Genomic DNA, 54,049 nt, shown 5'->3' with positions numbered 1-54,049 from the left:
TGTATTTTAGAAACCAACATCTAATACCGCATGAAAATACTTAAAGTAAGCATTATAATTGTGATATTTCTTGTCGGGGCCGCGTCATTAATACTATACGGCTTCTATAGATATAACAATAAAGAAACCAAAACCTTAACCGATACCAGCCGCAAAAATGTTCCCGGCAACTTCATCAAATTAAGTCAGGGCGTAACCCATTACCAGCTCGAAGGCCCTGATAGTGCCCAGGTTGTTATACTTGTCCACGGCTTTAGCGTACCCTATTATATCTGGGACCCAACGTACGATTTTTTGATAAAAAAAGGATACCGGGTATTACGCTATGATATGTTTGGCCGTGGTTATTCAGACAGGCCCAATGTGCCCTATAACCAGGAGCTTTACAATACGCAGCTGCTCGATCTCATTAATCAACTTAAATTAAACGGGAAAATAAATTTAGCAGGCGTATCATTCGGTGGCGCAGTGATAACCAATTTTACCTGCAGTCACCCCGGTATGGTTAACAAACTAATACTTGTTGACCCGGTATATGAACAAAAAAAGCCGGTAGCTCCGCAATATTTCACACTCTACAACGAAGCTGTGAACTCCGACGAAAGAGCAAAAGGACAAACAACCGATTTTCTTTATCCGAGAAACCACCCCGAATGGGTAAACCGCTACCTGCCGCAAATGGAGTATAAGGGGTTTAGAAACGCGCTGGTTTCAACCCTGTACAATTACAATCAAAATGGTCGCGAAAGCAATACCTGCCTCAACAGTGCAGGCAAAAGCGTATTACTGATATGGGGCAAAGCTGATAAAACCCTACCCCTACGTTTTAGTGATTCCATCCGTAGTGTATTGAAGACCGACTTTTTCCCTGTTGATGGCGCAGCACATTTACCCATGATTGAAAAGGCCGACACCGTAAATGCTAAAATCCTTTCGTTTTTGAAGGGGTAATAAACTATATGGCCGACGAATTTAATGTATGGGAACAAGGTAACTCTATCGCTAAGGATAAATACCTGGATAATATAAGCTATAACGACGAAGGTCTCACGATCACTTTAAAAAGTATAAACGAAAATGACCCTATTTTAAAAGTCACGTTTAAAACTCATTTCTCATTCAGAAACACAAATGAATCATTCAGAATCAATTCCATTTACAATGATAAATTTCAAAACGGAATAAATTATTCTACAGATACTCAATATTTAAGATGGATTAAAGAGGAAACACACAGCATTTACAATGAAGCGGGACTTGTCCATTATCTTATCTGTAGTAATGATGATATTACAGATGTTATCAGCAGCTCCGCGCCGGTTTTAACCTTAGTATACTCCACCTAAGCTTTTTCCGCCCAATCAATCTCATCAGCAAGCGTTGCCCTGCTAAACTCAATATGTGCTACCCTACGCTTTTTGTTATTGGTGGTTCGGCTTGAGGCGTGCATGAGCAACGGCCGCATGATCATGATACTACCGGCCTGTACATTGCAGCTTACTTCAGTTTCTTGCTGCCAGTCGATGTTTTCGGGGCGATAAATTTCTTTAAGGTGTGAACCGGGCAATACTTTCAATGCACCATTATTTTCATTGGTGTCATCCAGATGAATGCGGACAGTGAAATTATCCTGCAAAACATAAAGCGGAGGCTGCACAGCAAACTGATTTTGCTTAGCCGTCCAGGGGCCGTAACCCGCTATATCAATTTTCCTATCCACCGAGATGGTCAAATCCTGGTGCCAGGCTACAAACCAGTTGGACGATCCCGGTTTATCAAAATAGATGGATTTTACAACAAAGTAGCCATCGCCAAAAACATTGGAGATAACGTTTTTTAACCTGTCATTCAATAAAAGAGGGGAAACATCCGGAACAGCCTTTAAAAATTGCCTTATGGCAAATACATCATCAGTTTGCCGGAACAACGGCCCCGACCTGTCGGCCGATTCGATAATGTTAATAATGGCATTAATTTCGGCACTGGTATAAATATCATCAATAACGGTGAACCCGTCATGATCAATATTATACCGGTGCCCGGTTAAATCCATCTAACAGAAATTAAACGGTTTTAAGTTCTTTATTACGCCTTTGGATAGAAAGCAAAAAGCCAATCACCATAATGATAGTACCGCTCCAGAAGAAGTTGATATACGGGAAGCTGATAGCGCGCATCACAATCCATGGGCGTTTGTTTTGCGGCTGCTGGTAAACAGTGATTTCTACTTTTTTATTTTCGGGGTTGATCCTTGAGAAACGCAGTTTTAATCCGGCATCCTCAACCTTGCGGGCAAAATCAAACACGTTACCGCCCCTGATCATGAACACAGGTTCGGCAGTATACACCTTGCCATCATGCGCATGAACTTCAATATTGGCGCCGATAGCCACATCGTTGGCTGTAAGCGGGATATTTTGCACCGTAGCCTGTTTGTTTAATGATTTAACCAGCATGAAGCCGTCGCGGTACCTGATGGTATCGCCAATGGCAACTTCGTGTGCTACAGGCTCATCGTAGTTTTTATCATCGTTACCTTCGTCATGCCCGGCCTCGCCCTGCATGGCAAAACCTTCGCTTGGTATAGCGGTAACGTGAGTATAAAGGTCATTTAATAAATAATGCTTGGTGTCAGGCGATGAAGACATTCCCGCATCACGGCTGGCCTGCACTTTGGGTTTAAGCACAAAGTTTTCAAGCAGTTTACCATTGGCGTCAAACTTTTTATAATCAACCCTGTAAAAATGGTAAGGTGATGAAATGGAGTCGCCAAGATAGGTAACTGTATAATCGCCCATTTTTACCGGGGTGTTTTTATAGATCATGATATTTTCGCGGGCGTTACCTGCTTTGGCATCAAAGCCCTGCACATTAACCACACCGCTTGCATTTTCAGAAACCACTTTGCTGGTACCTGCCGCTATCACCGCGCCAACCATTAGCAAACCAAAACCTAAATGCGCCACTGCCGAACCGGCCAGCTTGAACTTACCTTTAAAAGCATCAACCAATACTTTGGCATTGGCAATAACCGAATAAACCGAACCGCACATCACCAAATTGAACACGAAGTTAAGGCGATAAACACCGGTTAAGTAAACAACAAGCGCCGTTACCAATATGGCAAACAAAAGGTAAACGCCTGTAGTAATGAAAAACCGGGTAATATCAGTCTTTTTATATTTCAGGAATTGCGTAAAACCGGTAAGTAAAGTCACCACAAACGCAAATGACGACTGGATCACATTATAATGTTTAACAGCATCAGAAGGAGGTGCAATCTTGGTACCAAACATGGCATTCCATACAGGCACCGATGTTACTACAATAAGGTGGAAGCAAGATAACCCTAAAAATACTGAACCTACGAACATCCAAAACTCACGCGAGTACGTTTCTTCATCTTTTTTGGTGATAGGCAGTTCTTTCCATCGCCATACCAAAACCCAAACAGATAAAACAAGGAATATCAGGATGCCGATAACCAGCTGCCAAAACATACCTAAATCGGTAAAAGCATGCACAGAGCTTTCACCCAAAATACCGCTTCTTGAAAGGAATGAAGTATACCATACCAGTACAAAACTCAGCAATACCAGCAGTGTAGCTGTAAAATATGAGTGGCCTGTATTTTTAAATACGATAAGTACGTGCAATGCCGCAACCATTGTTAACCACGGAAATATCGAACCGTTCTCAACCGGGTCCCAGGCCCAAAAGCCACCGAAGTTTAACGACTCATATGCCCAGAACGAGCCCATGATCACACCGGTACCCAATATCATAGAACCAAACAAGGCGTATGATATAGCGGGCTGTACCCATTCTTTATATCGCTTTTGCCAAAGCCCGGCAACCGCGTAAGCAAACGGAACTATAATAGATGCAAAACCCAGGAACAAGGTAGGCGGGTGAATAACCATCCAGTAATTTTGCAGCGATGGGTTCATTCCTTGCCCGTCTTTTATAAAGTCGAGGTAGTTTGGCTGCGAGAATATAGGCGCTTCGATACCTGAATTACGCAACAACAAGAATGGCGAGCTGCCTATCCGCTGACCGAAAATATCGATCCCAAGTACCATGGTTCCCAGAATAACCTGCGACAGGGCAACAACAGTCATCACCGGGCGCTCCCATGATTTAGCCCTTGCAATAAGTACATTACCTAAAACGGCCTGCCAAAAGGCCCAAAGCAAAAAGCCGCCCTCCTGTCCGTTCCAGAAACCCGATACCAGGTAATAAACGGGCAGCGAACGCGAGGTATAGGCCCAGGCGTAATGATATTCGAAATAATGATTATAAAGCACATAGAACAGGCAGGTGCCCATTCCTAAAATAGAGATGGAATTTACGTAAAAACCTAAACGTCCTAAACGCTGCCAGCTGCTGTCGGCCTTACCGGCATCATCTGTAGTAGCAAAATAGTAACTTATGAATGACAGCAGGGCTGCACCAAACGAAAGAACAATAAAAAACTGGCCGATTTGTCCCGGTAAAAGGTGTTCGCCCTTAAAAACTGTATTCATCAAAAATGATTAAATGCTGGCTTGTTTAGCCTTCGCTTCTGTAACTTCTAACTTATCCTGCGTGTATTTGGAAGGACATTTCATCAGGATCTTTGATGCATGAAACTCGCTGCCAACCATCTGGCCGGTAAGTACCAGTTGCTCCGAACGCTCAAAGTCTTCCGGTTTGGTACCGGTAAAAACAACTTTACGCTCTTCGCCTTTATTATCTTTCATATAAAATGAAAAATAATTGGCGTCCTTAGCAGCGTCATAAACCATTTCCTTTCCCTTGCTGAAGTGGCCTATTACATGCAGTTCGCTGCTGGTTTGCTGCGCTTCGGCAAAGGTTGCATAGGTGCTTGAGCTTGAATAAACACTTATGATAACCGCTATGGCTATAGCGATAACAACAAGACCAAAAATTGCACTTTTTTTCATCTGCGGTTTATATTATTAAAATAACGATTTGCAAAAATACAAAACGTGCAGCGAATAATGTTTATTACAAGACATATGTATTATTTAGAATCATTCTTAATAGAAACGTCAGAACTCGAATTTGATGAATTTTAAGAATTGGTCGAATGTTAATACTTGTGCTTATCTATTAAACGTGCTTTTGCGAAAAGCGAAGAAATTCTTGAAATTAGTTTAATGCGAGTTCTGAAACTATTATGGCGATGCCTTCGGCCCGGGCTCTACGCTCATTGGCCGGTATCCGCTGCGATCCCTATCGCGGCATAATTAAAAACAAAAACGAGGTAAGCTTTTTCAAACCCACCTCGCTATATATCGAAACTATTAAATCCTTAATTATGGCCAGATACCTAAATTTTGGTACGATACCGCTATTTTATTGATTGCGCCAACCATGGCCGCGTTACGCAGGGTGCCAATCTCAGGATTGCTTTTATAGATCTCCCTGATCTCGTGGTATGAGCGGATCATGGTATCTTCCAGTCCTGAATTTACCAGTTCAAGCTCTGATGCACCTTTGATAATGGTTGAGCGCTGTACCGGAGTTAAAGCTACCCCGGTAATCCCTTCAACCATGTTTACCAGGTTAAGATTTGAATTCTCTTCAAACCTGCGGTTCATACGGCCGAAAGCTACGTGGCTCAGGTTTTTCAACCATTCAAAATATGATACGGTAACACCGCCGGCATTGGCAAACATATCCGGAACTATCATCCCACCATTGGCGTAAAATATAGCTTCAGCTTCGGGTGAGGTTGGGCCGTTAGCGCCCTCAACAATAATTTTAGCTTGTATGTTGCGGATGTTTGTTTCGGTGATCTGGTTTTCAAGGGCTGCCGGTACCAGGATATCGCACGGCTGCTCAAGGCCTTCCATGGTATTGGCAAATTCCTGTATTGCCGCAGCGTATCCTAAAATAGAACCGGTTGCCTTACGGTGCTGAAATACAGCCTCGATATCTAAACCGTTCTCGTTATAAATAGCGCCTTCAAATTCGCATAAGCCAACTATTATCGCACCCATTTCGGATAAAAACTTAGCCGAATAATAGCCTACGTTACCAAGGCCCTGCACAATTACCCTTTTACCTGATAAACCCGGCAGCAGGCCAATCCTTTGCATATCCTCACCAACGCTTACACACTCGCGGGTAGCGATGGCCACACCACGGCCGGTAGCTTCCCTCCTGCCAGCAATACCATGCAGGGCGATAGGCTTACCGGTTACGGCGCCCATAGCATCCAACTGACCGGGGTTCATGGTAGCATAAGTATCGGCAATCCAGCTCATTTCGCGCTCGCCCGATCCATAATCAGGTGCAGGCACGTCAATGCTTGGGCCAATAAAATTCTTTTTGATTAACTCAACGGTATAACGGCGGGTGATGTTTTCCAGCTCGCTTACGGTGTAGTTTTTAGGGTTTATTTTGATACCGCCTTTGGCACCGCCAAACGGAACGTTAACAATGGCACATTTGTAAGTCATGAGCGCGGCGAGGGCCATTACCTCATCCTCGTTCACCATTTCGCTGTAGCGGATGCCACCTTTGGTTGGCGACTGATGGTGCGAGTGCTCAACGCGCCAGGCGTCAATTACCTCAAAACTGTTACCCTTGCGAATGGGGAAACGGAAGCGGTAAACACTGTTACATGATTTAATTTGATCAAGCAGGCCTGCATCGTGTTTGGTGAATTGGGCAGCATGATCGAAGTTTTTGCACACGTCGCTGAAGAAGTGTGTTTCCTGGTCGGCAATCAAAATATTCGTAGCCATAACTATTGTATAAATATTAATCTCTTAAAAAAGTGAGCAAATTTGGTACAATTTTTATCAATATTGCAAATATTTCTTAGTTAGTGTGCCCTATACACCAGTCAACACCGTCACGAATGATATGTTTAAATTGTTTAAACATATTATTTGAACTACTTTTCGTTTTCGACTTTTTTTAATCTGCGGTCTATAGTAAACAGGTAAATGGCCAGTCCAACAAAAATTATGGAAATAGTTGCTACAACCACGTAAATTTTTCCCGACTGGCGCAGGGTATCTGCCATTTCAACCTGCTGCCCTGGCTGAGCAAAAACAGCGGTACAAAACGTAAGCAGTAGCAATAAAAGCGTTAATTTCTTCATCTTAATTTATAGCGTTCTTCTTATTCTCAATTAAACGGATGCGGTAACGGATAGTTGCTATCCAAAGGGCAATAAAACTCCAGCCTAACATAGCCGGGTAAAAGGCTATCTTCATACCGTTATCAAGGTCGTATTTACCAAATGCAGGGTTACCGCCGCTGCCGGGGTGCAATGAATCTGTCATGCGGGGCAAAACAAATATCAGCACAATCATGATGGGGAAAGCGAAGATATTGTAGATAGCCGAAATCTTGGCCCGCTTCTGCTCCTCATCAATAGAATTACGAAGCACCAGATAAGCACAGTACAACAAAAATGCAATGGCCGCGCTGTTTTGTTTGGGGTCGCCGCTCCAAAATTCGCCCCAGGTAAATTTTGCCCAAAGCATACCGGTTAAAAGGCCTAAGGTGTAAAACAGCAACCCGGTATTAACGCTCTCAACAGCAGCAAGGTCATGCTCTTCTTTACCCGTTTGCAGGTATTTAATACTGAAATAAACCGATACCACAAAAACAGTCAGCATCCCCATCCACATGGGTACGTGAAAATACAAATTACGGATGGTTTCGTGAATAATTGGCAGCCTCGGCGCTTTGAGAACCAGGCCCGTGTAAAAGGTAGACAGCACCAGCAAAACAGCCGCAACCTTCCACCATGTTTGATAAATAAACTTCATATGATTTATGCAGGCAAATGTAACTAATTATTTGCTCATTGATTCGACACTAAGTTTAGGCAAACATAAAGTATTACACATTTTAGTGAATCTCTCTTATAACTGGTGCGGACTTAAAATTCTCCTGACCGGCACTCTTTATTACTTTCACAGTATTACTTACATAAAACGTTGACAGCAATTTGTTATTGGAAATATCTAATTGGGATACAGCCGTTGAAAGCAGTCCAATGTAAGTGAGAGCAACGTTTGGTCTGATGTCAATGGTCTTTAACGCCTTATTATCTATTAATTCTAATACGCTGAGATTAGTCAGATTTTCCAATTTGATGTTTTTAAACGCATTGCTCTGTAAATAAAGTTGTCTTATGCTATCAGTGCCATTTAATTCGACTGTTTCCAAGTCATTATGGGCCGCCGCCAAAACGGTCAAATTTCTGAGATTCTTTAGCGTCAACTTTTTCCGAGAACATTGCCTCCGATATAAATTTCCTTAATCGTATTATTGTCAAAAAACACATCCAGGTTCGCAATCTGGTTAGACATTGCATAAACCCTTTCTAAACTTTTAAAATATTTTAAATCATCTAACAGCCTAATATCACTTTTGGCAATGTTTAAATTCGCCACAGTGTCAATTTCGGATACTTCTATTTCGCCGTTTTTATTAAAATCATAGCCTCTTTTAAGTAAAGCCGATTTTAAATTTTGGTCTTTAAATACTATTTGTTGTGCTGAAACTCCCTGCGCAACAAAAACAACAGCTAACACTAAATAGCTTATATATTTCATAAAGGATGGTAACAAGAATTATATCTGCGATGGTGGCGGCAAATATAATTCGAAATAAGCAAAGTCTTCCTGAAATTAATCAATCCCCCGGCTCATAATCCACCGGCAGCAAATCGCCAAGCTTTGCCTTCGACCATGAACCCTCGTAAAGCGGGCTTGGGCTCGACACTACGATACCGTTCATATCAAATGCAATATAGCCCGAATATTTGGTCATGATACTGGTTTCATAATTAGGCATATCCAGCGGGTGATAAACATCCTTAAACTCGGTAGTCTCTTCGCGTTTGGTATATACTACGTATAAAAAGTGCGGAAAGGTGAGCGCGTAAATCCCATCCTGTGGTGTTTTCCGCAAGATCTCAAACTCCTGGTAAGGCAGCTTCGCGAGGTTTTCGCGGTACCATTTGGTCATCTTCGACAGGTTATAATAACGCATGGCCGAATCGCGCGGGCCTTCCCGGTATTTTTTCATCTTCTGCATCAATACCGCTTCCTCAGGTCGTTCAGGGTTAATTTGCCTTGTAAAATCGTGTGCTTCAAACCCTTCTTCTTTTAACTTTCCTTTATAAAGCGAGCGGTAAAAATGCTGAGCCGATCCATAATAGGCCTGTTCGCGTTTCTGCTTCCAGAGTTTCTTCTGCGCTGCGCTGCCGGGCAGGTTCTCGAACAGGGCACTTCCCGAATAGGATATGGTGTGCTCAATAGCATCATACAAAAAGTTCTTCAACAAAAATTTGGTACGATAGCCCAGCGCCAGGTTCTCTACCACCAAAAACTCATCGCCAGAGGCCTCCAATTGCTGCTTTCCCCTGTGGTAGATAATATTTAAAATATGTGGATTAGTAACCTTACACTCCTTGCCATTTTCGGTATCGCCAACAAACTCCTTCCTAAACAGTTCGTAATTTTTTTCCAGTCGGCGCTGCTGCTGATCACTACTTCGCTCAGCATCAGCACTTTTTGATTAACCTCGATACTTAATTTTGCAGGTTCGCGGCCAACCAGTACCGTTATGGAGTATTCTTCAATGCTAACGCCGGTAACCACCAACTGGTATTGGCCTGGTTTAACTCCGGCCAGGGTAAAGGTCCCATCCTCGGCAGTGGAAGTACCGTAGGTGGCATTATTTAAAAATACGCTGGCATTGGCTACCGGGCTTTTAGTATCGGCCCGCACTACCTTACCTGTAATAGTACCGGTTTGTGCCGAAACTATGAGCGGACATATAAACGCGATAAGCAAAAACCAATAAAAACGCATTAATTAAAATTAGAATGTTTTTTCAATCCGCTAAAAAACGCATTTTTTATGAACGGTTAATGAATTGCCGGTGTATAATTTTTGTTGCGGGAATGTCTGAACCCGAATTTATTGAATTAGAGAATTTATATTTTTAATCTTTTTAATTCAGCCTGTTTCTTGATTCTTAAATCCGGTTCGGCCAATTCAAATTAGTCCCTCCACAGGTATGGGAAAAGCAGTAAGGCAGTAGCTATTACAATGGCATTAATAGCGCACAGAACGCCTATGTTGCCGTAAAAGAAACTCCGGTCTACCCCGTCCATTGCGCTTTTACTTAACTTAATAAGCACCAATATAACAGGGATAATAACCGGAAAGCTTAATATAGCCATCAGTGTACCATTGTTACCGGCCTTTGATGCAATGGCCGAGATCATGGTGAACACGGTGGAAAAACTGACGCTCCCCAACAACACAGCCAGGAAATAATACAGCGGGTCGCCAAGAGTATTGGGAAAAAACACTTTAAATACCACCAATGCCAATGTGCTTAACAAAGCCATCAGCAAAATATTATAGATTGTTTTAGACAGGATGATAGCCTGCGGGCTGGCAATGGAGTAATAATAGAGTAACCGGCTTTTACTTTCCTGCATAAAGCTTTTGGCAATGGCATTTACCGATGCAAACAGCATGATGATCCAGAACAACACGTTCCAAACTATGGGGTAACCGCTGCTGTTGGAAAAGCCGGGGTTTAAGTTGAGGGAGATATAACAAACAAAAACCGTTGAAACCACATACAGCAAAACGCCATTAAAAGCATATTTGGACCGCCACTCCAGCAAAACTTCCTTTTTGAGCAGGTACCAGGTTTCATTAACAAGTTTCATCACCGCAAATGTAATAATTACCTGCGAGTGAGTAAGGGCATTTGACAAGCTAAAAAAATTAGCTTAATTTTGAATATAACATACCAATTACCATGCCTGTAGCTTATTTCCGCACGCCAGTTGGCATTGCCCGCATTACCGAAGAAGATGGCTTTATAGCATCAGTATCGATACGCGATGAGGAATATGAGATTGCTCCTGCTCCCACCCCGTTGCTGCAAGCTGCTATTGATGAGTTAAATGAATACTTTGCCGGTACAAGGAAGGAATTTACTTTTCCTATAAAGCAGGAAGGCAGTGAGTTTCAACAACAGGTTTGGGACGAGTTGATCCAGATCCCTTATGGAACAACCATTACTTACGCCCAGCAGTCAAACCAAATGAACAATCCGTTGGCTATAAGGGCAATAGCATCTGCCAACGGCCGTAACAACCTATGGGTTGTAGTACCCTGCCACCGGGTAATAGGTTCAAATGGCAGCTTAACCGGCTATGCAGGCGGTATATGGCGCAAAAAATGGCTGCTTGAGCATGAGGCAAAGGTAATGGGTGTTGGGCAAACCAGGCTTGAGTTTTAAACGCCCACCTTCAATAACCTTGACATTTTTTCATGCAGTTGGTATGGCTGAAACGGCTTTGAAAGCACATCGTTCATCCCTGCCGATAATGCTTCCTGCTGCTCATGGTCATAACTTGCTGCCGAAAGCGATATGATGGGAATACTCCGTTTAGGCTCCTCAAAATCAACCCTGATGGTTTTAGCTGCCTGGTAACCGTTCATTTCGGGCATATGGGTATCCATTAAAATAATGTCATAGTCTTTATTGGTAAGCCTCTCAATAACCTTGCGGCCGTTATCAACCATCTCTACCTCTACATTCCAGTCCTTTAATATTTTGGAGAGCATAAACTGGTTAACCATGTTATCTTCAGCTACCAGCACCCGTACGTTATTAAACGGCGGCAATATCTTATCAGTTTTGGGAGTTACCTTAGTTTTGGGTTTAACAGTGATGGTATACCAGCATACAAAATTAAAAGTACTACCCCTGCCTACCTGGCTGCTTACGGTAAGTTCGCCTCCCTTTAGCTCGGCCAGCTTTTTCACTATGGTTAACCCAAGCCCGGTACCACCATATTTGCTTACGGTATCGTCTTCGGCCTGTTCAAATGAATCAAAGATGCTGTTAAGCCTGTCGGCCGGGATTCCGATGCCCGTATCCTCAACACTGAATTTCAGCTTTACCTTTTCATTGTGTTTTTGAAGTACGGTAATCTTGAGCTTTACATAGCCCCTTTCGGTAAACTTAAGGGCGTTACTGATCAGGTTCATCAATATCTGGTTCAGGCGCAATGAATCCACCATGAGGTATTCAGGTACTTCATCTTCAATATCCAGCAAAAACTCAATATTATTTTCGTCGGCTTTAAATTTAAGCAGGTTAAAAACCGAGTTTACAATGTCATAAACATTATTGGCCGTACGGATGATACTGAATTTACCAGCCTCAATTTTTGAGATATCAAGTACATCATTGATCACACCCAATAACGATTTTGAGGAGGTATCAAGCAAATCAAGCATACCCACTTGCTGATCGGTAAGGCCTGTTTTACGCAAAAGCGAAGTGATACCTATAATGCCATTAACCGGTGTACGCAGCTCATGGCTCATATTGGCCAAAAAGGTTTCTTTCACCTTTTTGCTGTACTCCGCGCTTTCTTTTGATTTGATAAGCTGCTCCTGGTAACTTTTTTGCGGAGAAATATCGCTGATATTAATAAATATCGTTTTGTTACGGTATGCCGCCCGGCACTCCACCCAAATTACCCTTTTATCAAAGGTTTCAAACTTAAATTCAAAAATGGCATAGCCCAGGTTGTCTTTTATGATTTCACCCAATTTTTTGCGAAACGACGGCTTATGATCGTCTATGGCCAGGTCAACAATACTTTTGCCAATAAGTTCATCAGGCCTGAAACCCATTATCTTTTCGACGGTGGGGTTGATATTGTCAATGCGGAGACTTTGCGCGTCGACCGATGTTATAATATCGGCCGAGTTTTTTACAACGATGGCATAATTCTGCAGCTCATCGTTCTTTTGTTTTATTTCGGCCTGGGTACGGGCCAGTTGTACAAATGAATCAACCTTGGCCGATGTAATATAAGGATCGAGCGGTTTGTAAAGATAATCTACAGCGCCGGTACCGAGGCCTTTAACAGCATACTTGGCTTCTTTTGAAATGGCTGTAACAAAAATAACCAGGATATCTTTGGTACGTGGGTTTGATTTAAGCATTTCCACCAGTTCAAAGCCGTCCATTTCGGGCATCTGAACATCAACTAAAGCAATGGCAATATTGGTTTCCCAGGCAATTTTAAGGGCTTCATTTGGCGAGGTAGTAGAGAACATTTTAATATCATCGCGTTTAAGCAATGCTTCAAGCGCGATAATATTCTCTTCTCTGTCATCAACAATTAGAATATTAACAGGGGTCATTTAATATTAATTAGGGGGTGGTGATTGTTATGAAAGTAAAAGTTTAAAAATCTCATCCTGTGTCAAAATATAATCAGCAGCACCTAAATTTATAGCTGCCTTTGGCATTTCGGCCATTTCTGCGTCGCCGGGCTCCTGCGCTATGGTAAGGCTGCCGCTTTTCTTTAATTTTAATAGGCCCTCGGCGCCATCCTGGTTAGCTCCCGACAACAATATCGCCATGCACCTGTCACCATAAACCTCGGCGGCGCTTTCAAAAGTAACGTCAATTGATGGTTTTGAATACCATACCGGTTCCGAAACATCCAGGCTAAAATAACCGCCGCGTTCAATTAAGGTATGATAGTTTGCCGGGGCAATATACATAGTGTCCGTTTTAAGAATATCCTTGTCCTCAATTTCGCGCATGTACATACGACTGTTCTCGGCAAATAGTTTTTCTATTTCGCTGAAAAAATTTTTTTCCTGTGTATGATAAGAATTACGGTTTTTCCCAGTTTTTCGGGAAGATCTTTTATGATCCGGAATAAAATTTTAAACGAGCCTGCCGATCCGCCCAATAATACGATCTGGGCGGCGTGCCATCTTTCCAGTAACTTTTTATCAGGTCCCAACTTTTTGGTAAATGTTTTCTTTTTGGTTGATCACCTTAAACTTGCTCTTAAACGAATCTGACCGGATAGTTTCTTTACTGCCAAGGCATAAATAGCCCAGAGGGCAAAGGCTTTTATAAAACAGGTCAAGGATCCGTTCCTGCAGATACGTTTCAAAATAAATAAAAACATTCCGGCAACTTATCATCTGAAACTCATTAAATACAGTATCAGATATTAAATTATGTACCGAAAACAGTGTATTTTGTTTTAATTCATTATGTATCGACGCGGCATCGTACAAAATGGTAAAATGATCTGTAATTGAACCTTTTAAATCAGTATATTGATAATTTTCCGCGTAGCTTTTTATATTACGCAAACTGTAGATCCCTTTGCGGGCCTCCTTTAAAACCTCGGTATTGATATCCGTGCCGTATATGAACGACTTTTTTCCCAAACCAGCTTCGTTCAGCAATATAGCCATAGAGTAAACCTCTTCGCCCGTTGAGCAGCCTGCACTCCAGATTTTGACGTGCTGATAAGTTGAAAGATATGGAACAACCTGTGAGTTAACCGCACGATAGAATGAAGGATCGCGGAACATTTCGGTTACGTTAACCGTAATCTCTTCCAGGAAATTCTGAAAAAAGTCTGCATCATTAATAAGCACATGTTTAAGGTCATAAAACTCAAACTTGTTGAGCAGCATAATACGGGTTAACCTCCGTTTTAATGAAGCTTTGGTATAACCCGAAAAATCAAACCCATGAACTTTTTTTACAATATCAATAAGCTCATGAACCTGTGCATGTGATATAATTCCCTGCTCTGTATCCATAACTAACTTTCAAGCCAAAGCTGCATGAGCGATATCAACCTGTCCATATCAACTGGCTTGGTGATATAATCATTGGCGCCGGCCGCTATACATTTTTCGCGGTCGTCTTTCATTGCTTTTGCAGTTAATGCTATTACGGGTAATTTAGCCCATTTGTTTTGCTTACGGATATGCCTGGTAGCCTCATAGCCATCCATTTTAGGCATCATGATATCCATGAGCACTATGTCAATATCCTTTATATCCTCAAGTTTAGCTATGGCTTCTTCACCATCATTAGCTATCTCTACATTGAGGTCATAGCTTTGCAGGGCGCTGCTCAGCGCAAAAATATTGCGCATGTCGTCATCAACAATAAGCACCTTTTTGCCTTTAATGGCATCCTTGCCTTTAGTTAGTGTTTTAGGTTTGGCCGATGATGGCGCTTGTTGTGCCGGGGCAATCGCCGTTTCGCTTATCTTGTTCAGGAACAGGTTAACCTCATCAATCAGCCTGTCGGATGATTTATTGGTTTTAACCACCATGGCGTTGGCATAATGCATTAGCCTGTTAACCGATGTTTTGTCAAGCTCCATTGCAGTATTGATAATAACCGGCAGTGACGCAAAGCGGTCAACCTCTTTGATCTTATCCAGCAAATCCAAGCCCGAAATATCAGGCAGGTTAAGGTCAAGGATCACACACTGGTACTCGTTTTCATGCAACATCCTAAATGCAGATTCGCCGTCAAAAGCCTGGTCGACGGTGATGCCCTGGCCTTGCATAAGGTCTTTCAAAGCTTGGCTTTGGGCTTTGTGATCTTCAACCAGCAGGATCTGTTTAAACCTGGTGCCGCTTTGTACCATGATATCGGCAAAAAGTTTATCCAGCGTTTCGGTATTGATAGGCTTTTTCATAAAGTTGATGGCACCTTCCCGGCGTACGCGGTTTGCTGCGGCATCCCCGGCCGACATCAGGTGAACCGGTATGTGCATTGTATCCTCATCATTCTTTAACTCCTTCAAAATCTGCCAGCCGTCTTTACCCGGCAGCATAATATCCAGGATCACCGCATCAGGTTTGGCTTCCTTCACAATTTCAACCGCCCGGGTACCCTCATACACCATGATTGATTTATAACCATGATCGCGGGCATAATCCTGCAATATGTTTGCAAAGTTTTTATCATCCTCAACAATTACAACCAAAGGTTCTTTACCGGGCTCACGCGGGGCCGCTTTAACCGGGTTCAGGAACTCTGTTACAGGTTTAAAAGTCTCGGCAGTTGGCAATACTTCTTCAATTAAGGCCGCAGGTGTTAATTTAGCTTCAAAAGGCACGGTAAGTACAAATTCGCTGCCTATGCCCGGCTCACTGCTCAGGGTTATGCTGCCGCCTAAAAGGAAAGCAAGTTCGCGGCTTATAGATAAACCTAAACCGGTACCGCCATATTTACGGCTTGTTGAACCATCGGCCTGCTGAAATGCCTCAAATATTACTTTTTGCTTATCCGCAGGGATCCCGATCCCCGAATCTTTGATAGCAAAGCTGATGGTTTTATCTTTAATACCCGGTTTTACATTGATAGCGATAGAACCATTTTCAGAAGTAAACTTAAACGCGTTACTTAACAGGTTTTTGATCACCTGCTCTATACGTACCTTATCGGTAAATATGGTTTGCGGCAGTTGCCTGTCTATACTTGTTGTATAATTAATTTTTTTGTTGCTGGCTACTTCGGCAAACAGCATTTCCATATCGCCAACAATATCGCTTACTTTAATATCCTCATTTTGCATATCCAGCTTGCCCGATTCAATTTTGGAAAGGTCGAGGATATCGTTGATCAAAGTAAGCAGGTCATTACCGGCGTTGAAGATAACGCTGGCATATTTGATCTGGTCTTCAGAAAGATTGGCAGGCTTGTTATCTTTAAGTATCCGTGCCAGTACCAGGATACTGTTAAGCGGCGTGCGCAGCTCATGGCTCATGTTGGCCAAAAACTCCGATTTGTATTTACCCGTGGTTTCCAGTTCCTCAACCTTAAGATTGATAGCCTGGCGGGCCTGTTCAATGGCCTGGTTTTTTCTTCAAGCAAACTGGCTTTTTCTTCCAGTTCGGCATTGGTGGTACGCAGTTCTTCCTGCTGTACCCGGAGCTCTTCTTCTGAGGCCTGCAGCTCTTCAGTTTTTTGAACAAGCTCCTCATTGGTAACCCGCAGTTCTTCCTGCTGTGCTTCCAGCTCTTCGGCCTGCTGCTGGGTTTCCTCGTACAGGTCGTGCATAATAGTACGCGCCTGCGATGTATTAACAGCTATACCTATATCATTAGCGATAGCTAAAATGTATTCTGATTTATTTTTCGAGATCCCTTCATTAAAAGCAACCTCCATTACTCCTTTAAGCTTTTTATCAAAAAAGAAAGGTATGATAAATGATTCGGCCAGTTCAGTTTTTAATACCGATGATGAAAGCTCAAGCTTATCGTTCAGTTTACCTTTTACAACCGCCGCTTTACCATCCTTAGCTACCTGGCCAAGCCAGCCTTCGGTCATTTGTACCGACTTTTTAACAAAATCAGGATTGTGGAACGCGTATGAAGCATAAAAATCAAGCCTGTTGCTTGCTTCGTTATAAAGGTAAAATGTACCTGCCGCGGCATTGGTATAGGTACAAACTTCGGTTAATATATTATTGGATAATTCTTTTTCAACCTGCTGGCCCTGCATTTTTTCATTCAGCTGACCGGTTCCGGTGAGCAGCCAGTTTTTGGCTTCGTTATCGGCAAGCACTTTTCCAAGTTCAATATTAGCAACCCTGATTTCATCCTCAATTTTCTTTTGCTGATCGAAAGTTTTTTGAATGTAGAAGAACAGCAACAGGATGATGAACAGGAAAACCAACGAACCGCATGCAATTACGAACTTGGCAAAGGTTGATGCATCCTGCGAATTTTCTTTCCTATTGGCAAGCAATCTCTCCTCTGTGTTGGTCATATGGTCGATCAGCATTCTGACCTGATCCATATTTTCCTTGCCATTTACAAACATGTTGCGCTGCACCATGTAATCAAGCCCCTGGCTATCGCGCGTTTCAACATTGGTTTTAAGGATCAGCAATTGCTCCTTCACCAGCTTATTGATTGAATCGACGCGTTTTACCTGCACAGGGTTATCCTTCACCATGTCTTTTAGCGTGGCCAGGTCATCGGCTACTTTAGGTAAAGCGGCATTATACGGTTCAAGAAATACCTTTTTAGCGGTAGCTCCATAACCACGCATGCCTGTTTCGGCATTAATTAACTCCTGCAATAAACTTGTTGAAGTACGGATCACCCTTTGAGTATGATTAACCCAGGTGTTATCCTCCTCGAATTGGCGCAGGCTGTTAAAAGACAAGATGCCCACCACAAAAACAAGAATGATTGATACTACAAAGCCAGCTAAAACCTGCTGGCGGAAGGAAAACTTTAACATTAGGTATCCGTATTAATCTGAATTACAAATATGTTTAAAAAAAGCTGTAATGTTAATATTACAGCTAATTAAACATACAAGGAATATTAATTTACTGTCGTAGTATCGGTAGTGTTTGAGATAAAAACTTTAGGGCGGCTGCTCAAAGCGCCGATCAAAGCCAAAACAGGACCGGCAAACATCACATACCAACCCCATTGAAATTTAAGCTGGCTGGTTAAAAACCTGTTAATGCCTTTAAACGGAATAAAGCTAAATGCCGAATTTACTTTAAAAATGGCAGCAACCAGCAACAGTACAACAAGTACTATCGACAGCCAGGCCGCCACACGCATAATCTTAGCCTGGTTAAGGAACGATACAATAATGCCAACAACAGCTACCAACAACAGTACCAGCCCATAAGGTTGGTTAAGCTTGTAAATATTCCAGCTGGTTACGTGGAATACCCGCAGCAGCGGGCAGTAGGTTGCAGCAAAAAGCAATGCAAAACCTGCAAATGATAAAATTGAGCTAAGGCGCATATTTAGGTTGTTATTTTTGTGTTATTTCCATTTTATCAGCAAAGTGGGCACAATAGTCGCGCAGGTCTTCAACAATATTTTTCTCGCCGGTTGCACGTAAAAAGCTGTCGCCCATGGTTTGCAGGGTTTCATAAAAAAATCGCTTCATCTCATCAACAGGCATATCTTTTGTCCAAAGGTCAATGCGCAGGGTATTTTTATAGCTTTGGTCCCACAGGGCAAGCATCATTGATTTTACAGGCAACGCTTCTTTGTTGGTTGAGTCGGTCGATTCCCAAAGAATGTGCTCAGGAACATTATTATCATCAAGCGTAACGGTAAGCTTTATTTCAGCGGTTTTCATTTCAAAATTTATTTAACAAGTAAGAATATAATTATAACCAGAACGATGAAGAAGGTCTCCACCATCCATATTTTTTTAGTTTCGATAAAAAAGTTGCGGAACATCATATCAATCACAAAAACCACGAAGGCAAACAATAAAAAGATCCAACCTATGGTGCCGCCCCAATGTTCAAGCGGGCGTCCGGCCATACCAGCCCCATAAATAAAAACATAGGCTGCTACCGCCACCAAAAACGCGGTAAAAAAGTTTAAAGGGGTAAATCTGAATTTCATTGATGGAGCTTAGTGTCTTTTTTTGCTTTTGGATGATCGGCCTGTACCCTGCCTTGCTGCTTTTGAGCCGTATTTAGCTTTATCCTTATTGGCATCAAACTTTTTGCGCTGGTTAAGGGATTTCTTTTCGTGGAAGGCACCTTTAAAATCGGGGTCTTCTTTGCGCTTTTGCATATCTATTTCCCGCGCCTGGTCCTGCCTTTCCTCATATGGGGTTTCTTCAATAAACACATCGTCGGGGATTCGCTCAACGGGAATGGTTTGCTTGATGAGTTTCTCAATCTTGCGGATATAATACTCTTCAGACGGTGTAGCAAAAGTAATGGCTTCGCCCGATTGCAGCGCTCTACCTGTACGACCGATCCTGTGTACATAATCCTCATACACCACCGGTACATCAAAATTGATCACATGACTTACATCGCTCACATCAATACCTCGCGATGCCACATCGGTAGCCACCAATATCTTCACATCGTCGTTTTTGAATGAATTGATGGAGTTGATGCGCGTATTTTGCCCTTTATTGGCGTGAAGCACTTTCACTTCCTCTTCGCCAAATTTGCGGGTCAGGAATTTGAATACGTCTTCGGCCACTGCACGGGTTTTACAAAAAACAATCAGTTTGGTAATCTCCCCTTCGTTATCGAGCAACTTTTTGAGCAGGTTTATTTTGGTTTTAATATTGGGCACATGGTATAAATGCTGGTTAACCGTTTGCGCCGGCGTAGCCTGTGGCGTAACCTCAATAACCGTAGGGAACTCCAGGAAGTTAGCCGAAAGCTGGTGCACCTTCTCGCTCATGGTAGCCGAAAAAAGCAGGTTTTGCCTTTTCACCGGCACTACTTCCAATATCCGGTTTATCTGGGGCATAAAGCCCATATCCATCATTTTATCGGCCTCGTCAAGCACCAACACCTGTAATGGTTTGGTCATGATATGCCCGGCAAGGTAAATATCCATAAAACGGCCGGGCGTTGCCACAATAATGTCGACACCCTTTTTTACCTGCTCTATTTGTGTTTTGGGGCCAATACCTCCGTAAAGTAAAACAACCCGTAAATCGGTATAAGCGGCAAATGCTTTAATGTTTTCCTCAATCTGCATGGCCAGTTCACGCGTCGGCGAAATAATCAACGCCCGGGCATGTTCGCCCTGCGCATATTTAAGCTTCATGATAATGGGCAACACATAGGCCGCGGTTTTACCGGTTCCGGTTTGTGCAATACCCATTACATCCTGTCCGTTCAATATCGGCGGAATAGCTTTTTGCTGAATAGGCGTAGCTTCGGTATAACCGGCATCGGCTATAGCGTTTAAAATTTGCCGGTTAAATTTAAGATCTTCAAAGGTTACTGCCATGCCGCAAAGATAGGCTTTTTGTTGAAGTAGGAACAATGCGGAAAGTGCGAGTCAGGAAAGTAAGAACCAGGAAACAAGAAGAGCGTATCGTTCACAAGTGATCATCGCTGGGTACAAATCAGTGGGTACCTCTAAATTTCCCAAAAGTGAAGCCTTCAAAAAAGTAAACACCCCGCACCTGAGGTGGGGGGTGGGTGAGGCCAACTACTGCTTTCACAGCAATAATGACTTTTACATGAGAAAATTTAGCCGTTGTATACCGCAGCAAACTCCCTGGCAAAATCCTGCAAACTCACCTTACCGGACGATACAGGCCTATGCTTATCATAATCCTCCCAGATTTTTCCGCTTTTTACCGCAGTGCCCATTTCAACAAAGTTGCGGGTCATTTCGGGAGGAACGCCTGCCTGTGATAAGCCTTCTGCAAGCTGTTCATCAGTAAACTCAATCCATGGCAAGTTAGGGTTGCCGATTGCATCACCTAAAATTGCAGCTGCCTTGCCGGGTGTCGACTCTTCGCTTACAATGTAGCGTACGCTTTTACCAATAAAATCCTTTTGCAACTCTTCTGCTATTGCGGCTGCAATATCTTTAGGGTGTACCATGATTAGTCTTGCATCTGCAGGATAATTTGATCCAAGGATACCCTGGTGCTTAATAAGCGGGATATTACTGAAAAAATTGATATAGAAGAATGGTGCACGGATAAATTTAACGGCCACACCATCTAATCCGCTCAAAACACCTTCAACATCGTGAATGCCTTTTATAGGGCCTACGCCGCTATCCAAATGCGCACCTATGCTGCTTAATGCAACTACTTTTTTATACCCGAGCGTTTGATAGCTTCGGCATAGCTTTTACCTGTTTCGTTTTGGTATGCCCTTAAACTTTCGGCACTGAAGCTTGGCGGCACCATGGCGTAAAGCGCATCGGCACCAGTAAATGTTTGTGTTAAGAAATCAGCATCGGCTAATGAACCTATTGCTGCTTTAGCGCCTAATGATTCTATTTCTGTTACCTTATCGGCATTGCTGCTAATTACTGTTACGTTATGCCCTGCGGCTATTAAAGTTTGTGTTAAAGGTTTGCTTATATTGCCTGTTGAACCTGTTACTATAATTTTCATAATGTTTTTGTTTTTATTGAAAGCAAAGGTATTTTTACACTTACTTTTTTACAAGTACTTACCCTAAAGTATGTATTACCATGACAGCGATAAAAGAAAGCTCAACTATACAGGAAAACAAACAAGCCGCATTTAAAGAATGCCCGGTAACTTATGTTATGGAACGCATAGGTGGATATTGGAAACCGATCATTTTGTTTCACCTCTTAGCCGGAAGCAAGCGTTACAGCGAGCTAAAAAAATCTATCCCAACCATCACCGAAAAAATGTTGATCCAGCACCTGAAACAACTGGAAGCCGACGGACTGCTGATCAGGGAATCCAAACCGGTTGTACCGCCCCATGTAACCTACCGGCTCAGCGAATCAGGCATGGAATTGCGGCCGGTAATGTACGCAATGGCAACATGGGCAGTGAAGGACAGCGAGGCGAGCGGTAATGCAATTTATAGAAGTTTAGGAGAGTTTCCATCTGAAGAAACTTTTGCCGAAATGTAAAAACGAATAGAATGACTTACGACTTTTACGCGATTAAACAAGACCAAATTGACTTACTCGATTTTATTTTGACCGAGACTAAACTTCAAATTATTGATCATTATTCTGCTTATGACGAAGAGGTGCTTCGTTATACATCGGCAACAGATATAACCGCAAAATTTGATTTATACAACGGAGGCTCTTTTGGATCAAATTTCGCTTTATGGTCACCGGAGTTTAAGGGGCAACCTGTTTTCGAAAAAATCAATCTTGATCCTAAGCGCTGTAAAGGGCATACGTTCCGGTACTCAACCATGGATTGGGGGTTGATACGACTTTATCTGGGACAAATTAAGGGGAACGTACTTAGCAAATCACACATCGGGCATTTTAATGAGAAAGGTGCAATTGGTCATGAATTACCCAACTCAATTATAGGACCGGCAAGTGTATGGAATTGGGAGGAAATCAATAAAGCCTCGCGGAAACTAAAATACCACATCCATAACAAAATGGCCGTTAAAAAGACTGGAACATACGGTATATTGAAAAATGCCGAAATACTGGAGCAACAGGGCTTCATGCTTCAGTAGTTTCCCTTCAAAACTTACAAAGTTTTAAAAACTTCGTAAGTTTGAGCTCAATCAACAAATCCGAAATCGAATATCCCAAATCCGAAATTTCAAAACATGTCTACAATTCTGATAAAAGCAGCCACCATAGTTAACGAGCATAAACAATACGTTGCCGATGTATTGATCAAAGATGGTTTGATAGACCGTATCGACTCAGTTATCGACCACCAGGCAGATGAAGTGATTAATGCAGAAGGACTGCATTTGTTACCTGGCTGCATCGACGACCAGGTGCACTTCCGCGAGCCGGGCTTAACTTATAAGGCCGATATTTATTCAGAATCAAGAGCTGCTGTTGCGGGCGGCATCACTTCGTTTATGGAGATGCCAAACACCGTTCCCAACACTTTAACGCAGGAACTTTTGGAAGATAAATACCAGATCGCGTCGCGCAATTCGCTGGCTAATTATTCGTTTTTTATGGGCGCGTCTAACAACAATTTAGATGAGGTTTTGCGCACCGATATCAGTAAGGTTTGTGGCATCAAAGTGTTCATGGGATCCTCTACCGGTAACATGCTTGTTGATGACCCTCACACCCTCGAAAAACTCTTCGCGCAATCACCCATGCTCATCGCTACACACTGCGAAGATGAGGCTACGATCAAGAGCAATCTTGCCCATTACAAACAACTGCTTGGCGAAAATATTCCGGTGCGGATGCATCCAAAAATCAGGAGTGCAGAGGCCTGCTATTTGTCTTCATCAATGGCGGTTGAGCTGGCAAAAAAGCACAACACTCGTTTGCATATTTTGCACATTTCTACAGAGCGGGAGACACATCTTTTTGACAACACAATTCCATTAAAAGATAAACGAATTACTGCCGAAGCCTGCATCCATCACCTGTGGTTTACCGATGCAGATTATGACATAAAAGGCAACTATATTAAGTGGAACCCGGCAGTAAAAACAGAGGCAGACCGTGATGGTATTTTACGTGCTGTACTTGATGGAAGGATTGACGTTATTGCTACCGACCACGCCCCGCATACTATAGAAGAAAAAGAGCAGCCTTACCTGCAGGCGCCATCCGGTGGCCCATTGGTTCAGCATGCTTTGCCAGCCATGCTTGAGCTGTATCACCATGGTAAAATAAGCCTCGAGCAAATTGCAGAAAAAATGGCGCATAACGTAGCTACCCTTTTTCAAATAGAAAAACGCGGCTTCATCCGCGAAGGTTACTGGGCCGACCTGGTATTGGTTAACCTGAACAAACCATGGAACGTTAATAAAAGTAATATCCTGTATAAATGTAACTGGAGCCCATTTGAAGGCAATACTTTCCGCTCGCAAGTGGCTTACACATTGATATCAGGAAATCTGGCATATGCGAATGGAAGTCTTATTGAAGGTAAAGCCGGCAAGCGATTGACTTTTAACAGGTAATATTAATTACAATTTATAGAATTTTGGAAATTACAGAGTTTTCTGGAGTCTAAACGCTATATTCTTTTAACTAAAAAGTCATGCCGAATTTATTTCGGCACCTCACAAGCAAGATTCCACGCGGCTCTTCTGATGGGGTGCTGAAACAAGTTCAGCATGACGATAGTTAGTTATTCACTCCCACAAAAACTTCTACCTCGGCGTTATCAGCATTTTGTGACCTTTCTCCATATACGTCGAAATCGGCCATATATCTTCTGTCAATATCGCTTGTCCAGATCTGGTGCCAGGTTTCGCCTACCGACTGCGGCAATGCACCCTTAGCCACGTACCGGTTATAGCTTCCGGGTGGTACTGTAATGCAAATCAGGCCTTCAGGTATATTGTCTTTAGTAGCTACCTTACAACCAAGTACTGTGGTATAAAAGCCGTTCTTATCGCTTTCATAATCGGTGTAAACACAATAAATATCATCACTAAGACGGTTCACCACCTGCTGTAAAACCGCTTCACTCATAAACCAGTTCCAAAGCCCTGCTATATCTTTCATTGCCTGCCCGTTTTGGTTTGTAGTACGTACCGAAATCCCAACTAAATAGAAACCCTTTATTGTTACTTTATCCATTTTCGGAGTTATTACTATTTGTTATATTGACTTATAATCAACTTTTTTACAAACAATTATAATGATTATATAAATTATTAATTTAATATTATAATTACTCTATCAGTTTCCTCAATTCTTCAAAAATCCCTTTCCAGTTTTGTTCTGAATGCGCTTTAGCTTCCTCGTTTTTTACGTTGTCCTGGGTAACGGTAAGTTCAGTCTCGCCATTATTTTCGGTGAGGTTGTAGGTAACATTGGCATAGTTTTCGGGCTTGTCGTCAGTGCCGCTCATGCTGCTCCAGTAGCTGTATTTTACAAATGTGCCCGGATCAATATCCAGTATAGTTCCATGGTCTTCATACTTTTTACCACCCCACTCCCCGCTGAATTTTATGGGCTCCCCTACCCTCCAGCTCGATTCAAGATCGGTACCAAAAAATATTTTTTCACCATAGCAGGATCAGTCAGGCCTTGCCAAACTTTAGCCATCGGGGCTTTAAATTTTACCTGCACATTTACTGTTAATTTTTCCATAACGTAGCCTTATTTAATAGTGGTTGTTTTGCAGTGATCATTTGTTCCTTTATCTTCTTAAAATCTGCGCCGGGAACTTCAAAAATCCAAACCTGAAGTTGTAGCCCCACGCTTTTTTGTTGGTGATAAAATCGAGCTTTTCAATCATCGGGGCTATCGGAACTTCGGCACATTCGTAGTAATTTACATTGCGGCGGTATGGGATAAAATCAATAGCCATTTGCTTCTGATAAATATCCTCGTCACGCACCTGGCCAATGGCTGTAAAAGCCTGCAAAGGCTCATTGCCGTTCATCTTTTGTTTGGGCGAATATACCGCCACCCAGTCGCCAACTTCCATACGTTTAAGCGGCGCCAGTTTACCATGATTGGCCTGAATAAATCCCCCGGAAATGCCACGGCCAATGTGATCTTTTGATACTACTATTATCCAATGTTTCATAAGTGTATGGTTTAAATTAACCGCAAAAACACGACCAATAAAAGCCCTGCCCCTGCCATTATGAAACAAAGTAACAACGCGCTGGTGACAGCCTTATGTCAGCAGGAAAAAAGAAAAGAAATTAATTTATTTTTTGGGCGATGGTTGCGGTGATCTCCCGTACACGCTGCAACAAGGTGTCGGGTCTGATGATCTCGGCACGGTCGCCAAAGGTCATATACCATCGGGCAAAACCTTCCAATGAGATGGTCAAAAAAGTCATCTCAATTTTACTTCCTACAGTTTTCTCAGATACAAAACCGCCGTAGTATTTTTGATGATCAAGATAGCTGTGAATCTCCTTGTCAACTTTTATCACCACCTGTTCAAGCTGCTTTTCGCAGGCCATTTTGTCAATATAATCTTTTAGCGTAGGGTGCTTACTGTTTACATAACTTTTATCTGTAACCACCAGCTTCCTGATACGGTCCATCCTGAAATCGCGATAGTCACTACGCAGACGGCAGTAGGCTATCAGGTGCCAGAAACTATCCAGGAAAAAAACGCCTACCGGTTCAACTTCGCGTTTGGTATTTTCCTGCGAGTGGGCGGCAAAGTAATCAATGCTCATGATCTTTTTACAGATAATGCAATCCAGTATGGTTTGGATATGATCGGTACTTCCGGCCCTTTTCTGACTATGGCTTTTCAGTACTTCGATGCTGCCGTCAAGGTTTTCCAGGGCATCTTTTTCAGATGATTTAAGAATAGCCCTCACCTTGTACATGGCCGACTGGTACTGTGCCATGGTTGAGGTATCTGTAAGCTTTTCAACAAACTTTTCGGCGGTTAAAAAAGCTGTGGCTTCCTCGCGGGTAAACATTACCGGGGGCAGGCGGTAACCATCCATAATGGAGTAGCCAACGCCGGCTTCGCCTATGAGCGGGATGCCAGCTTCTTCAAGCGTTTTTATGTCGCGGTAAACCGTACGCAGGCTAATATTGAACCTATCGGCAATATCTCCTGCCTTTACCACCCTGCGTGATTGTAGTTGGATCAAAATGGCTGATATTCGGTCGATGCGGTTCATGGCGTCCAAATTAAATAAAAAACAATTTACCTTTGATTAATATTTATCTACAATATGGCCGTTCAACCCGAAGAAAAGATCATAACGTTTGAAACCTATTATGATGTGATGCTTGCACATATCATCCGCACCAAACTGGAAGGTTATGGTATCCCCTGCTTTATTGCCGATGAAAACACCATTGGGTCCAATCCCCTTTACAACCAGGCTGTAGGCGGCATTAAACTCAAAATATTTGAGCGCGACCTGGAGCGATGCCGGGAGATTTTAGCCGCCGAAGGTGACCTGCACGACCAGGACCATATTGAAATTGATGACAGAAACGCTTAATGCCGTGATTTGCCCTTATTGTGGCTCAACCAATGTACGTTATGGTTCAGCAACCGAAAAAAGGGTTCATTGGTTCACCGCCATCATCTCATTTTTATTGATGATATTCCCTTTTTATAGCCGCAAAGCATGGCATTGTTTTAATTGCCAGCGGGATTTTGAATAGCTTTTTTCAAAGTCGAAAGTCTTAAGTCGCGAGTCAAAAATCTTCATTTTTATAACCCGATAGGGTCTTAACTTAAAACTCAAGAGTTACGACTTCAGACTGAAGACTTAGAACTTATGACTTAAAACTGTTTTTCATATATTAGCGGTATGTACAACCGCCGTAAGTTCATTAAATTATCCGCCGCAGGTGCTTCATTTGCAGCGCTTTCTAAATCTGCCATCGCAAAAACCGTCATATCAAAGCCCGAAGGCGGTTATCCTATCGTAATTTCAACCTGGGATTTTGGCATTATAGCCAACAAAGGAGCCTGGAAAGTATTATCAGCCGGAGGCCGTTCGCTCGACGCTATTGAAGCCGGGGCCCGCATCCCTGAAGCCGAAGATATCACCAATCATACTGTAGGCCGCACCGGCTTGCCCGATCGTGACGGACATGTAACCCTCGACTCGTGTATCATGGACGAGTTTGGCAACTGTGGCTCGGTAGCTGCCATGGAGAATATAGCCCACCCTATTTCGGTAGCACGTTTAGTGATGGAGAAAACCCCTCACGTAATGCTGGTTGGCGAAGGTGCTACCCAGTTTGCCGTTGAGCAGGGTATGAAAAAGAAAAACTGCTAACCCCCGAAACAGAAAAGATCTGGAAGGAGTGGCTTAAAAAAGCTCAGTACAGCCCCGTTATGAATATCGAAAACGGCGGTAAACCGGGCAATAAATACAACCATGATACCATTGGTATGCTTGCTATTGACGCCAAAGGCAACATCTCAGGCGGATGTACTACCAGCGGCATGGCTTTTAAACTGCACGGCCGCGTTGGTGATAGCCCGATTATAGGTGCAGGTCTTTATGTAGATAATGAGGTTGGCGGTGCAACATCAACCGGTGTTGGTGAGGAGGTGATCCGCAATGTGGGCAGCTTCTTGGTGGTTGAATTAATGCGCCAGGGCCTATCTCCGGAGGATGCCTGCAAGGAAGCTGTAAACCGTATTATTAAAAAGAAACCGGAAATAGCCAAAAAGATCCAGGTTGGCTTTTTAGCTATTAATAAAAAAGGCGAATATGGTGCCTATGCTATACAAAGTGGTTTTTCATACGCCGTTTGTAATGCACAACAACAGGACCTGTTAATACCAGGAAAAAGTTATTATAAGTAAATTTATTGGTCGATGGACCATAGTCGATAGTCCATAGTTTAATATTGTAGAATATAGTTAACTTAACAGTAGTAGTCTATGAACTATCGACCATAGACAATAAACAAAAAAAGGCCATGGACTATTGACTATGGTCTATGGACTTAAAAAAACATGCAGGTATCACTCGAAGTTTGTGCTAATTCGGTAACATCGGCCCTGGCGGCCCAGGAGGGCGGCGCTGTGCGTGTTGAACTTTGCGAAAATTTGAAGGATGGCGGCACCACCCCATCGCACGGCACCATATTAATGGCCCGCAGCCTGCTCCATATCAAGCTGTATGTGCTCATCCGTCCTCGCGGCGGCGATTTTTTGTACAATGATATGGAGTACAAGCTCATGATGGCCGATATCAGGTATTGTATTGATGCCGGTTGCGACGGTGTGGTAATAGGTATTCTTAAAGAAGATGGCTCTATCGATATAGAACGCTGTACCGAAATGGTACGCCTTGCCCGGCAATGGGGCCTGGGTGTAACTTTTCACCGGGCTTTCGATATGTGTGCCGATCAGCATAAAGCCCTTGAAGAAATCATTGAAATGGGCTGCGAGCGCGTACTTACCTCAGGAGGCAAAAGCACCGCTATTGAGGGTGCCAGCAATTTAAACCGCCTCGTTGAACAAGCCGCCGGCCGCATCAGCATTATGCCCGGGAGCGGCGTAAGTGAAGCGAATGTTGCCGATCTCATACATTACACCGGGGTAAAAGAAGTTCATTCATCAGCAAGGATCAAGGTTGCCAGTAAAATGAAGTTTCACAATGAAAGCATCATGATGAGCGCCGAAGCCGGCGATGAATATAGTATTGATGTTACCGGCGTTGACCGGGTTAAGGAACTCATCAGGCTGGCTAACAGTTAAATTTATGAATAGAAAAATACTTTTTCTGTTTTTATTCCAAGTTACCGTTTTAAAAAGTTATGCCCAGCTTCAGACTTATTATCACAAAATAGAATCAGTATCTAATAATGAAAAGAGCGCTACCAGGCTTTTCCAAAGAATTGACAGCATTAAACAAACCCGGCAGCCCCATGATAGCAAAGTAACTACTTACTTTAACAGAGATGTGGATTTTGGTTATAAGCATCAACGGATAAACGTTATTTTTAATGGATCGAATCGTTACTATGTTAATTTACTAACAATGGGCGACAGCATTCTAATTAGTTCTGTGTGCTATGATAACTCATTCTTTGGAGATCCGCTTTACGATAAACTAAATAAAAGAGAAAATCATCCAAAAATAGATACTACGAAAGTGTTGCAATACTTAAAAAGACGCAACGACTTTTACAAATCATCCAAAAACATTGAAGATTTAGTAAAAGAGTTAAATCTATATAAAATGTATGCCTTTTATTGCGGTGACGCAAGTCCTAAAACGAAGATGGGGGAATATATTGACGAGCTTGTAAAAAACAGGGATATCAAAAAACTTAAAAATCTGTTGTTCAGCTTTTGCTGCGAGGAACAAGCCTACGGCGTTGCCGGAATAAAAACTCTTCAAAAAAAGAATGTCAAAATTCCTGTTGAGATCATTCGAATAGCCTCCTATGTTAACGATAGAAAATCAGAGTTGATCACCTGTTCGGGTTGTATAGTGGGCATCATAAGTACTGATTATTAGATCAACCATCCAACTAAAAGAAAGTTACCGGCAAAACCAGCTCTATCCTATTGCGCCCTGTCCCGCCAAAAAAATCTTCATCCAGCAGCCTGCTATATCTGATACCGAATGTGATACTGTTTTGATTAAAGAATTTGGTATCAAAATACAGGGTACCACCTGCCGACCTGAAGTTTTGCTTAAAACCGCTGCCATCGGTAAAAAAGTTTGATGCGCTGGCATGGGTATAATCAAAAAACAATGCTGCACGCAGGCGTAACAGGTAAAACAGGTTGCCGAAACCTGCATCAGGATAAGCTATTGGCATATGATATGTTAAGCCAATCTTATTCATATCATCCAGGTTTTCGGCGGTATAACCTTTGGAGAAAGGGAAATCATTAGAGAAACTGATCACGTTGTCCTTCCCTTTTTGCTGGTGCGCCAGGCTGATGACAAAGTTGTGGTTCACAAACAAACCAGGGAAATAAAAACTTCCCGTAGCCAATAGCTGCGTTGCGCCCGATCCTGAAACTGCCGATTTATAATTGACGCCTATGCTTTGCGCAAACCGGGGATAAATATTTTTCTGTGCCTGTTGCGTTTGATTGCTAAAGCTGAAATAATTATTCAAATAGCTATATGACCGGTCAGCAAAACTGCCTTTGTAGGCTTGTTGAAAGTTGATACTGTTAAAATACAGGTCGCTGCCAAAGGTAAGACTGGTTAAGCGCTTGCCCTCACTAAAATTCAGGGGAACCCGCAAACCACCATGCACAGCAGTCTCGTTCCAGTAAACGTATTGGCCCTTATAAAAGCTCCGCCTGTCGAGTGTGTAATCGGCCCCGGCCGAAATATAGGGGAACAAAGCCCCGTAAATGGCATCGAAACCAAACTGCTTGTAGCCTTCGTTGGTATTATAATCAAAAGACAACTCGGACTGAAAAGTATTCAGCACATTCTCGCCCGTGATAGCGAATGAATAATTAGGGTCGCTGATATTGGGGATGATACTGTGAAAATTGAACAAACCATGCGCTTTGGGATAGCTGGTAACCGGCAATGGCTTATCAACTATCCCTGTTACTAAATTGGCAGCCGAATCTTTTTTCAGTGCTGTGATACCCAGATCGGGCAGGTAGCGTGCATAATCTCCCCGGCGGCTATCCATTTCAAATCTTTTTTATTGGCCTGGTTAATCCGGTAACCATCGGCAGTAAAACCTACCCAGGCCAGTTTATTATCACTTACTGCCGGCTGATAGTAGCCTAAACCTGTAAAATTACCGGTTGGCAACATTTCATAAACACTTTTATCGTTAAGCATCATCACAAACAGGCGGTCGTTTTTACCATCGGTTTGCGTGAAATACAACGTGTCTTTTTTAGGGCGATAAAACCTATCGGGCGAAAACTCGGGGGTGTTAAATACGCTGTTTTACCGGTAGCGATCTCAATAAGCGCTATCCCCATTTTACCATCCTTATTGCGCGCTGCCGACAGCAGTTTGCCATCGCCGTAAAACTTAGGGTAAGTATAAAATAGCCCCTTCGGGTTTGGAATTTCCTGTTGTAGTTTACCCGCAGTATCCAAAATATGCAGCTGACTCAATCCTGATGGATCAACCCGTACAGCAACAATGCTTTGGCCATCGGCACTAAAAGCAGGCGAAAAGTATTTTGCTTTTGATGTGATCCGGTGTTCCAGCCCCGTTTTTGTATCAAGCAGCATCAGTTCACTATAATTACGGTAGCTCCAGCGTAAATCCGGCCGATAGGATGTATAAATTATTTTACCGTTGTGATAATCAAAATAACTATCCAATGAATAGGAACGGGTGCTGATTTTCAATTCTTTATCACCGGTTTTAATGACAAAGGCAGGCAAATGATCGTAAGTATTTTTGGCATAGATGAGCGTACTATCGTTCACAAAAGCCGGGTATTGCCGGTTGGCGTCAAAATGTTTCTTTCGTTCGGCAATGGGCTGATTGTTATCTTCGGCAAATTGCTGTTTGAAATAAGCAAACCCATTATTTGAAAAGGTTTTGAAACTTTCGCCGGTGTATTTTTTAACAGCCCATTGAAAAGGATAAAAGCCACCTCGATAAGCCGCAGCGTCATGTGTTACGTTTTTCCAGAGTTCGCTTCCATATTTTTCGCGGCCGTAGGCTACCATCATGTAGCCAAGGGGGTAATGGTCGGGCACATAGTCGCGGTACGAGCCATTGCGAAGCTTCATATAGCTGTAGTTTTTATCCGCAGCCCACAGCGCACGGTAACCGGTAAAAAAATAAGGCAACCGGCCCCTGCCCTGTTCGCTCACCAGGGTTTCGTTAAAAACAGCGTCGCCCTCAAAAACCAGTTGGGTACAGCCAGGTCGTTACCCAGCGCCTGCCCGCCCTCGCCAAAAACTATGCGGAGTAAATGCGACAGGCCTACATTAAAATTATTGTACTGCTGCACATGCCTGTACTCGTGAATAGCCAGTTGCTGCGGCCATGGCAGGCTGCCTATATCAAAGCTATTTTGTTCGGGAGTTAAAAAAACTCGCTCCTGAAGGGGGCCAATCCCACATAACCGTTGGCTACGGTAGTTTGATTTTGCAATACAATACTGATTTGTTTTTGCTTAAAGCCGATTGTTGGCCGGATCAGGCCGTTCATTTGCTGCACGATATTGGCAACCCTTAACCCCGCCGAATCCAAGCCGGTCGGGAATATCACCCGGGCTGGCGGTGTGTTTACCTGTTTCCATTTTATAGATGGCGGATTACCGCCAAACACCTGCGCTTTTGACAATGTAGCAGAAAGTAACAGCGCCGGAAGTATTAATTTTTGAAGCGTTTTGTAACCGGTAAACAGATGATTCATTGAGGGTGAAAGTAAGTACAAATTGTAATTTAAACAACAAGCCACTTACTGAACGCTTATGAATTTGACCTGGTATAAAACAAAAAACACCCATCAAACTGACGGGTGTAAGGACAAGGTTAAAGTTAAGGTTTAGGTTTTCAATATTATATCAATTATTATTGAAGGCAATATTAGCAACCAGTGATAGGTAATGGCAGTTCTTGTTTTGCATGATTTAATCAACGCTTAAATCTCGCCATTTAAAAACGGTCCCGCAACCCGTGAAAACACGGTATTTTATTCCGTTTAATAACGGTTGATAACCAGTACTGGATTACCCAAAAGCCCGATATGAATATACCGGGCTTACTATTTCATATTTTGATGACCTTACCGCCTTTTTGCCCGGAAGGTTTAGGCGAATCAGGTTTGGGAATATGTTTTATAATGTAGATCAGCGTATGGGCTATTGCGCTTATCGCTTTCACACCAAAATGTACAAAAGGCTTCATCACTTGCCAGGCATTGCTATGCTGATGCTGTACCTGGGGACCTTGTTTGCCTATCCTTTTTATATTATTAGTTGCCATAATTTTAAGTTTAAATGCTTAGTATAATAAGCATAAAAACCCTGCCACAAATCAAGCCGGATAAATCAAATCCTTATTTTATAACGTTACACCACCTTTTTCTTCAGCTCAATAACTGTAACCTCCGGCCAAATACCTAACCTTCCAGAAAATGCCAGGAAACCAAAACCACGGTTTACGTACAGATATCGGTTATTTTCATTAGCGAGGCCGGCCCAGTCAACATAACGGTATTTTACCGGGCTCCACCTAAAGCCGGGAATCTCTACACCAAACTGCGCGCCGTGAGTATGGCCCGACAAGGTAAGATGAATGGTTGTTGGGTTATAACGAACCTGTTCTTCCCAATGGGTAGGGTCATGCGAAAGCAGTATTTTAAAGGCATCCTGGGGTACGTCCTGAAGCGCCTTATTCAAATCGCCTATCTGGATGAAACCTTTGCCCCAGTTTTGGATCCCGATGAGGGAGATCGATTGCCCGCCTTTTTCAATGGTTACATTTTCATCCAGCAGCAAACGGTAGCCTAAGGCTTTGTGATGTTGTTTAAGTTTATCGAGATTGGCTGCCTTTTCCTGCATGTTATCCCAATGGATATAATCACCGTAATCGTGGTTACCTAAAATGGAAAACTGTCCGTAAGGCGCTTTGATCTGCCCAAACCTGTCAATATAAGGCTCAATTTCCGATGCTGCATTATTCACCAGGTCGCCGGTAAAAACAAACAGGTCGCTTTTTTGCGCTTTAGCCAGGTCGATACCGCGTTGCATAGCCTCGGTATTATCAAAACTTCCCGAATGGATGTCAGAAAGCTGGGTGATGGTAAAGCCATCGAAAGCATCGGGCAAATCATCAAAATAAAGGGTGGTTTTGTGCAGCTTATAATCATATTTACCTTTAAGCATGGCATAAAAAAACGAAGTAAAAGGCACGGCAGCCACCAGTACCGCTATTTCACTGATGAACTTACGCCGGCCCGGAAAAGCCGGCTGCCCGGCAACCCTGCCCGAATCACTGATCAAGTTGAATACACCTACGAAAAACCGCCCAAGATCGCCGAGGGATAGCACGATTATGAAAACCAATTTGGTAATAAAAAACGTCAGGAACAGGCTTAGCATCCACTCATGAAACGGGCGCATGCCGCTTGCTGTACTAAAAGCGCCAAAGCCAATTAAAAACAACGCAGTTACACCAACAGATGTGATCAAATACCCCCATAAAACAACATTGCGCCACAGGTTTGATTGCCAGTCGGCAGTTAAGGTTTTAAGGCCGGAATGGATGTACCAATCAAACAACAAACTAATCAACGCAATAATTGCGAATACCTTCAAAAAACCACTACTGTGCATATAAATATGTATAAGACTGCAATTTAAAAAAGTAAAGGTAATTAGAGGGTAAAATTGCTGATGCAGGCCAGGTTTAAAGATTTTGAGAAAGACGGGAAATTACTTCATGCAAAAATAAAGACCAATAATCAATAGTATTTGGATACAAATTGCTGCAGAAATGCGTTTAAAACCATTCATTTTGGACGGGATAAATATATATACTGCCCAGGATAACAAAAATACAGCCAGTGCCAAACCTCCAACTATTAAAAGATTTGGGCCTTCAGGGTCATTAAAAAGAAAGAATAGCAACCTGGACCAAATGATAGCTGTTACCGCCAACATTATTAATGAAACCTGTTTTGACCTGAAATATAAATTTGCTGTGGTATTACCCATGACCTTAAGATGAGTATTACACAAATATAACAATGCAAGCAGAGATTCTCAATTTGTTTATTTGTCAATGTATCTTCTAAGTTTCAAACCGGGACGTTACTGTAAAATTATGATCGCAATTGGTAAATACTAAATTCGTGTCATCCAATTTATCTACTTTTAAACCCTTATCTCACACTTCAAATGAATCTAAAATATCTGCTGCTATCAGCTCCACTTTTATTAGCATTACAGGCATTCGCTCAGAATAAAACTACGGATACTGTTTTCTTTGAAGATTTTAATAAACCAACCCTCAACAGGAGCAGGTGGAATGTTGAAGTTACGGGCAACACTGTTAATGACGAGCAGCAGGCCTATGTTGATTCGGCGGCTACCATTTATATGATAGATGGTAAAGCCGAAGGTGCAGAAAACGGCGCGCTTGTTTTAAAGGCTTTATATAAACCCGGCTTTACCAGTAAAGAGCAGCGTAAATATGATTTCATTTCAGGCCGCATTAATACCCGAGCTAAAATGGAGTTTACATATGGTACTGCCTCATGCAGAATGAAAATGGCGGCAGGCGCAGGCCTATGGCCAGCCTTTTGGCTGCTTGGAAACGGTAAATGGCCCAATTGCGGCGAAATTGACGTAATGGAAACCGTAGGCGACTCAAGCTGGGTAAGCCATGCTTTACATGGCCCCGGCTATTTTGGCGATACGCCGCTTGCAAAACGTGTATTTTTCCCCGCAGGCATTGATGTTACCCAGTGGCATGTATATTCGGTAGACTGGTTGCCTGAGAGCCTTGTTTTTAAGGTTGATGGCAAAATTACCTATACAGTAACAAAAGCAATGGTTGAAAAATATGGCCGCTGGGCTTTTGATAACAAAAAATTCATCATCCTTAATTTTGCATTAGGTGGTGGCTATCCTGGTGGTGTTAACAAGGTTACCAAACCCTATCATGGCTTATCAGAAAATACAGTTAACAAAATAAAAGCCGGTGATGCCAAAACCATTGTCGACTGGGTGCTGATAACTAAAACTGTGAATTAATATTGTTGATACATTTGTAAAATAAAGGTTATTTAAATTTTACTTTCATAAAACATTGGGTAAATTTTATTGCCATATTTTTGAATTATTAAAAATAACATCATCTACCCATGGCAATATTAACCGTACAAATACCCGACTCAGAGATCTTTACTTTATCAAGTATAGTTGAACAGATATCAGGCAGCATCATCAAAGTTACTGCCGAAGAAGACATCAATCAGGGCGATTGCATTTTGCATAAAGACGACCTTATGATTAAAAACAAACTGGAAGGTAGCCTTCATTCACGGCACCTCTGGAACGATTGATTTTACCATAAACAATCCCGGTTTTTAAACGCCATAAACAAAACAGGCCGTGCTTCATCAGCACGGCCTGTTTTGCTGTATTTACTTGTTTTAATTATGTATAACTACGCGTTCGTGTACACGAACCCTTTCGTCGTGTCGTCGCCTGTGTCGTTCCCGGTATTCGGTCGAACAGCTTGTAAAGCCCATTGCTGCTAATATTAATAATGAAATTGAGCGTGAAACAGTAGTTTTCATAGCAAATGATTTATTAGTTTTCGATAGATAAACTATGGCCAAACAGTTATCATGCCATAAGAGTGCGGCAACAAAGCGGTAAAAGGAATGTTACAGTAGGATAATCATCAGTCGAAAACTATTTCAAGCGACAACTCAGGAACTCCGTCGCTCCATAACCTGATTAATCCAAACAAACAGAAAACCGATGGCCAGAAAGGCTATAAGCATTAATAATCATATTGCTCCATAGCTGTTTGCAGCGTTAAATTAATATAAAACGGTACTGCAAAACACAAACAACTATTATTATCTCCTTAAATAAATAATAATCTGCAAAGGGCAGTAACATAAACCCAGTTTCATACGTATTATATTTTCATGGAGGATTTTATTCTCAATTAGTATTTTTTTAACTTTTTGGGATAAAATACGACTACTTTAACAAGTTGATTGACCTGATAACCAATCGCAATTAAAAACTTAATTAAACGCCGGATGAAGTATGAGGGGCTATGTTAATATACCAGGATCGGTTGATTGTAACTGCTGCAAGGTTTGCGGTGCAAGACCAATAATTGTGCTGATTAAAGATATTGGATATGTAGTAAAATGCCCTGTTGATGACAGTCATTACAGGACCGATGCGGGCCTTATTGATATTAATGACTGGAATTTACACAATATCAATTGTATTAATCACGAGGACGAAAAATTGATATTCAGTTTTCATTGAATGCTTGTGTAATTTATTTGTGCATTACTTTAACCATAATGCTAAACCTATATCTTTAGGCATTTAAATTACAAATCCTAACAATGAGATCTTTATCAATAATCTTTAAAACAGCCAAACTAACCACGTTGCTGCTGGCAATAACTGTGCTTTTGCCTGTGGTTTGCAAAGCCCAAAACGGTACCGATATCTCACCGGTAATTGATCATATTGCCATTACTACCGGTAACCTTAAAAAAAGCACCGAATTTTATACCAAAGTATTACACCTTAAAAAAGTTGACAACCCCTTTGCCGATACCGTACACCAATGGTATAGCCTTGGCAATAATGTGAAACTACATGTTATACAGGCTGAACGCAACGAAAAACAGGTTAAAGGCGTACACCTTTGCTTCACCGTTTCGTCGGTAAAAGAGTTTGCAAAAACACTCGATCAAATGAATATCCCTTACTCAAACTGGAAAGGTGACAGTAAAGAACCTACCTACCGGGCAGATGGCGTATTGCAACTTTATTTCCAGGATCCGGATGGCTACTGGATTGAAATAAACAGCCCGGCTAAAAAATAAGCCGGGCTGCCAAACAATCACTTAACTAAATTTTTGAATTTCTTTTTAACCAATAGCCTTTGCACAGCCAAAAGCCCTAAAGCACTATTATTGGGAAGAACACCCATATTACCGCCGCAGCAGCGTTAGGGATTTGAACCACCGGGCCATAAATGTATCCTGTAACAGGGATGCTTAACAAGATATGGTCCCATCGGATCTCACCTTACGTTCAAGCGCGGCCGTCATTGTAAACAGGTATTAGTAATCCAGCTCCTGGCAATAGATGCCGGCGTTTTGCAACAACGATTCGATATAACGAGGCGAAAGATCCTTAGCTTCCACCCGTAAAATATTATCGCAGTCTTCCAGGTCAAAGTTCCATTGGGCTATGGCGGGTATTTTGGTTAATAAATTTTGTACCCGGCTCACCTGCCGTCTCTGCCGTACACTTGTTGCAAATACCAGTACATCCATTGTTATGTTATTTGAGGTAGATAAATATAAATTTATTTAGAACTGAAAGCGGAATGCATAAAGCTTAAAGCTGATATTCCTGATCGCTTACTCAGCCTTCTTTTCTTCGTTTGTGGTAGTCTTAAAATCGTCCCAGTCACGGCTAAACCTGCCATGCCCGTGGCCTTTCCATCCGCACATGCGGTCTTCCCACTGAGCGCGGAATTTATCTCTGTCTTCAGGGCTCATATTTTTAAAACGTTCAGCCATGCGTCCGCGCATCCAGGGCGCACCTCCTCCGCCTTTAGGGCCGCCTTTCCCAAAACCAAACAAAATCTTGCATAAAATAAATATGCCAACGGCCTGCCAGTAAGTAATGGTTGTTACATGTAAAATATCCGGCAATAAATTATTCCACAGCTGCATTACCACAAAGCTGATGACGGCCAGGCAAGCGATCACCCCAAGCGGAATGAAGAAAAATCGCCTTTTATAAAAAAATGGTTTCATGTTATATAATGTCTTAATTTTTAATATTCAGTAATTTCGGTGTAAAGCTGGGCAAGCCGTTTGCGCAAGTGTAGTACGGCGTAACGTTTCCTTGATACCAGCGTGTTGGTATTTAGCCCGGTACGTTTGGCAATTTCCTCAAAGGGGATATCTTCAAGCTCATGCCAAACAAATACCTGTTTTTGTTCTTCGGGCAATTCATCCAGCGCAAAAAATAACTGCTCCCAAAAAAGGTTGCGCAAATACTCGGTTTCGGGAGTGGTAGCTTCGGTAAGGAGTATGGCTTTAAAGTCCGGTGCCTCATCGTCATAATCCTCATCATCGGCCAGCATATCATCAAGCAGGGTTTCCGTCTTTTTTATGCTTATCAGTTATTTTGTTCCGGGCCACCCGGTATAGCCAGGCGCTGGTTTGTTCAATCGGTTCAGAATTAATAACAGCGCTAAACTGGTACCAAACATCCTGGAGTATATCCTCGGCGTCGGCATCGTTTTTTACCCTCCGGCGAATAAATCCCAACAGGCTTTTACCATACGACGCAATTGTTTGTATGATGTGGCTGTTTTTGTCCTGGGGCATTATCGCTGTTGTCAATTTCTTTATCCTTTTTAAAGATAAAGACGATTGTGATTTAAAAACATTTTAATTTTTTTCAAAAAAATCTATTGCATATCAAAAAGTCATTTCAGACAGCTAAAACAGTATTTATTTGATTGCAGAAGCGACTTAAGCAACTGATGTTTAAACATCATAAAGACAGTTTTGTTGAATTAAATTCATTTTAATTAAAAATATTTGAACTTTATTCAATTTATACCGAATATTACTGTATGATTAACGAACCGGAAATTATTTTAGATAAAACCGACCTGCATATTTTGCGATTGATGCAGGAAAACGCCCGGATCTCTAATGCCGACCTGGCCCGTGAGCTTGGCATGGCGCCATCCGGCATTCTTGAGCGCGTAAAAAAACTGGAACAAAAAAATGTGATCCAACAATATACAATGCGCATCAATCCGGCGGCCCTGCAGCAAAAAATGCTTGCTTTTATATTTATGAAAGCGGCCGATGGGCCAGGAAGCGATGCTACATCAGGCGAGCTGGCCAAGATACCCGAAGTACAGGAAGTGCACCACATAGCCGGCGACGATTGCTATTTAATAAAAGTGCGTACTTATGACTCCGCCTCGCTAATGAATTTAATGCGCACTCACTTCAGTAAAATACCCAATATTTTGAGCACCCGCACCACCATAGTGCTCGAAACCAAAAAAGAACAACAACAATTGGTTATACCCGAAAAATAATATACCATGGCACCTACTACTGCAAAATCCACTTCGCCCTTATTAGTTATTATAGCTTTCGCCACTGTTTATATAGTATGGGGCTCTACCTACTTTTTTATAAAAATTGCAGTAGCTGGTTTTCCGCCGCTGCTGTTGGGCGCGCTGCGCTTCTTCACAGCGGGTTTGCTGTTAATGGCGTGGTGTGCAATTAAGGGTGAAAAGATTTTTGTAAAACAAAACATATTACATGCAGCAGTAAGCGGTTTCCTGCTGTTGGTAATAGGTAACGGTGCAGTAATATGGGCCGAACAAACTTTACCAAGCGCGATGGTGGCCATTATGGTAACATCGCCGCCAATTTGGTTCGTGCTGCTTGATAAACCCAACTGGAGCACCAACTTTAAAAGCAAAAGCACCATTGTCGGCCTCATCATTGGCTTTATAGGTGTGATACTTTTATTTCGGGATCAGATCGCGGACGTATTGGGATCATCGGCAGGTCCATCAAAATTACCAGGAATGATATTGCTTTTACTTGGTACACTGGGCTGGGCCTCCGGTTCATTATATTCAAAACATTATAACACTAAAGGATCGGTATCGGTAAATACGGCCTGGCAAATGCTTGGAGCCGGCATATTTTTTATTCCCGCAAGTTTTTTAAACAACGAGGTACAAACCGTACAATGGCATGCCATACCGGTACAAAGCTGGTATGCCCTAGCTTATCTCATTATATTTGGATCGATAGCGGCATTTAGCGCTTATGTATGGCTTTTACAGGTGAGACCGGCTACCCAGGTTGGTACCTATGCCTATGTTAACCCGGTGATAGCCGTATTATTGGGGGTAATTTTTGCAGGCGAACATGTAACGCTGATCCAGGTTATTGGACTGGTTGTAATATTGAGCAGTGTGTTGCTGATCAATTTATCGAAGTATAGGAAGGCAAAACATAGAGAACTGGCAGTAGCAAAGTGAACACAAGCGCTGAAACGAAAAAATAAAAACTATGTCATTGCGCAGCGCGGCAATCTCGTAGTCAATACATAGCCGGCTTGCGTAGCTACGAGATTGCTTCTGTCGTTCCTCCTCGCAATGGCATTTTTATTAAAAAGTCCCAAAGAGACAAAAGTATAAATCAACTCTCCCATTTTCCAAATTCAAAATACTTACTGATACTGATGCCAACTTTACTGCCAACCGGGTACTTACGCCTGTCGTAATTAATTACCCGCAGTGTTAAACCATCTTTTTCAACAATAAGTTCTTCAAAAAAGCCTTTAAACAATACCATTTTCACCAGCCATTTGCTGCCCAGGCTGCTAATTTTAATATGCTCGGCGTAAACCACCACCACGCTGCGTTTACTTTTTATGCTGCAAACTTTTGCCTGGGCCGATGTTAGCCGGGTACAGCTGGCCAGTATTTGTGCCGTGTACAATAATTTAGGCGCATGATATAACTGCTCAGGACTGCCGTTCTCCACAATCTCCCCTTCTTTAAGTACAATAAGTTCATCGGCCATGGAAAGGATCTCGGCAGGATCATGCGATACCAATACTACGGTAACTCCCCATTCCTTTACAATATACCTGATATCGTGCTGTAAACCTTCCCGATAGGTTGCATCTACCTGGTTAAAGGGTTCATCAAGCAGTAAAACTTCCGGGCGGCTAATCAATGCTTTGGCAATGGTTACACGCTGCTTTTCGCCACCGCTTAATTTACCAAAGGGCATTTCTCTAATGGTGTAGATATTTAAAAGGTTCAAGGCTTCAGTAACATGATGGATAGCCTGACTTTGATCTTCGGCAGGCAAACCTTCACATATAGTGTCCCATACCGATATTCGCGGATCAAGATCGTTATCGTGCTGCGCTACCATCCGCATAACCTTATGGGCATGCTGAATACCTTTTTGCCTGCTTAATACCTGCTCCTCCTTAAAAAACACCTCACCATGGTCGGGCTCCAGGGTACCATATAACAGGTTGAGCAAAGTGGTTTTCCCGCTGCCGCTTTCACCTACTATCGCTGTTATTTTTGCTTTTGGAATAAAAATGGTAACGTTATTAACCCCCGAAGACTTATCCCCAAAAAAGTTTTTAGTAACCGATATGGTTTCCAGTATCAGATTATCTTGCATCTACGGTAATTAATTTTCAGGATGTTATAGGAAAACCATTCACCCCGGATCCAGGCTTCTAATCTAAAGAAAAGTTGAAAGCAAAAAAACTTAATATGCCAATCTGAACGACAAGCGCAAAACAAATAGTAACTAAACGCTATTTATTATCAATAACCAAATTATATAACCATGAACAAAGCCATAGGGATTGTACTCATTATTGTAGGTGCGGCCATGCTCATCTGGACAGGTTTTACTTACACCAAAAAAGAAAAGATCATTGATGCCGGCCCTATACAGGTATCGGCCGACAGGGAAAAAACTGTTAACTGGCCGCCCTACCTTGGCGGATTATTAGTTATAGGCGGTATTGTTGTAGTTGCTACTTCAAAAAAATAGAGGCTTATTTATTATCTGCCACTTTAAGTACGCTAATATCCTTACCGGCAAGCAGTTGCAAATGGGCCAACCACAAGCTTAAGAAAAAACAGGTCATATTTATATATATGCAAAAAAGAAGGCCACATCATTTGTTTTATGATGCGGCCACGGGGATGCTGCCCCTCAGCAATTTAATATCATTAAGCCGAAACCAGATCGGGATTATGGTTAACCTGGCTAATGGTAAGCGCCTGCTGAATGTTGAGCCCGGCACCCTGCTGGTCCGACATCCATTTTTGGATCAGTGCATTTAACGTGTTCAGCTGGCTGGCATAAGCATCCGGGTTAACGCCTTTCAGTTTTGCTAAATAAGCCACCGCGTCGGCTATTTTTTGCGCATCTGTTTTGCCATCTTCCTGTACAGCCCAGTTTAAATCGGTAACCACTTTGGGCAGCCATAATTTAATGCCGTTCACAATTACTGCTGATGCCGGCACCAGGGTTTCCAGCGTCATTTCCAAAAACTGGCCGGCCTGGCTTGCTTCAAGGTTTTTGATTCCGTTAGCAACTTTGTCGGCTACGGTAATGATTTCATGTACAGCGTCTGAAGCGTTGTGGAACAGGGATTTTACATTATCCCACATTTTTGATAAAAAAGACATAGGTTGTAGTTTTAAGTTTATATAATTTGATTGTTGGTTCACAAACGTTTAAAGCCATATACAGGCGACCCGAACACTATAAATACCATTAATTTAAGCTATTTGCTGATTCAGAAAACTACAAATAGCCTTCGGGTTAAATGACTTTATTTAGAGAAGATAAAATTGACGATAAAAACAGCCGGGTAACATAGTGTTTATACGCTTTCGGGATGCGGTTTTTACGTTATTTAATGACATCTGGGGTGTTGCCAATGTTTTATTGTGTTAATGGCACGGCTTAGTTCAGGTTTTACCCCCTCTTATTTATATTTTTCAAACTAAAACCTTATATTCAAATATAAAACCCTCATTATGAAATATATAAAACTCAATTTTATTTTCGGCGCGCTGTTGTTTGCCAGCACCGGTAGCTACGCCCAGCAGGAAGTTATTGATACTGCAGCTTTCAGTCGCATCCGCAAGGCAGAGCTTAGCAGCTCACAAATTCCGCAGATAGCGCATTATTTAACCGATGTATCCGGTCCGCGGTTAACCAATTCGCCGGGTTATGCCCGGGCAGCAAGCTGGGCAGTTGCCACCATGAAAAAATGGGGAATGACCAATGCCGCTACCGAGCCCTGGGGCACTTTTGGCAAACAATGGGAAGTGCAGGATTTCAGTATGATGATGCGCGCACCCTATAATGCCCAGATCAGGGCTTATCCTAATCCATGGAGCCCGGGCAGCACAGGCTTGCTGCAAGGTGAAGTTATGATAATTACATCGGCACAGGCTATAGATACTGTTTATCTTAATAGCCACGCTACCGGGTTTAAAGGCAAATTTGTACTGGTTACCGGTGAGGCGGCTGATTATAAAAAGGACTTTGAGCCATCGGCCGAAAGACTGGCCGACACCGCGTTAGCCAACCTGAAGGATACTTATATGGTGTCCCGCTCCATGATCGACATGTATACTACTAAATATCTGAAGATCTTTAAAACAGCAGACCGCATATTGAAAAACGCTGGTGCGCTGGCATTCATTAGCGCGGGCCGCAGTAATGTTAACGGAACCGTTTTTGTGCAAGGGCGCTACGGCTATAAATTAACTGATCCGGAAACCGTACCGCAGGTTACCATGGCTTCGGAGGACGGGCAGAAGATCAAACGGCTGATCCAATCGGGCCAGAAAGTTGAACTGGCCATGAGTTTTACGGACAAAACATCTACCGAAGATACAAACGGCTACAACGTAGTGGGCGAAATCCCCGGCACCGACCCCAAACTAAAATCGCAGCTGGTGATGCTGGGCGGTCATCTTGATTCGTGGCAGGCAGCTACCGGTGCAACCGACAATGCCGCAGGCTGCATTGTAATGCTGGAGGCCGTTCGCCTGCTCGATTCGCTTGGGCTTAAACCTAAACGCACCATCCGCATTGCACTGTGGAGCGGGGAAGAGCAGGGTTTGCTGGGTTCATTCGGGTACGTTAAAAGCCATTTCAGGGATGGCGTTAAATTTACTGTAAAGCCCGAGCAGGCTAAAGTATCAGCCTATTTTAACCTGGATAATGGTACCGGAAAAATCAGGGGGATCTTTGCGCAAAACAACGAAAAAATGAAACCGATATTTGAACAGTGGCTAAAACCCTTTAATGACCTTGGTGCCACAACGGTAACTATGGCCAATACCGGGTCAACCGATCACCTGGCGTTTGATTGGGCTGGCATACCGGGTTTCCAGTTTGTGCAGGACCCTATTGATTATGAAACCCGCACGCACCACAGCAATATGGACGACTACGACCACCTGATGATAGATGATCTGAAACAGGCCGCCATCATCGTAGCCTCATTTGTGTACCAGGCCAGTATCCGACCTGAAATGCTGCCAAGGAAACCGCTTGTAAACGAAACCTTTGTTTTTGATGGATTTTAGCAGAATAGCACGTCCGTGATTAAATAAGCATACTAAGACGCAAAGGGAAAAAATCTTTGCGTCTTAGCGAAAAATATTTTCCTCAACGTATATTTTAATAAAGGCTTGTTTAAACTTCAAAAAAACGACTGGTGATAAACAATATGAGCATCAGGAGATATCGATGCTTTGCAGAGCCGGCCCCGGTTTGATCACAGGGCCGGCCCTCTTAATGGATTTGAAAAACAATTAAGAACGGTTAACGGGTTTCAGGATCCGCCGGTCTTCAGCTTTTTTGTTTAACCTGTTTTTAACAAATGAGTTGACCATAATAACCAGGATACAACAGGCAACCAATACGTAAATAATTAGGATGTGCTTTGGCATTTCAGTTTATAATTTCCTAAATGTAACAGGTTTGCTACTTAACCTGCAAGCGTTTTTTAAAATAAAGTTTCGACTAATTTGGTACAAAAGTCAAAAAAATGTCATTTTCCAATTTCGGAATTCGGATGTTCGATTTGGGATTTATCCTGAGTGATTAAATCCATGGACTCTGAAGGTTAGATGACAAAGAGGGCCTGTCAGTCTGAGCCTGTCGAAGACTCGTGTGCAGGGGCCCTGTCCGCCATACTTCGACGGGCTCAGTATGACACCCATTTTTTAAGTCGTCATGGATAGGTTAAGAGGAATATTTTCCGATAAAATCTATCGGTACAAAATCGGTAAGCCACACCTTGTTTTCTGACAGATAGAATTTATGACCCAGCCGGTGCATTTCACCCGCCGCAACGGTTAACACCACAGGTTTACCATGGCGTTGACCAACCTTAACAGCCGTTTCCAGGTCGTTGCTTAGGTGTACGTGCTGCCGGCTCCGCTTTTCGAGCCCGGTTTGCAAAATCGCCTCAATCGACTGGCTCCCTGTGCCATGATACAGCACATCCGGTGGTATTTGTGCTTCATAACCCAGCTCAACCTCAACCGAATGCCCCTGGCTGGCGCGGATCTTCTGCCGGGCATCATCAAATGCGAAACGCTTTTTGGCGTTAGTTTCAACTATGTGGTTCAGTATTTCAAGAGTTATGGCTTTACCATGTGCAGCCGCTTTTAGCAGCAATTCGTCAACGGCTACCCAGCCCTGCTCATCAAGTTTAATATTTATTGCTTCGGGCTGATGACGTAATACTAGGCTTAAAAATTTACTTAAGCTGGTAGTTTCTTTTTCGCTTATCATTAGCACTAATATAAATGCTTTACGTCACGAATTTAACAAACTGCTCAAATTCTTACCCTGCGGTACAGGGCTATCCCCAGCATAATGCTCCAGAGATTTCCGGTACAGATCCTTCATTTGTTTAACCAGGATCCGCGGACCAAGCACTTTCAGTTTAGGCCCGAAACCGAGCAATTCACGCTCCAACTCGAAGTTCATGATCACCCTAATGCTGAATATTGTTCCGTCTGCCGTAACTTTTAATATTTTTTGCGTGTGGTGCAATGGTTTGGTAATAACATACGGGGCATTTTTATCATCTACCCAAAATATGACTTCATTATCGCGCTGACCCGGCGATTTGGTAACGCCAAGCACATCATTATAATAAGTAGCGAGATTGATCCGGGTGTTTTCAATGTACTCGTCAATATGTACCTCCACAGTCTGAATCCTGTCGAGCGCCAGGGTAAGCAGTGGTTTATTCCTTACGTGTGATACGCCCAGCGCAAACCATCGGTTACGGTACTCCTTCAACAAATAAGCGCTGAAGCAAAATGTACTGGCCTCCCTTGCTTTGAATGACTGATAGCTAACACACAACGTATTCTTGCTTACAATAGCCTTACGAATAATCTCAATCCATTCCAACCCCTTCAGGTTATCGTTCTTTTCAAAATCAACCACTGGCACACTGTGTGTTTTCTGGCTGTAGATCTTGTCTTCCAGTTTGGTTACCATTTCGTTAAGGTCGGCAAAATGCCCCAGGCCTTTAAACTGGCCCAGCAAACCGGCTACCTCGCTCAACACCTGCATGTCCTGGTTATTGAGGGGGATGTTATTGATGCTGTAATTCTTGTCGGAGTAGGTGTAATACTTTTTATCAACCACTACAATAGGCGCTTCGTACCCCAGCTTATTACTGCGCATCATCTCCATATCGGCCTGCACGGTGCGGCGGCTTACCCCGCTGTTTATCCCCTGGTATTCGTACAAAGCTTCGGAGCAGGCTTCAATCAGGTCGTCAAGTGTCCACTGCCGGCGGCGGTTTTGCAGGCAGCTATCAATGGTTCGGTAGCGGATAAGGGCGTTGCGGTTTACAGGCATATTTTGATTTCGGATTTAGGATGTTAGATTTCGGATTTATTTATTCTTTAATTTCCCTACCCCCTTTGCGGCGAAGCCGGAGAGAGGTCAACAAGCGAAGCGATGTCGGGGTGAGTCGACACACCAGTTCATGACTTTTTTATAATATTATTAAATTATTCTCAACTGCGCAAATACATTGCGCAGTTGAAATTTTACTTTGTATCGTTAAATAACAAAAGCAGCTAAACAAGAAACCCCTCCGCCAATTGGCGGAGGTTTAAGAGCGCTATGGAAAAGATAAAAATAAGCAACAACGAATTAACCGCATTAGGTATTAACGACGTAAAAATATTGGAGAACTTTAGCCGTGTGGCGAATGGCCTGCTAAAACACGGCGTAATGGATAAGGAACAGATCCTGGCCAACCTGGAAGCCCTTATTGACGACCCAATGCCTTATGCCCTTAAAAAAGGCGGCAAGTTTAAGAACCTGGCCGAGGCGGTAATTGATCTGCGAAAAGAAGGAAAATTTTTAAAACAGCCGCGAACCAACTTCGCACTGAAACAGGAAATTGCCGATTTCCCGGTTTACGGCCTTGAGCATATTGAAGTGGGTGCGCTTGCGCAGATGAAAACCGCGATTAAGTTACCCATAGCCGTAGCAGGTGCTTTAATGCCCGATGCCCACCAGGGTTACGGCTTGCCTATTGGCGGTGTGCTGGCTACAACTGCCAATACCATCATCCCCTTTGCGGTTGGGGTGGATATTGCCTGCCGTATGTGTTTGAGTATTTTTGATTTGCCTGCCGGTGTGGTTGACACCGAAACCGACATTCTTAAAGGGCTTCTGCTTGATCATACCAACTTCGGCATTGGCGGGGTTACCAAAACGCATTTTGATACCTCGTTGTTCGACAGCCCTGTATGGAGCGAAACCAAGACAATCCGGAACCTTAAGAATAAAGCCTATTCACAATTGGGTACCTCGGGTACCGGCAACCACTTTGTTGAATGGGGCGAACTTACCGTTGCCGAAGGAGCGCTTGAAGGCATCCCGGCCGGTGGTTACCTCGCTTTATTGTCGCACTCAGGTTCGCGCGGGTTTGGAGGGAGCATTGCCGATCATTACTCAAAAATTGCTATGAGCAAAACCAAGCTTCCGCAGGAGGCCAAGCATTTGGCATGGTTAAATTTAGATAACGACAGAAGGGCAGGAATACTGGATTGCCATGAACCTGGCCGGCGATTACGCCAGCGCCAATCATCACGAAATCCATAACAAAATTGCCCGTGCGCTTAACCTTAAACCGGTAATGATGATTGAAAACCACCACAACTTTGCCTGGAAAGAGCAGCTTGCCGATGGTACCGCAGTAATGGTACACCGAAAAGGCGCTACTCCGGCAGGCGAAGGTGTATTAGGGATCATTCCCGGCAGTATGAGCACACCTGGCTTTGTAGTGCGCGGTAAAGGCGATGCGGCTTCTATCAACTCCGCCTCACACGGTGCAGGCCGTTTAATGAGCCGAAGCGCCGCCTTCAAAACTGTCGACCCGAAAGCAGTTGCCGCTAACCTCGCAGATAAACGCATCACCCTGATGGGAAGCGATTTGGACAGAAGCGCCGATGGTGTACAAGGATATCCATGCTGTGATGGCCGCCCAGCATGATCTGGTTGATGTACTGGCAAGCTTTCAGCCGAGGATAGTGCGGATGGCGGATGCTAAGGAAAAGCCGGAGGATTAGGAGAAGAGTCTTAACTTGGGAGTTTGAAGTTGAAAATCAGATTTTTAATTATATTTCTAAACGCTGCCGCAAGTGTCCTCACTTGTGGCCCGCGTTTAGGTTATCTACATGGAGAGCCACCGGTTTGCTTAATAATGCCCACAAGCGAGGGCGCTTGCGGGAGCTGGGACTGGGTAGGCAAACAACTAAACCGAATCACGAATGCTTATATTGTCGCAATCATATAACCTCTTGCTTGAAGTATTTTATTGGGGCCTGCAATGGGAACTAATTACAAAAGCCGAAGCTGTAAAATGGGCCGATGATATCATCATCACTACAGAAGATATTCCGGATTATTTTTTCATTGAGCTTTCAATGAGCAAGAGCATCACAGAAGCAAAGGTGCTTATCAAAGACAAAATAAGTATAAGCAATGCACCTATTATAGGCAATGTATTGCTTGGGTTAATTTATCATAAACTCAATAGCAATAATATCGGGTTACAAAAAGCATGCGAAGTAATGGACCGCATCGCGTTAAATGATACGATGGCCGGTGACAAAATGGGTTCGCTATACCAGTTTAGCGATGAGCTGCAGGAAGCATTCCGCCCGGAACACTACGACTATCTGCGTATTGAAATTTTAGAATTTTTATCGATCTATAAAGATTTTGCATTGGACAATTACGATATGTGGCCTTCCATAAATGACCAAATCGAAACGCTCATTTTTAATATAGCACAACAAAGAATTGAGCAAAACGAGACATTCAAGCAGGCGCAAAACCCCATCAATTTTATACACCAGTTTACTATAAAAATGGCATTGTATATATTGATATTGGGAGCCGAAATAGTAATATTATCAAAGGTTGATTTAACATATAAATTCAGTAATGATCTCTATGCTATATCATTAATAATATTTGCAATTGCGATGTGTTATCCTGTTGTATGGGTGATATATCGTGCACTGGCTAAGCTATTTCGATTATAATCTTTATTCACCTCCATTCCCTATCTTTACCCTACTATGGAAGCCAAACCTTTTCTCCAGGAGATCCAACTGAAACGAGATATGGTGCCATCGTTTGATGCTTATCCGTTTCACATCCCGGCTATCAGGAACTTGTCGTCATTAAAGTTCCATCGCGATGTTACTTTTATCATTGGCGAAAATGGTTCGGGGAAATCAACGCTGGTAGAGGCCATCGCTTTGCATATGGGTTTCAGTATCGAGGGAGGCTCAAAAAACGCGCAGTTTCAAACGCATAATAATTCGTCGCAACTTTTCAATTATTTAACCGGTATAAAAAGCTACAAAAAGCCAACCGATTATTTCTTTCTCCGGGCCGAAAGCTTTTATAACGTAGCCACCTATATGGAAAATGTTTATGAAAACGACAAAGGCACGTTTGCACGGCAATATGGAGTAAAGTCGCTTCATGAATGCTCACACGGCGAATCGTTCATGGCTACGCTAACCAACAGGCTTACCGGCAACGGGCTTTACATATTTGATGAGCCGGAGGCCGCCTTATCGCCAAACAGGCAAATGGCGGCACTCTCGCTCATCAATACGCTTGTGAATGAAAACTCACAGTTCATTATAGCCACCCACTCCCCCATTTTATTAGCCTACCCGGGTGCAACCATTTACCAACTGGATGATTCGGGTATTAAACAGGTACGTTACGAAGAAACGGAGCATTACATGGTTACCAAACATTTCCTGAACAACTATACAGAGATGACGCGGATCCTTTTTGGGGAATGAGTAATTCCCTCCAAGCTTTTTTAAGCTCCCATATTACCGGTCTTAACCTCCCCGGCGCGTTTGTAATTAACAAAGACCACTCCGCTTGGTGTAACGGTGCTTTCTGTTACCTCCAAAGTAGTAGGCACGGTGTCCTCACTGAATATGGTTTTTCCTTTGCCAAGCAGTACCGGGTATATTTTAAGCCAAAGCTCGTCCACCAGGTCATGTTTCAGTAACAACTTAACCAGTTCGCCGCTGCCCCAGACTTTGATGTCCGAACCTTCTGAATCTTTCAGTTTTTTAATATCTTCTATGCTTGTAAGGAACACGCTGTTGTTCCAATCGGATTTATCCTTTGTATTGGATAACACGTATTTTGTTACCTCATTGATACCAGGCCAATAATCCGCATGCTTAGGCCAATACTCTTCAAAAATGTCGAACGTTTTCCGGCCTAACAGAATATCTGTCGCTTCCATCTGCTTCTGCATCATCTTACCCGAAACTTCATCCATAAAAGGTGCCGACCAGCCGCCATATTTAAAACTGCCTGATTGATCTTCTTCCGGTCCGCCGGGTGCCTGCATTACGCCATCTAATGTCATGAATGTTAAAACGATTATCTTTCTCATAAGATTTACCTCCCAAAGTGGTTGATGTTTAAAATTTGTTTTTTATTATGATACAAATCTCAGCAATAAGGCAATAATGCCTGCGGTGTATATGCGACCAATGATAGGTTGAATGCGACAGATAATAAAGTACTCATTTCCGAAGAGAGACTCGAACTCTCAAGAGTTATAGATTGCCGTGAAACTATAAAGTGTGCCCAGAACGAGATTCGAACTCGTATATCCTGAACCTAATCAGCAGGAAGCAGGCACAAGAAAATCCCAGAGTATTTAAAAGTAACAAATTCCCTCCATACGCAAAACATCTTTAAACAATGATTTTATAATTTCTTTACCCCGGTTATATCAGCTGTTAGCTATATTGCAGGCACCATATGAAAAAGAATTATATCGACCTGCTTGAAAACATTTATGCCCTGGCACAAACCGGTATCAGGTATACCAAAAGCCCTTTCGATATGGAGCGCTATCAAAAACTGTTGGATATAGCCACACAGGAGTACAGCGAATTTACCGGCCTGGAAACCGAAGTTTTAAAAGAACGCTTTCGTAACGATCTGGGATATGCCACACCCAAAGTAGGAGTTAACGGTATCTTGTTTGATGACAATGGCCGCCTGCTGGTTGAGCACCGCAGCGACGACCTTTTGTGGGGTTTGCCCGGCGGCTGGGTTGATATTGGCGAAGACCCGGAAACAGCCATGAAACGTGAGTTTTGGGAAGAGGCCCGGCTAATTGTTGAACCGGTTGAGATCATTAAATTCTTCGCTGTCCCCGCCGGTCAATTTCAGCAGCCCCATAGTTCAGTTGTAGTGCTTTATTTATGCAAATACGTTAGCGGCAATATCGAAACATCCATAGAAAGCCTCGAAATAAAATTTGTCGATCCGGCCGAAATAACCACCTGGCATAAAAACCACGGAGAGTATGTAAAAGAGGCCTTACTTCATCGAAAAAAGCCCTGTCGCAAGTGTAAATAAATTTGTTTCGGTCACTTCTATTTTATCCACTCCTTTATGAGCTGACGGTTTCTTTTTTCAGTCTCATTTAATATACTTTCCGCAAAACCGGCAACTATCCGCATAAAACGGCACTCTATTTCACATAAAGCGTAAAGATTTGACCATCAATAAAATATAAATGTATATTTATATACCTGCTCGCTTAGCAATTAACTGAACTCAAACTGATTTTTAAACATTAAAGCCATGAGTACATCAACCAAAGCGTTCGACAAAAACACCTCTATGGGTTTTAGGGACAAAAATACCTCAATGGGATTTGCTGATAATGAAACAGGCCTTGAGCCCGAAGACGAAGCCGCCGACGGGTTTGTAGCTTCGCCCGACCCGGATAATGCAGCTGAAGAACCTTCGATGGATAGTTAGGAATCTGTTTTATCCGGCTGGTGCCATTGCCCTGTATATCTATCCCCTTCCTAAAATGGGGGCTTTGTTTTATTTTATAATTTATGCTAAACCACATACTAAAGGGAATGGTTTGCGTATGCCTTTTAACCGGCATCGCCACGGATACCTATGCTCAAAAAACATATTAAATCGGTTAAGATCAGAAGCGGCCCGGCATAAAAATGATACCGCGGGTGTTGAACCATTACGCCAATTAAGCTTACAATTGCAGGCCACCCGGCCTGATAGCGCGCTGATTTATGCGCAGCAGGGGCTTGAGCTGGCCCGCAAATTCTCGTTCAAAAAAGGCGAGGCCGATTGCATGAACCGCCTGGGTGTGGTTTTATGGAAAAATGGCAAGTATGACCAGGCCCTTTCTTTTTTACTCAACTCACTAAAAATACGCGAAGAAATTAACGACCGTTTGGGTATTTTAAAAAGTCTCAGCGATATAGGCATCGTTTACTCCGACCAATTGGATAACGTAAAAGCCCTATCCTACCATTTTAAAGCTAAAGCTGTTGCCGAAGAACTGCATGAAACAGCGCGCCTGGGGATTATCCTGGCCAATATTGGCAACTGCTACATCAAGCTTAACAAGGTTGATTCGGCTTTAAACTATGAGATGCAGGCTTATGCCATAAAGCA

Annotated in this window: 69 protein-coding genes and 1 pseudogene (1 of these 70 running past the window's edge); 26 read left to right on the top strand and 44 right to left on the bottom strand. The window is 42.8% G+C overall.

Going from position 1 to position 54,049, the window contains the following annotated elements; all coding sequences use genetic code 11:
• Positions 1–30: 30 nt before the first annotated feature.
• Positions 31–951, top strand: coding sequence for an alpha/beta fold hydrolase (locus ACRQ5D_RS19525; RefSeq protein ID WP_091171422.1), 921 nt, complete (start codon positions 31–33; stop codon positions 949–951).
• 8 nt (positions 952–959) lie between these two features.
• Positions 960–1,346 (top strand): hypothetical protein, encoded by a 387-nt coding sequence (locus tag ACRQ5D_RS19520; protein ID WP_091171420.1) that lies wholly within the window; start codon positions 960–962, stop codon positions 1,344–1,346.
• Here ACRQ5D_RS19520 and ACRQ5D_RS19515 read toward each other — a convergent pair.
• From ACRQ5D_RS19515 to ACRQ5D_RS19470, 10 genes are all read right to left on the bottom strand, one after another.
• Complete coding sequence (locus ACRQ5D_RS19515) at positions 1,343–2,053, bottom strand: phytanoyl-CoA dioxygenase family protein (RefSeq protein WP_091171418.1); 711 nt, start codon at positions 2,051–2,053, stop codon at positions 1,343–1,345. The two genes, ACRQ5D_RS19520 and ACRQ5D_RS19515, sit on opposite strands and share 4 nt — an antisense overlap.
• 10 nt (positions 2,054–2,063) lie before the next feature.
• The gene (gene ccsA, locus ACRQ5D_RS19510; protein ID WP_091171415.1) at positions 2,064–4,526 is read right to left on the bottom strand and encodes a cytochrome c biogenesis protein CcsA; all 2,463 of its coding nucleotides are present in this window, start codon (positions 4,524–4,526) and stop codon (positions 2,064–2,066) included.
• 9 nt (positions 4,527–4,535) lie between these two features.
• Positions 4,536–4,946 carry a cytochrome c maturation protein CcmE gene (locus tag ACRQ5D_RS19505; protein WP_091171412.1) on the bottom strand — a complete coding sequence of 137 codons (411 nt, stop codon included), beginning with the start codon at positions 4,944–4,946 and terminating at the stop codon, positions 4,536–4,538.
• A 375-nt stretch (positions 4,947–5,321) separates the two neighbouring features.
• Complete coding sequence (locus tag ACRQ5D_RS19500; RefSeq protein WP_091171410.1) at positions 5,322–6,758, bottom strand: Glu/Leu/Phe/Val family dehydrogenase; 1,437 nt, start codon at positions 6,756–6,758, stop codon at positions 5,322–5,324.
• A 152-nt stretch (positions 6,759–6,910) separates the two neighbouring features.
• A complete protein-coding gene (locus ACRQ5D_RS19495; protein ID WP_091171407.1) occupies positions 6,911–7,120 on the bottom strand; it encodes a CcmD family protein in 210 nt (69 codons plus the stop codon).
• Between the two features lies 1 nt (position 7,121).
• The gene (gene ccsA, locus ACRQ5D_RS19490) at positions 7,122–7,796 is read right to left on the bottom strand and encodes a cytochrome c biogenesis protein CcsA (protein ID WP_426589359.1); all 675 of its coding nucleotides are present in this window, start codon (positions 7,794–7,796) and stop codon (positions 7,122–7,124) included.
• 453 nt (positions 7,797–8,249) lie between these two features.
• The gene (locus tag ACRQ5D_RS19485) at positions 8,250–8,588 is read right to left on the bottom strand and encodes a hypothetical protein (RefSeq protein ID WP_431200229.1); all 339 of its coding nucleotides are present in this window, start codon (positions 8,586–8,588) and stop codon (positions 8,250–8,252) included.
• A gap of 79 nt (positions 8,589–8,667) precedes the next feature.
• On the bottom strand, positions 8,668–9,387 hold the full coding sequence (locus ACRQ5D_RS19480; protein WP_431200228.1) for a hypothetical protein: 720 nt from the start codon (positions 9,385–9,387) through the stop codon (positions 8,668–8,670).
• A gap of 29 nt (positions 9,388–9,416) precedes the next feature.
• Positions 9,417–9,851, bottom strand: coding sequence for a carboxypeptidase-like regulatory domain-containing protein (locus ACRQ5D_RS19475; RefSeq protein ID WP_432326303.1), 435 nt, complete (start codon positions 9,849–9,851; stop codon positions 9,417–9,419).
• A gap of 191 nt (positions 9,852–10,042) precedes the next feature.
• Positions 10,043–10,726, bottom strand: coding sequence for a heme exporter protein CcmB (locus ACRQ5D_RS19470; protein WP_091171395.1), 684 nt, complete (start codon positions 10,724–10,726; stop codon positions 10,043–10,045).
• 92 nt (positions 10,727–10,818) lie between these two features.
• Here ACRQ5D_RS19470 and ACRQ5D_RS19465 point away from each other — a divergent pair, with 92 nt between their 5' ends.
• Positions 10,819–11,304 carry a methylated-DNA--[protein]-cysteine S-methyltransferase gene (locus ACRQ5D_RS19465; RefSeq protein WP_091171391.1) on the top strand — a complete coding sequence of 162 codons (486 nt, stop codon included), beginning with the start codon at positions 10,819–10,821 and terminating at the stop codon, positions 11,302–11,304.
• On the opposite strand, the gene ACRQ5D_RS19460 is transcribed toward ACRQ5D_RS19465, so the two are convergent.
• The 11 genes from ACRQ5D_RS19460 to ACRQ5D_RS19410 form a co-directional block, all read right to left on the bottom strand.
• Positions 11,301–13,229, bottom strand: coding sequence for a hybrid sensor histidine kinase/response regulator (locus ACRQ5D_RS19460; protein WP_129567545.1), 1,929 nt, complete (start codon positions 13,227–13,229; stop codon positions 11,301–11,303). The genes ACRQ5D_RS19465 and ACRQ5D_RS19460 overlap by 4 nt on opposite strands.
• Before the next feature lie 27 nt (positions 13,230–13,256).
• A complete protein-coding gene (locus ACRQ5D_RS19455) occupies positions 13,257–13,757 on the bottom strand; it encodes a chemotaxis protein CheB (protein ID WP_431200823.1) in 501 nt (166 codons plus the stop codon).
• A gap of 75 nt (positions 13,758–13,832) precedes the next feature.
• Entirely contained in the window at positions 13,833–14,663 is an 831-nt protein-coding gene (locus ACRQ5D_RS19450; protein ID WP_176844517.1) for a CheR family methyltransferase, read from the bottom strand.
• Positions 14,664–14,665: 2 nt separating this feature from the next.
• On the bottom strand, positions 14,666–16,633 hold the full coding sequence (locus ACRQ5D_RS19445) for a response regulator (protein ID WP_431200226.1): 1,968 nt from the start codon (positions 16,631–16,633) through the stop codon (positions 14,666–14,668).
• Complete coding sequence (locus ACRQ5D_RS19440) at positions 16,630–18,117, bottom strand: CHASE3 domain-containing protein (protein WP_431200225.1); 1,488 nt, start codon at positions 18,115–18,117, stop codon at positions 16,630–16,632. The genes ACRQ5D_RS19445 and ACRQ5D_RS19440 overlap by 4 nt, the downstream gene beginning before the upstream one ends.
• 86 nt (positions 18,118–18,203) lie before the next feature.
• Entirely contained in the window at positions 18,204–18,641 is a 438-nt protein-coding gene (locus tag ACRQ5D_RS19435) for a hypothetical protein (protein ID WP_091171377.1), read from the bottom strand.
• A gap of 10 nt (positions 18,642–18,651) precedes the next feature.
• Complete coding sequence (gene gldC / locus ACRQ5D_RS19430; RefSeq protein WP_090524371.1) at positions 18,652–18,984, bottom strand: gliding motility protein GldC; 333 nt, start codon at positions 18,982–18,984, stop codon at positions 18,652–18,654.
• An 8-nt stretch (positions 18,985–18,992) separates the two neighbouring features.
• On the bottom strand, positions 18,993–19,259 hold the full coding sequence (locus ACRQ5D_RS19425; protein ID WP_091171373.1) for a hypothetical protein: 267 nt from the start codon (positions 19,257–19,259) through the stop codon (positions 18,993–18,995).
• Between the two features lie 9 nt (positions 19,260–19,268).
• Positions 19,269–20,621 carry a DEAD/DEAH box helicase gene (locus tag ACRQ5D_RS19420; RefSeq protein WP_091171370.1) on the bottom strand — a complete coding sequence of 451 codons (1,353 nt, stop codon included), beginning with the start codon at positions 20,619–20,621 and terminating at the stop codon, positions 19,269–19,271.
• Positions 20,622–20,866: 245 nt separating this feature from the next.
• Complete coding sequence (locus ACRQ5D_RS19415) at positions 20,867–21,412, bottom strand: hypothetical protein (RefSeq protein WP_431200224.1); 546 nt, start codon at positions 21,410–21,412, stop codon at positions 20,867–20,869.
• 26 nt (positions 21,413–21,438) lie between these two features.
• Positions 21,439–21,750 (bottom strand): NAD(P)H-binding protein, encoded by a 312-nt coding sequence (locus tag ACRQ5D_RS19410; RefSeq protein ID WP_431200223.1) that lies wholly within the window; start codon positions 21,748–21,750, stop codon positions 21,439–21,441.
• 80 nt (positions 21,751–21,830) lie between these two features.
• On the opposite strand from ACRQ5D_RS19410, the gene ACRQ5D_RS19405 reads away from it, so the two are divergent.
• From ACRQ5D_RS19405 to ACRQ5D_RS19395, 3 genes are all read left to right on the top strand, one after another.
• A complete protein-coding gene (locus ACRQ5D_RS19405; protein WP_091171363.1) occupies positions 21,831–22,247 on the top strand; it encodes a winged helix-turn-helix transcriptional regulator in 417 nt (138 codons plus the stop codon).
• A gap of 68 nt (positions 22,248–22,315) precedes the next feature.
• The gene (locus ACRQ5D_RS19400; protein WP_432326297.1) at positions 22,316–22,822 is read left to right on the top strand and encodes a hypothetical protein; all 507 of its coding nucleotides are present in this window, start codon (positions 22,316–22,318) and stop codon (positions 22,820–22,822) included.
• A 96-nt stretch (positions 22,823–22,918) separates the two neighbouring features.
• On the top strand, positions 22,919–24,253 hold the full coding sequence (locus ACRQ5D_RS19395) for a dihydroorotase (protein WP_091171358.1): 1,335 nt from the start codon (positions 22,919–22,921) through the stop codon (positions 24,251–24,253).
• A 166-nt stretch (positions 24,254–24,419) separates the two neighbouring features.
• On the opposite strand, the gene ACRQ5D_RS19390 is transcribed toward ACRQ5D_RS19395, so the two are convergent.
• The 5 genes from ACRQ5D_RS19390 to ACRQ5D_RS19370 all read right to left on the bottom strand — a co-directional run bounded on the left by ACRQ5D_RS19390 (position 24,420) and on the right by ACRQ5D_RS19370 (position 26,905).
• Complete coding sequence (locus ACRQ5D_RS19390) at positions 24,420–24,878, bottom strand: GyrI-like domain-containing protein (protein WP_091171354.1); 459 nt, start codon at positions 24,876–24,878, stop codon at positions 24,420–24,422.
• Positions 24,879–24,972: 94 nt separating this feature from the next.
• A complete protein-coding gene (locus ACRQ5D_RS19385; RefSeq protein WP_431200822.1) occupies positions 24,973–25,254 on the bottom strand; it encodes an SRPBCC family protein in 282 nt (93 codons plus the stop codon).
• 8 nt (positions 25,255–25,262) lie between these two features.
• The gene (locus ACRQ5D_RS19380; RefSeq protein WP_431200222.1) at positions 25,263–25,394 is read right to left on the bottom strand and encodes an SRPBCC family protein; all 132 of its coding nucleotides are present in this window, start codon (positions 25,392–25,394) and stop codon (positions 25,263–25,265) included.
• Positions 25,395–25,443: 49 nt separating this feature from the next.
• The gene (locus tag ACRQ5D_RS19375; protein ID WP_432326295.1) at positions 25,444–25,836 is read right to left on the bottom strand and encodes an EVE domain-containing protein; all 393 of its coding nucleotides are present in this window, start codon (positions 25,834–25,836) and stop codon (positions 25,444–25,446) included.
• 121 nt (positions 25,837–25,957) lie between these two features.
• Positions 25,958–26,905: a helix-turn-helix transcriptional regulator gene (locus ACRQ5D_RS19370; RefSeq protein ID WP_432326293.1), complete on the bottom strand. Its 948-nt coding sequence runs from the start codon at positions 26,903–26,905 to the stop codon at positions 25,958–25,960.
• A 54-nt stretch (positions 26,906–26,959) separates the two neighbouring features.
• Between ACRQ5D_RS19370 and ACRQ5D_RS19365 the strand changes: the two genes are divergently transcribed.
• From ACRQ5D_RS19365 to ACRQ5D_RS19350, 4 genes and pseudogenes are all read left to right on the top strand, one after another.
• Positions 26,960–27,235 carry a putative signal transducing protein gene (locus ACRQ5D_RS19365; RefSeq protein WP_432326291.1) on the top strand — a complete coding sequence of 92 codons (276 nt, stop codon included), beginning with the start codon at positions 26,960–26,962 and terminating at the stop codon, positions 27,233–27,235.
• 315 nt (positions 27,236–27,550) lie between these two features.
• Positions 27,551–28,560, top strand: a pseudogene (locus tag ACRQ5D_RS19360) (N(4)-(beta-N-acetylglucosaminyl)-L-asparaginase).
• A 153-nt stretch (positions 28,561–28,713) separates the two neighbouring features.
• The gene (locus ACRQ5D_RS19355; protein WP_091171332.1) at positions 28,714–29,460 is read left to right on the top strand and encodes a copper homeostasis protein CutC; all 747 of its coding nucleotides are present in this window, start codon (positions 28,714–28,716) and stop codon (positions 29,458–29,460) included.
• A 4-nt stretch (positions 29,461–29,464) separates the two neighbouring features.
• The gene (locus ACRQ5D_RS19350) at positions 29,465–30,226 is read left to right on the top strand and encodes a hypothetical protein (protein ID WP_091171330.1); all 762 of its coding nucleotides are present in this window, start codon (positions 29,465–29,467) and stop codon (positions 30,224–30,226) included.
• Positions 30,227–30,239: 13 nt separating this feature from the next.
• Here ACRQ5D_RS19350 and ACRQ5D_RS19345 read toward each other — a convergent pair whose 3' ends face one another.
• From ACRQ5D_RS19345 to ACRQ5D_RS19315, 7 genes are all read right to left on the bottom strand, one after another.
• Entirely contained in the window at positions 30,240–31,376 is a 1,137-nt protein-coding gene (locus tag ACRQ5D_RS19345) for a hypothetical protein (RefSeq protein WP_431200219.1), read from the bottom strand.
• A complete protein-coding gene (locus ACRQ5D_RS19340; RefSeq protein ID WP_432326289.1) occupies positions 31,316–31,579 on the bottom strand; it encodes a hypothetical protein in 264 nt (87 codons plus the stop codon). The genes ACRQ5D_RS19345 and ACRQ5D_RS19340 overlap by 61 nt, the downstream gene beginning before the upstream one ends.
• Entirely contained in the window at positions 31,534–32,529 is a 996-nt protein-coding gene (locus ACRQ5D_RS19335) for a TolB family protein (RefSeq protein WP_432326287.1), read from the bottom strand. The genes ACRQ5D_RS19340 and ACRQ5D_RS19335 overlap by 46 nt, the downstream gene beginning before the upstream one ends.
• Positions 32,526–32,669, bottom strand: coding sequence for a hypothetical protein (locus ACRQ5D_RS19330; protein ID WP_432326285.1), 144 nt, complete (start codon positions 32,667–32,669; stop codon positions 32,526–32,528). Before ACRQ5D_RS19330 ends, ACRQ5D_RS19335 begins: the two co-directional genes overlap by 4 nt.
• Positions 32,670–32,743: 74 nt before the next feature.
• Positions 32,744–33,076 (bottom strand): hypothetical protein, encoded by a 333-nt coding sequence (locus ACRQ5D_RS19325; protein WP_431200217.1) that lies wholly within the window; start codon positions 33,074–33,076, stop codon positions 32,744–32,746.
• Positions 33,077–33,432: 356 nt separating this feature from the next.
• The gene (locus ACRQ5D_RS19320; RefSeq protein ID WP_091171323.1) at positions 33,433–33,648 is read right to left on the bottom strand and encodes a hypothetical protein; all 216 of its coding nucleotides are present in this window, start codon (positions 33,646–33,648) and stop codon (positions 33,433–33,435) included.
• An 86-nt stretch (positions 33,649–33,734) separates the two neighbouring features.
• On the bottom strand, positions 33,735–35,000 hold the full coding sequence (locus ACRQ5D_RS19315) for a metallophosphoesterase (RefSeq protein WP_091171319.1): 1,266 nt from the start codon (positions 34,998–35,000) through the stop codon (positions 33,735–33,737).
• A gap of 160 nt (positions 35,001–35,160) precedes the next feature.
• Here ACRQ5D_RS19315 and ACRQ5D_RS19310 point away from each other — a divergent pair, with 160 nt between their 5' ends.
• The 3 genes from ACRQ5D_RS19310 (at position 35,161) to ACRQ5D_RS19300 (ending at position 36,733) form a co-directional block, all read left to right on the top strand.
• Entirely contained in the window at positions 35,161–35,394 is a 234-nt protein-coding gene (locus ACRQ5D_RS19310; RefSeq protein WP_091171316.1) for a hypothetical protein, read from the top strand.
• A 170-nt stretch (positions 35,395–35,564) separates the two neighbouring features.
• Positions 35,565–36,422: a glycoside hydrolase family 16 protein gene (locus tag ACRQ5D_RS19305; RefSeq protein WP_091171312.1), complete on the top strand. Its 858-nt coding sequence runs from the start codon at positions 35,565–35,567 to the stop codon at positions 36,420–36,422.
• 110 nt (positions 36,423–36,532) lie between these two features.
• Entirely contained in the window at positions 36,533–36,733 is a 201-nt protein-coding gene (locus tag ACRQ5D_RS19300) for a hypothetical protein (RefSeq protein ID WP_091171309.1), read from the top strand.
• A 90-nt stretch (positions 36,734–36,823) separates the two neighbouring features.
• Here the strand turns inward: ACRQ5D_RS19300 and ACRQ5D_RS19295 are convergent, their stop codons facing one another.
• Entirely contained in the window at positions 36,824–36,970 is a 147-nt protein-coding gene (locus ACRQ5D_RS19295; RefSeq protein WP_432326282.1) for a hypothetical protein, read from the bottom strand.
• A 484-nt stretch (positions 36,971–37,454) separates the two neighbouring features.
• On the opposite strand from ACRQ5D_RS19295, the gene ACRQ5D_RS19290 reads away from it, so the two are divergent.
• Complete coding sequence (locus tag ACRQ5D_RS19290) at positions 37,455–37,685, top strand: hypothetical protein (protein WP_091171306.1); 231 nt, start codon at positions 37,455–37,457, stop codon at positions 37,683–37,685.
• 83 nt (positions 37,686–37,768) lie between these two features.
• Entirely contained in the window at positions 37,769–38,257 is a 489-nt protein-coding gene (locus tag ACRQ5D_RS19285) for a VOC family protein (RefSeq protein WP_091171304.1), read from the top strand.
• Between the two features lie 240 nt (positions 38,258–38,497).
• Here ACRQ5D_RS19285 and ACRQ5D_RS19280 read toward each other — a convergent pair whose 3' ends face one another.
• From ACRQ5D_RS19280 to ACRQ5D_RS19265, 4 genes are all read right to left on the bottom strand, one after another.
• Complete coding sequence (locus ACRQ5D_RS19280; protein WP_091171302.1) at positions 38,498–38,713, bottom strand: hypothetical protein; 216 nt, start codon at positions 38,711–38,713, stop codon at positions 38,498–38,500.
• Between the two features lie 87 nt (positions 38,714–38,800).
• Entirely contained in the window at positions 38,801–39,202 is a 402-nt protein-coding gene (locus ACRQ5D_RS19275; protein WP_176844516.1) for a hypothetical protein, read from the bottom strand.
• Positions 39,203–39,222: 20 nt separating this feature from the next.
• The gene (locus tag ACRQ5D_RS19270; RefSeq protein ID WP_431200214.1) at positions 39,223–39,534 is read right to left on the bottom strand and encodes an RNA polymerase sigma factor; all 312 of its coding nucleotides are present in this window, start codon (positions 39,532–39,534) and stop codon (positions 39,223–39,225) included.
• Positions 39,535–39,538: 4 nt separating this feature from the next.
• Positions 39,539–39,796, bottom strand: a complete 258-nt coding sequence (locus tag ACRQ5D_RS19265; RefSeq protein ID WP_431200213.1) for an RNA polymerase sigma factor — start codon at positions 39,794–39,796, stop codon at positions 39,539–39,541.
• 236 nt (positions 39,797–40,032) lie between these two features.
• Between ACRQ5D_RS19265 and ACRQ5D_RS19260 the strand changes: the two genes are divergently transcribed.
• Both ACRQ5D_RS19260 and ACRQ5D_RS19255 read left to right on the top strand, forming a co-directional pair.
• Positions 40,033–40,512 carry an Lrp/AsnC family transcriptional regulator gene (locus tag ACRQ5D_RS19260; RefSeq protein WP_091171299.1) on the top strand — a complete coding sequence of 160 codons (480 nt, stop codon included), beginning with the start codon at positions 40,033–40,035 and terminating at the stop codon, positions 40,510–40,512.
• A gap of 6 nt (positions 40,513–40,518) precedes the next feature.
• Positions 40,519–41,475 (top strand): EamA family transporter, encoded by a 957-nt coding sequence (locus ACRQ5D_RS19255; protein WP_091171296.1) that lies wholly within the window; start codon positions 40,519–40,521, stop codon positions 41,473–41,475.
• A 160-nt stretch (positions 41,476–41,635) separates the two neighbouring features.
• On the opposite strand, the gene ACRQ5D_RS19250 is transcribed toward ACRQ5D_RS19255, so the two are convergent.
• Positions 41,636–42,643 carry an ABC transporter ATP-binding protein gene (locus ACRQ5D_RS19250; RefSeq protein ID WP_091171294.1) on the bottom strand — a complete coding sequence of 336 codons (1,008 nt, stop codon included), beginning with the start codon at positions 42,641–42,643 and terminating at the stop codon, positions 41,636–41,638.
• 171 nt (positions 42,644–42,814) lie between these two features.
• Here ACRQ5D_RS19250 and ACRQ5D_RS19245 point away from each other — a divergent pair, with 171 nt between their 5' ends.
• Positions 42,815–43,024: a hypothetical protein gene (locus ACRQ5D_RS19245; protein WP_090524308.1), complete on the top strand. Its 210-nt coding sequence runs from the start codon at positions 42,815–42,817 to the stop codon at positions 43,022–43,024.
• Positions 43,025–43,206: 182 nt separating this feature from the next.
• Here ACRQ5D_RS19245 and ACRQ5D_RS19240 read toward each other — a convergent pair whose 3' ends face one another.
• Positions 43,207–43,668, bottom strand: a complete 462-nt coding sequence (locus tag ACRQ5D_RS19240) for a hypothetical protein (protein WP_143020823.1) — start codon at positions 43,666–43,668, stop codon at positions 43,207–43,209.
• A 354-nt stretch (positions 43,669–44,022) separates the two neighbouring features.
• On the opposite strand from ACRQ5D_RS19240, the gene ACRQ5D_RS19235 reads away from it, so the two are divergent.
• Positions 44,023–45,588 (top strand): M20/M25/M40 family metallo-hydrolase, encoded by a 1,566-nt coding sequence (locus ACRQ5D_RS19235; protein ID WP_091171288.1) that lies wholly within the window; start codon positions 44,023–44,025, stop codon positions 45,586–45,588.
• Positions 45,589–45,816: 228 nt separating this feature from the next.
• On the opposite strand, the gene ACRQ5D_RS19230 is transcribed toward ACRQ5D_RS19235, so the two are convergent.
• The 3 genes from ACRQ5D_RS19230 to ACRQ5D_RS19220 all read right to left on the bottom strand — a co-directional run bounded on the left by ACRQ5D_RS19230 (position 45,817) and on the right by ACRQ5D_RS19220 (position 47,890).
• Positions 45,817–45,954 (bottom strand): hypothetical protein, encoded by a 138-nt coding sequence (locus ACRQ5D_RS19230; protein WP_167516184.1) that lies wholly within the window; start codon positions 45,952–45,954, stop codon positions 45,817–45,819.
• A 295-nt stretch (positions 45,955–46,249) separates the two neighbouring features.
• A complete protein-coding gene (locus tag ACRQ5D_RS19225; protein ID WP_176844515.1) occupies positions 46,250–46,804 on the bottom strand; it encodes an RNA 2'-phosphotransferase in 555 nt (184 codons plus the stop codon).
• Positions 46,805–46,828: 24 nt separating this feature from the next.
• Positions 46,829–47,890 (bottom strand): helix-turn-helix transcriptional regulator, encoded by a 1,062-nt coding sequence (locus ACRQ5D_RS19220; RefSeq protein WP_091171286.1) that lies wholly within the window; start codon positions 47,888–47,890, stop codon positions 46,829–46,831.
• 270 nt (positions 47,891–48,160) lie between these two features.
• On the opposite strand from ACRQ5D_RS19220, the gene ACRQ5D_RS19215 reads away from it, so the two are divergent.
• From ACRQ5D_RS19215 to ACRQ5D_RS19200, 4 genes are all read left to right on the top strand, one after another.
• Positions 48,161–49,150, top strand: a complete 990-nt coding sequence (locus ACRQ5D_RS19215; protein WP_432326278.1) for an RtcB family protein — start codon at positions 48,161–48,163, stop codon at positions 49,148–49,150.
• Positions 49,101–49,541 carry an RtcB family protein gene (locus tag ACRQ5D_RS19210; protein WP_432326276.1) on the top strand — a complete coding sequence of 147 codons (441 nt, stop codon included), beginning with the start codon at positions 49,101–49,103 and terminating at the stop codon, positions 49,539–49,541. Before ACRQ5D_RS19215 ends, ACRQ5D_RS19210 begins: the two co-directional genes overlap by 50 nt.
• Before the next feature lie 277 nt (positions 49,542–49,818).
• Positions 49,819–50,598 carry a hypothetical protein gene (locus tag ACRQ5D_RS19205; RefSeq protein WP_143020822.1) on the top strand — a complete coding sequence of 260 codons (780 nt, stop codon included), beginning with the start codon at positions 49,819–49,821 and terminating at the stop codon, positions 50,596–50,598.
• Positions 50,599–50,634: 36 nt separating this feature from the next.
• A complete protein-coding gene (locus ACRQ5D_RS19200; protein ID WP_091171278.1) occupies positions 50,635–51,378 on the top strand; it encodes an AAA family ATPase in 744 nt (247 codons plus the stop codon).
• A gap of 20 nt (positions 51,379–51,398) precedes the next feature.
• Here ACRQ5D_RS19200 and ACRQ5D_RS19195 read toward each other — a convergent pair whose 3' ends face one another.
• Positions 51,399–51,992 carry a dihydrofolate reductase family protein gene (locus ACRQ5D_RS19195; protein WP_091171276.1) on the bottom strand — a complete coding sequence of 198 codons (594 nt, stop codon included), beginning with the start codon at positions 51,990–51,992 and terminating at the stop codon, positions 51,399–51,401.
• 374 nt (positions 51,993–52,366) lie between these two features.
• On the opposite strand from ACRQ5D_RS19195, the gene ACRQ5D_RS19190 reads away from it, so the two are divergent.
• The 3 genes from ACRQ5D_RS19190 to ACRQ5D_RS19180 all read left to right on the top strand — a co-directional run.
• Entirely contained in the window at positions 52,367–52,972 is a 606-nt protein-coding gene (locus ACRQ5D_RS19190) for an NUDIX hydrolase N-terminal domain-containing protein (protein ID WP_431200209.1), read from the top strand.
• 228 nt (positions 52,973–53,200) lie between these two features.
• Entirely contained in the window at positions 53,201–53,380 is a 180-nt protein-coding gene (locus ACRQ5D_RS19185; RefSeq protein ID WP_090524279.1) for a hypothetical protein, read from the top strand.
• A gap of 55 nt (positions 53,381–53,435) precedes the next feature.
• A protein-coding gene (locus ACRQ5D_RS19180; protein WP_432326273.1) for a tetratricopeptide repeat protein crosses the window boundary here: on the top strand, positions 53,436–54,049 show its start. The gene runs 847 nt beyond the window's last position; only the first 614 of its 1,461 coding nucleotides appear in the window; its start codon is at positions 53,436–53,438; the stop codon falls past the right edge of the window.

Source organism: Mucilaginibacter sp. P25, assembly GCF_050859465.1.
Classification (GTDB): Bacteria; Bacteroidota; Bacteroidia; order Sphingobacteriales; family Sphingobacteriaceae; genus Mucilaginibacter; species Mucilaginibacter gossypii.
The sequence above is the reverse complement of the archived record's forward strand: the minus strand, read 5'-3'. Positions and strand labels throughout refer to the sequence as shown.

Coding starts and splice junctions, on each gene's coding strand:
- ACRQ5D_RS19525 (WP_091171422.1), top strand. CDS start 31: ATGAAAATACTTAAAGTAAGCATTATAATTGTGATATTTCTTGTCGGG.
- ACRQ5D_RS19520 (WP_091171420.1), top strand. CDS start 960: ATGGCCGACGAATTTAATGTATGGGAACAAGGTAACTCTATCGCTAAG.
- ACRQ5D_RS19515 (WP_091171418.1), bottom strand. CDS start 2,053: ATGGATTTAACCGGGCACCGGTATAATATTGATCATGACGGGTTCACC.
- ccsA (WP_091171415.1), bottom strand. CDS start 4,526: ATGAATACAGTTTTTAAGGGCGAACACCTTTTACCGGGACAAATCGGC.
- ACRQ5D_RS19505 (WP_091171412.1), bottom strand. CDS start 4,946: ATGAAAAAAAGTGCAATTTTTGGTCTTGTTGTTATCGCTATAGCCATA.
- ACRQ5D_RS19500 (WP_091171410.1), bottom strand. CDS start 6,758: ATGGCTACGAATATTTTGATTGCCGACCAGGAAACACACTTCTTCAGC.
- ACRQ5D_RS19495 (WP_091171407.1), bottom strand. CDS start 7,120: ATGAAGAAATTAACGCTTTTATTGCTACTGCTTACGTTTTGTACCGCT.
- ccsA (WP_426589359.1), bottom strand. CDS start 7,796: ATGAAGTTTATTTATCAAACATGGTGGAAGGTTGCGGCTGTTTTGCTG.
- ACRQ5D_RS19485 (WP_431200229.1), bottom strand. CDS start 8,588: ATGAAATATATAAGCTATTTAGTGTTAGCTGTTGTTTTTGTTGCGCAG.
- ACRQ5D_RS19475 (WP_432326303.1), bottom strand. CDS start 9,851: ATGCGTTTTTATTGGTTTTTGCTTATCGCGTTTATATGTCCGCTCATA.
- ACRQ5D_RS19470 (WP_091171395.1), bottom strand. CDS start 10,726: ATGAAACTTGTTAATGAAACCTGGTACCTGCTCAAAAAGGAAGTTTTG.
- ACRQ5D_RS19465 (WP_091171391.1), top strand. CDS start 10,819: ATGCCTGTAGCTTATTTCCGCACGCCAGTTGGCATTGCCCGCATTACC.
- ACRQ5D_RS19460 (WP_129567545.1), bottom strand. CDS start 13,229: ATGACCCCTGTTAATATTCTAATTGTTGATGACAGAGAAGAGAATATT.
- ACRQ5D_RS19450 (WP_176844517.1), bottom strand. CDS start 14,663: ATGGATACAGAGCAGGGAATTATATCACATGCACAGGTTCATGAGCTT.
- ACRQ5D_RS19445 (WP_431200226.1), bottom strand. CDS start 16,633: ATGAGCCATGAGCTGCGCACGCCGCTTAACAGTATCCTGGTACTGGCA.
- ACRQ5D_RS19440 (WP_431200225.1), bottom strand. CDS start 18,117: ATGTTAAAGTTTTCCTTCCGCCAGCAGGTTTTAGCTGGCTTTGTAGTA.
- ACRQ5D_RS19435 (WP_091171377.1), bottom strand. CDS start 18,641: ATGCGCCTTAGCTCAATTTTATCATTTGCAGGTTTTGCATTGCTTTTT.
- gldC (WP_090524371.1), bottom strand. CDS start 18,984: ATGAAAACCGCTGAAATAAAGCTTACCGTTACGCTTGATGATAATAAT.
- ACRQ5D_RS19425 (WP_091171373.1), bottom strand. CDS start 19,259: ATGAAATTCAGATTTACCCCTTTAAACTTTTTTACCGCGTTTTTGGTG.
- ACRQ5D_RS19420 (WP_091171370.1), bottom strand. CDS start 20,621: ATGGCAGTAACCTTTGAAGATCTTAAATTTAACCGGCAAATTTTAAAC.
- ACRQ5D_RS19410 (WP_431200223.1), bottom strand. CDS start 21,750: ATGAAAATTATAGTAACAGGTTCAACAGGCAATATAAGCAAACCTTTA.
- ACRQ5D_RS19405 (WP_091171363.1), top strand. CDS start 21,831: ATGACAGCGATAAAAGAAAGCTCAACTATACAGGAAAACAAACAAGCC.
- ACRQ5D_RS19395 (WP_091171358.1), top strand. CDS start 22,919: ATGTCTACAATTCTGATAAAAGCAGCCACCATAGTTAACGAGCATAAA.
- ACRQ5D_RS19390 (WP_091171354.1), bottom strand. CDS start 24,878: ATGGATAAAGTAACAATAAAGGGTTTCTATTTAGTTGGGATTTCGGTA.
- ACRQ5D_RS19380 (WP_431200222.1), bottom strand. CDS start 25,394: ATGGAAAAATTAACAGTAAATGTGCAGGTAAAATTTAAAGCCCCGATG.
- ACRQ5D_RS19375 (WP_432326295.1), bottom strand. CDS start 25,836: ATGAAACATTGGATAATAGTAGTATCAAAAGATCACATTGGCCGTGGC.
- ACRQ5D_RS19370 (WP_432326293.1), bottom strand. CDS start 26,905: ATGAACCGCATCGACCGAATATCAGCCATTTTGATCCAACTACAATCA.
- ACRQ5D_RS19365 (WP_432326291.1), top strand. CDS start 26,960: ATGGCCGTTCAACCCGAAGAAAAGATCATAACGTTTGAAACCTATTAT.
- ACRQ5D_RS19355 (WP_091171332.1), top strand. CDS start 28,714: ATGCAGGTATCACTCGAAGTTTGTGCTAATTCGGTAACATCGGCCCTG.
- ACRQ5D_RS19350 (WP_091171330.1), top strand. CDS start 29,465: ATGAATAGAAAAATACTTTTTCTGTTTTTATTCCAAGTTACCGTTTTA.
- ACRQ5D_RS19345 (WP_431200219.1), bottom strand. CDS start 31,376: ATGGATAGCCGCCGGGGAGATTATGCACGCTACCTGCCCGATCTGGGT.
- ACRQ5D_RS19325 (WP_431200217.1), bottom strand. CDS start 33,076: ATGAATCATCTGTTTACCGGTTACAAAACGCTTCAAAAATTAATACTT.
- ACRQ5D_RS19320 (WP_091171323.1), bottom strand. CDS start 33,648: ATGGCAACTAATAATATAAAAAGGATAGGCAAACAAGGTCCCCAGGTA.
- ACRQ5D_RS19315 (WP_091171319.1), bottom strand. CDS start 35,000: ATGCACAGTAGTGGTTTTTTGAAGGTATTCGCAATTATTGCGTTGATT.
- ACRQ5D_RS19310 (WP_091171316.1), top strand. CDS start 35,161: ATGCGTTTAAAACCATTCATTTTGGACGGGATAAATATATATACTGCC.
- ACRQ5D_RS19305 (WP_091171312.1), top strand. CDS start 35,565: ATGAATCTAAAATATCTGCTGCTATCAGCTCCACTTTTATTAGCATTA.
- ACRQ5D_RS19300 (WP_091171309.1), top strand. CDS start 36,533: ATGGCAATATTAACCGTACAAATACCCGACTCAGAGATCTTTACTTTA.
- ACRQ5D_RS19295 (WP_432326282.1), bottom strand. CDS start 36,970: ATGAAAACTACTGTTTCACGCTCAATTTCATTATTAATATTAGCAGCA.
- ACRQ5D_RS19290 (WP_091171306.1), top strand. CDS start 37,455: ATGAGGGGCTATGTTAATATACCAGGATCGGTTGATTGTAACTGCTGC.
- ACRQ5D_RS19285 (WP_091171304.1), top strand. CDS start 37,769: ATGAGATCTTTATCAATAATCTTTAAAACAGCCAAACTAACCACGTTG.
- ACRQ5D_RS19280 (WP_091171302.1), bottom strand. CDS start 38,713: ATGGATGTACTGGTATTTGCAACAAGTGTACGGCAGAGACGGCAGGTG.
- ACRQ5D_RS19275 (WP_176844516.1), bottom strand. CDS start 39,202: ATGAAACCATTTTTTTATAAAAGGCGATTTTTCTTCATTCCGCTTGGG.
- ACRQ5D_RS19270 (WP_431200214.1), bottom strand. CDS start 39,534: ATGCTGGCCGATGATGAGGATTATGACGATGAGGCACCGGACTTTAAA.
- ACRQ5D_RS19260 (WP_091171299.1), top strand. CDS start 40,033: ATGATTAACGAACCGGAAATTATTTTAGATAAAACCGACCTGCATATT.
- ACRQ5D_RS19255 (WP_091171296.1), top strand. CDS start 40,519: ATGGCACCTACTACTGCAAAATCCACTTCGCCCTTATTAGTTATTATA.
- ACRQ5D_RS19250 (WP_091171294.1), bottom strand. CDS start 42,643: ATGCAAGATAATCTGATACTGGAAACCATATCGGTTACTAAAAACTTT.
- ACRQ5D_RS19245 (WP_090524308.1), top strand. CDS start 42,815: ATGAACAAAGCCATAGGGATTGTACTCATTATTGTAGGTGCGGCCATG.
- ACRQ5D_RS19240 (WP_143020823.1), bottom strand. CDS start 43,668: ATGTCTTTTTTATCAAAAATGTGGGATAATGTAAAATCCCTGTTCCAC.
- ACRQ5D_RS19235 (WP_091171288.1), top strand. CDS start 44,023: ATGAAATATATAAAACTCAATTTTATTTTCGGCGCGCTGTTGTTTGCC.
- ACRQ5D_RS19230 (WP_167516184.1), bottom strand. CDS start 45,954: ATGCCAAAGCACATCCTAATTATTTACGTATTGGTTGCCTGTTGTATC.
- ACRQ5D_RS19225 (WP_176844515.1), bottom strand. CDS start 46,804: ATGATAAGCGAAAAAGAAACTACCAGCTTAAGTAAATTTTTAAGCCTA.
- ACRQ5D_RS19220 (WP_091171286.1), bottom strand. CDS start 47,890: ATGCCTGTAAACCGCAACGCCCTTATCCGCTACCGAACCATTGATAGC.
- ACRQ5D_RS19215 (WP_432326278.1), top strand. CDS start 48,161: ATGGAAAAGATAAAAATAAGCAACAACGAATTAACCGCATTAGGTATT.
- ACRQ5D_RS19210 (WP_432326276.1), top strand. CDS start 49,101: ATGAACCTGGCCGGCGATTACGCCAGCGCCAATCATCACGAAATCCAT.
- ACRQ5D_RS19205 (WP_143020822.1), top strand. CDS start 49,819: ATGCTTATATTGTCGCAATCATATAACCTCTTGCTTGAAGTATTTTAT.
- ACRQ5D_RS19200 (WP_091171278.1), top strand. CDS start 50,635: ATGGAAGCCAAACCTTTTCTCCAGGAGATCCAACTGAAACGAGATATG.
- ACRQ5D_RS19195 (WP_091171276.1), bottom strand. CDS start 51,992: ATGAGAAAGATAATCGTTTTAACATTCATGACATTAGATGGCGTAATG.
- ACRQ5D_RS19190 (WP_431200209.1), top strand. CDS start 52,367: ATGAAAAAGAATTATATCGACCTGCTTGAAAACATTTATGCCCTGGCA.
- ACRQ5D_RS19185 (WP_090524279.1), top strand. CDS start 53,201: ATGAGTACATCAACCAAAGCGTTCGACAAAAACACCTCTATGGGTTTT.